The 53851-nt window shown below is 43.8% G+C and carries 55 protein-coding genes and 1 tRNA gene; 31 read left to right on the top strand and 25 right to left on the bottom strand.

The features are described 5' to 3' along the window. Positions 1 to 171 precede the first annotated feature (171 nt). The 6 genes from D7V92_RS19045 (at position 172) to D7V92_RS19020 (ending at position 6658) form a co-directional block, all read left to right on the top strand. Positions 172 to 1077, top strand: coding sequence for a hypothetical protein (locus D7V92_RS19045; RefSeq protein WP_005861467.1), 906 nt, complete (start codon positions 172 to 174; stop codon positions 1075 to 1077). Between the two features lie 2 nt (positions 1078 to 1079). Then, positions 1080 to 1673 carry a Crp/Fnr family transcriptional regulator gene (locus D7V92_RS19040; protein ID WP_121773541.1) on the top strand — a complete coding sequence of 198 codons (594 nt, stop codon included), beginning with the start codon at positions 1080 to 1082 and terminating at the stop codon, positions 1671 to 1673. Between the two features lie 111 nt (positions 1674 to 1784). Beyond that, positions 1785 to 3170: a TolC family protein gene (locus D7V92_RS19035; RefSeq protein WP_005861471.1), complete on the top strand. Its 1386-nt coding sequence runs from the start codon at positions 1785 to 1787 to the stop codon at positions 3168 to 3170. Between the two features lie 30 nt (positions 3171 to 3200). Then, complete coding sequence (locus D7V92_RS19030; protein ID WP_005865742.1) at positions 3201 to 4214, top strand: HlyD family secretion protein; 1014 nt, start codon at positions 3201 to 3203, stop codon at positions 4212 to 4214. Further along, entirely contained in the window at positions 4211 to 5389 is a 1179-nt protein-coding gene (locus D7V92_RS19025) for an ABC transporter permease (protein ID WP_121773540.1), read from the top strand. Before D7V92_RS19030 ends, D7V92_RS19025 begins: the two co-directional genes overlap by 4 nt. Before the next feature lie 12 nt (positions 5390 to 5401). Beyond that, positions 5402 to 6658: an ABC transporter permease gene (locus D7V92_RS19020; protein ID WP_022192865.1), complete on the top strand. Its 1257-nt coding sequence runs from the start codon at positions 5402 to 5404 to the stop codon at positions 6656 to 6658. Positions 6659 to 6735: 77 nt separating this feature from the next. Here D7V92_RS19020 and D7V92_RS19015 read toward each other — a convergent pair whose 3' ends face one another. Next, complete coding sequence (locus tag D7V92_RS19015; protein ID WP_057329114.1) at positions 6736 to 8124, bottom strand: DUF1080 domain-containing protein; 1389 nt, start codon at positions 8122 to 8124, stop codon at positions 6736 to 6738. Positions 8125 to 8279: 155 nt separating this feature from the next. On the opposite strand from D7V92_RS19015, the gene D7V92_RS19010 reads away from it, so the two are divergent. Continuing rightward, complete coding sequence (locus tag D7V92_RS19010; RefSeq protein ID WP_005865752.1) at positions 8280 to 9182, top strand: sugar phosphate isomerase/epimerase; 903 nt, start codon at positions 8280 to 8282, stop codon at positions 9180 to 9182. 64 nt (positions 9183 to 9246) lie between these two features. Here D7V92_RS19010 and D7V92_RS19005 read toward each other — a convergent pair whose 3' ends face one another. Then, the gene (locus D7V92_RS19005; protein ID WP_121773539.1) at positions 9247 to 10002 is read right to left on the bottom strand and encodes an HAD-IA family hydrolase; all 756 of its coding nucleotides are present in this window, start codon (positions 10000 to 10002) and stop codon (positions 9247 to 9249) included. A gap of 586 nt (positions 10003 to 10588) precedes the next feature. Here D7V92_RS19005 and D7V92_RS19000 point away from each other — a divergent pair. Continuing rightward, entirely contained in the window at positions 10589 to 10864 is a 276-nt protein-coding gene (locus D7V92_RS19000) for an HU family DNA-binding protein (protein WP_008780759.1), read from the top strand. 71 nt (positions 10865 to 10935) lie between these two features. On the opposite strand, the gene D7V92_RS18995 is transcribed toward D7V92_RS19000, so the two are convergent. The 8 genes from D7V92_RS18995 to D7V92_RS18960 form a co-directional block, all read right to left on the bottom strand. Further along, positions 10936 to 12279: a glucose-6-phosphate isomerase gene (locus tag D7V92_RS18995; protein ID WP_057329113.1), complete on the bottom strand. Its 1344-nt coding sequence runs from the start codon at positions 12277 to 12279 to the stop codon at positions 10936 to 10938. A gap of 8 nt (positions 12280 to 12287) precedes the next feature. Continuing rightward, positions 12288 to 13283: an NAD(P)H-dependent glycerol-3-phosphate dehydrogenase gene (locus tag D7V92_RS18990; RefSeq protein WP_005861487.1), complete on the bottom strand. Its 996-nt coding sequence runs from the start codon at positions 13281 to 13283 to the stop codon at positions 12288 to 12290. Between the two features lie 12 nt (positions 13284 to 13295). Further along, positions 13296 to 15026, bottom strand: coding sequence for a lysine--tRNA ligase (lysS, locus tag D7V92_RS18985; RefSeq protein WP_036616850.1), 1731 nt, complete (start codon positions 15024 to 15026; stop codon positions 13296 to 13298). A 202-nt stretch (positions 15027 to 15228) separates the two neighbouring features. Then, positions 15229 to 15456: a galactosyltransferase-related protein gene (locus tag D7V92_RS22550; protein ID WP_057329110.1), complete on the bottom strand. Its 228-nt coding sequence runs from the start codon at positions 15454 to 15456 to the stop codon at positions 15229 to 15231. Between the two features lie 479 nt (positions 15457 to 15935). Further along, entirely contained in the window at positions 15936 to 16511 is a 576-nt protein-coding gene (gene nadD, locus D7V92_RS18975; RefSeq protein ID WP_005865778.1) for a nicotinate (nicotinamide) nucleotide adenylyltransferase, read from the bottom strand. An 11-nt stretch (positions 16512 to 16522) separates the two neighbouring features. Beyond that, entirely contained in the window at positions 16523 to 16702 is a 180-nt protein-coding gene (locus D7V92_RS18970; protein ID WP_022192875.1) for a hypothetical protein, read from the bottom strand. A gap of 3 nt (positions 16703 to 16705) precedes the next feature. Further along, positions 16706 to 17272, bottom strand: a complete 567-nt coding sequence (gene gmk, locus D7V92_RS18965; RefSeq protein ID WP_005861508.1) for a guanylate kinase — start codon at positions 17270 to 17272, stop codon at positions 16706 to 16708. 14 nt (positions 17273 to 17286) lie between these two features. Then, positions 17287 to 18159: a YicC/YloC family endoribonuclease gene (locus tag D7V92_RS18960; protein WP_008774137.1), complete on the bottom strand. Its 873-nt coding sequence runs from the start codon at positions 18157 to 18159 to the stop codon at positions 17287 to 17289. A gap of 189 nt (positions 18160 to 18348) precedes the next feature. Between D7V92_RS18960 and tsaB the strand changes: the two genes are divergently transcribed. Together tsaB and D7V92_RS22310 are read left to right on the top strand one after the other, a co-directional pair. After that, on the top strand, positions 18349 to 19065 hold the full coding sequence (gene tsaB, locus D7V92_RS18955; protein WP_121773538.1) for a tRNA (adenosine(37)-N6)-threonylcarbamoyltransferase complex dimerization subunit type 1 TsaB: 717 nt from the start codon (positions 18349 to 18351) through the stop codon (positions 19063 to 19065). Between the two features lie 68 nt (positions 19066 to 19133). Continuing rightward, positions 19134 to 19280 (top strand): hypothetical protein, encoded by a 147-nt coding sequence (locus D7V92_RS22310; RefSeq protein ID WP_005861514.1) that lies wholly within the window; start codon positions 19134 to 19136, stop codon positions 19278 to 19280. A gap of 66 nt (positions 19281 to 19346) precedes the next feature. Here D7V92_RS22310 and D7V92_RS18945 read toward each other — a convergent pair whose 3' ends face one another. From D7V92_RS18945 to D7V92_RS18920, 6 genes are all read right to left on the bottom strand, one after another. Further along, positions 19347 to 20507 carry a sodium ion-translocating decarboxylase subunit beta gene (locus D7V92_RS18945; protein ID WP_008774134.1) on the bottom strand — a complete coding sequence of 387 codons (1161 nt, stop codon included), beginning with the start codon at positions 20505 to 20507 and terminating at the stop codon, positions 19347 to 19349. Between the two features lie 4 nt (positions 20508 to 20511). Further along, the gene (locus D7V92_RS18940; RefSeq protein WP_008774133.1) at positions 20512 to 20943 is read right to left on the bottom strand and encodes a biotin/lipoyl-containing protein; all 432 of its coding nucleotides are present in this window, start codon (positions 20941 to 20943) and stop codon (positions 20512 to 20514) included. 23 nt (positions 20944 to 20966) lie between these two features. Continuing rightward, positions 20967 to 21860 (bottom strand): OadG family transporter subunit, encoded by an 894-nt coding sequence (locus D7V92_RS18935; protein WP_008774132.1) that lies wholly within the window; start codon positions 21858 to 21860, stop codon positions 20967 to 20969. A 21-nt stretch (positions 21861 to 21881) separates the two neighbouring features. Next, a complete protein-coding gene (locus D7V92_RS18930; protein ID WP_005861522.1) occupies positions 21882 to 23435 on the bottom strand; it encodes an acyl-CoA carboxylase subunit beta in 1554 nt (517 codons plus the stop codon). Between the two features lie 36 nt (positions 23436 to 23471). Next, positions 23472 to 23882, bottom strand: coding sequence for a methylmalonyl-CoA epimerase (gene mce, locus D7V92_RS18925; protein WP_005861524.1), 411 nt, complete (start codon positions 23880 to 23882; stop codon positions 23472 to 23474). Between the two features lie 128 nt (positions 23883 to 24010). Continuing rightward, entirely contained in the window at positions 24011 to 26422 is a 2412-nt protein-coding gene (locus D7V92_RS18920) for a TonB-dependent receptor (protein ID WP_121773537.1), read from the bottom strand. A gap of 121 nt (positions 26423 to 26543) precedes the next feature. Between D7V92_RS18920 and D7V92_RS18915 the strand changes: the two genes are divergently transcribed. From D7V92_RS18915 to D7V92_RS18900, 4 genes are read left to right on the top strand one after another with little or no spacing between them, the layout of a single operon-like run. Continuing rightward, a complete protein-coding gene (locus tag D7V92_RS18915; RefSeq protein ID WP_005861528.1) occupies positions 26544 to 27104 on the top strand; it encodes a nitroreductase family protein in 561 nt (186 codons plus the stop codon). After that, positions 27101 to 27868: a Rossmann-like and DUF2520 domain-containing protein gene (locus D7V92_RS18910; RefSeq protein ID WP_022192879.1), complete on the top strand. Its 768-nt coding sequence runs from the start codon at positions 27101 to 27103 to the stop codon at positions 27866 to 27868. Before D7V92_RS18915 ends, D7V92_RS18910 begins: the two co-directional genes overlap by 4 nt. Continuing rightward, positions 27861 to 28382: an HAD family hydrolase gene (locus D7V92_RS18905; protein WP_121773536.1), complete on the top strand. Its 522-nt coding sequence runs from the start codon at positions 27861 to 27863 to the stop codon at positions 28380 to 28382. Before D7V92_RS18910 ends, D7V92_RS18905 begins: the two co-directional genes overlap by 8 nt. A gap of 37 nt (positions 28383 to 28419) precedes the next feature. After that, positions 28420 to 29001, top strand: a complete 582-nt coding sequence (locus tag D7V92_RS18900) for a Maf-like protein (RefSeq protein WP_008774130.1) — start codon at positions 28420 to 28422, stop codon at positions 28999 to 29001. A 2-nt stretch (positions 29002 to 29003) separates the two neighbouring features. Here the strand turns inward: D7V92_RS18900 and D7V92_RS18895 are convergent, their stop codons facing one another. The 9 genes from D7V92_RS18895 to D7V92_RS18850 form a co-directional block, all read right to left on the bottom strand. Next, entirely contained in the window at positions 29004 to 29381 is a 378-nt protein-coding gene (locus D7V92_RS18895; protein WP_121773535.1) for a hypothetical protein, read from the bottom strand. 8 nt (positions 29382 to 29389) lie between these two features. Then, entirely contained in the window at positions 29390 to 30421 is a 1032-nt protein-coding gene (locus tag D7V92_RS18890; RefSeq protein WP_121773534.1) for an FAD:protein FMN transferase, read from the bottom strand. 22 nt (positions 30422 to 30443) lie between these two features. After that, the gene (gene ilvD / locus D7V92_RS18885) at positions 30444 to 32168 is read right to left on the bottom strand and encodes a dihydroxy-acid dehydratase (protein ID WP_121773533.1); all 1725 of its coding nucleotides are present in this window, start codon (positions 32166 to 32168) and stop codon (positions 30444 to 30446) included. A 44-nt stretch (positions 32169 to 32212) separates the two neighbouring features. Next, positions 32213 to 32779, bottom strand: a complete 567-nt coding sequence (locus tag D7V92_RS18880; RefSeq protein ID WP_005861542.1) for a manganese efflux pump MntP family protein — start codon at positions 32777 to 32779, stop codon at positions 32213 to 32215. Between the two features lies 1 nt (position 32780). Next, complete coding sequence (locus tag D7V92_RS18875) at positions 32781 to 33302, bottom strand: nitroreductase family protein (protein WP_121773532.1); 522 nt, start codon at positions 33300 to 33302, stop codon at positions 32781 to 32783. Further along, positions 33299 to 34249: a glycosyltransferase family 2 protein gene (locus D7V92_RS18870; RefSeq protein WP_005861546.1), complete on the bottom strand. Its 951-nt coding sequence runs from the start codon at positions 34247 to 34249 to the stop codon at positions 33299 to 33301. The genes D7V92_RS18875 and D7V92_RS18870 overlap by 4 nt, the downstream gene beginning before the upstream one ends. 21 nt (positions 34250 to 34270) lie before the next feature. Further along, positions 34271 to 34801, bottom strand: coding sequence for a DUF4199 domain-containing protein (locus tag D7V92_RS18865; RefSeq protein WP_005861548.1), 531 nt, complete (start codon positions 34799 to 34801; stop codon positions 34271 to 34273). Between the two features lie 128 nt (positions 34802 to 34929). After that, a tRNA-Thr gene (locus D7V92_RS18860) sits at positions 34930 to 35003 on the bottom strand. A gap of 343 nt (positions 35004 to 35346) precedes the next feature. Further along, a complete protein-coding gene (locus D7V92_RS18850) occupies positions 35347 to 36393 on the bottom strand; it encodes a DUF2776 domain-containing protein (RefSeq protein ID WP_005861552.1) in 1047 nt (348 codons plus the stop codon). 36 nt (positions 36394 to 36429) lie between these two features. On the opposite strand from D7V92_RS18850, the gene D7V92_RS18845 reads away from it, so the two are divergent. The 17 genes from D7V92_RS18845 to secG all read left to right on the top strand — a co-directional run bounded on the left by D7V92_RS18845 (position 36430) and on the right by secG (position 53577). Beyond that, positions 36430 to 37257 carry a type III pantothenate kinase gene (locus D7V92_RS18845; RefSeq protein WP_005861554.1) on the top strand — a complete coding sequence of 276 codons (828 nt, stop codon included), beginning with the start codon at positions 36430 to 36432 and terminating at the stop codon, positions 37255 to 37257. After that, entirely contained in the window at positions 37244 to 38527 is a 1284-nt protein-coding gene (locus tag D7V92_RS18840) for a hypothetical protein (protein ID WP_121773531.1), read from the top strand. Before D7V92_RS18845 ends, D7V92_RS18840 begins: the two co-directional genes overlap by 14 nt. Before the next feature lie 84 nt (positions 38528 to 38611). Beyond that, the gene (locus D7V92_RS18835; RefSeq protein WP_121773530.1) at positions 38612 to 39976 is read left to right on the top strand and encodes a lipopolysaccharide assembly protein LapB; all 1365 of its coding nucleotides are present in this window, start codon (positions 38612 to 38614) and stop codon (positions 39974 to 39976) included. A gap of 2 nt (positions 39977 to 39978) precedes the next feature. Further along, a complete protein-coding gene (gene lptC, locus D7V92_RS18830) occupies positions 39979 to 40644 on the top strand; it encodes an LPS export ABC transporter periplasmic protein LptC (protein ID WP_057329101.1) in 666 nt (221 codons plus the stop codon). Position 40645: 1 nt separating this feature from the next. Then, the gene (locus tag D7V92_RS18825) at positions 40646 to 41899 is read left to right on the top strand and encodes a hemolysin family protein (RefSeq protein WP_005865821.1); all 1254 of its coding nucleotides are present in this window, start codon (positions 40646 to 40648) and stop codon (positions 41897 to 41899) included. Between the two features lie 96 nt (positions 41900 to 41995). Continuing rightward, a complete protein-coding gene (locus tag D7V92_RS18820; protein ID WP_005861564.1) occupies positions 41996 to 44131 on the top strand; it encodes a SurA N-terminal domain-containing protein in 2136 nt (711 codons plus the stop codon). 136 nt (positions 44132 to 44267) lie between these two features. Further along, positions 44268 to 45299 carry a 23S rRNA (adenine(2503)-C(2))-methyltransferase RlmN gene (rlmN, locus tag D7V92_RS18815; protein ID WP_005865823.1) on the top strand — a complete coding sequence of 344 codons (1032 nt, stop codon included), beginning with the start codon at positions 44268 to 44270 and terminating at the stop codon, positions 45297 to 45299. A gap of 16 nt (positions 45300 to 45315) precedes the next feature. Further along, positions 45316 to 46353, top strand: coding sequence for a DUF4837 family protein (locus tag D7V92_RS18810; protein ID WP_008774122.1), 1038 nt, complete (start codon positions 45316 to 45318; stop codon positions 46351 to 46353). A gap of 16 nt (positions 46354 to 46369) precedes the next feature. Next, positions 46370 to 47479 carry a 4-hydroxythreonine-4-phosphate dehydrogenase PdxA gene (pdxA, locus tag D7V92_RS18805; protein WP_057329099.1) on the top strand — a complete coding sequence of 370 codons (1110 nt, stop codon included), beginning with the start codon at positions 46370 to 46372 and terminating at the stop codon, positions 47477 to 47479. A 168-nt stretch (positions 47480 to 47647) separates the two neighbouring features. After that, positions 47648 to 48115 carry an adenylyltransferase/cytidyltransferase family protein gene (locus tag D7V92_RS18800; RefSeq protein ID WP_005861572.1) on the top strand — a complete coding sequence of 156 codons (468 nt, stop codon included), beginning with the start codon at positions 47648 to 47650 and terminating at the stop codon, positions 48113 to 48115. An 11-nt stretch (positions 48116 to 48126) separates the two neighbouring features. Next, positions 48127 to 48855 carry an SDR family NAD(P)-dependent oxidoreductase gene (locus D7V92_RS18795; RefSeq protein WP_121773529.1) on the top strand — a complete coding sequence of 243 codons (729 nt, stop codon included), beginning with the start codon at positions 48127 to 48129 and terminating at the stop codon, positions 48853 to 48855. Between the two features lie 7 nt (positions 48856 to 48862). Next, positions 48863 to 49750, top strand: a complete 888-nt coding sequence (locus D7V92_RS18790) for a CDP-alcohol phosphatidyltransferase family protein (protein WP_005861576.1) — start codon at positions 48863 to 48865, stop codon at positions 49748 to 49750. A 3-nt stretch (positions 49751 to 49753) separates the two neighbouring features. Further along, entirely contained in the window at positions 49754 to 50581 is an 828-nt protein-coding gene (locus D7V92_RS18785) for a lysophospholipid acyltransferase family protein (RefSeq protein ID WP_005861578.1), read from the top strand. A gap of 104 nt (positions 50582 to 50685) precedes the next feature. Continuing rightward, positions 50686 to 51876: a sigma-54-dependent Fis family transcriptional regulator gene (locus D7V92_RS18780; RefSeq protein WP_005865833.1), complete on the top strand. Its 1191-nt coding sequence runs from the start codon at positions 50686 to 50688 to the stop codon at positions 51874 to 51876. A 4-nt stretch (positions 51877 to 51880) separates the two neighbouring features. Next, positions 51881 to 52417, top strand: a complete 537-nt coding sequence (locus tag D7V92_RS18775; protein ID WP_005861582.1) for an LptE family protein — start codon at positions 51881 to 51883, stop codon at positions 52415 to 52417. A 1-nt stretch (position 52418) separates the two neighbouring features. Then, positions 52419 to 53186 carry a hypothetical protein gene (locus D7V92_RS18770; protein WP_121773528.1) on the top strand — a complete coding sequence of 256 codons (768 nt, stop codon included), beginning with the start codon at positions 52419 to 52421 and terminating at the stop codon, positions 53184 to 53186. 7 nt (positions 53187 to 53193) lie between these two features. Continuing rightward, the gene (secG, locus tag D7V92_RS18765) at positions 53194 to 53577 is read left to right on the top strand and encodes a preprotein translocase subunit SecG (RefSeq protein WP_005861586.1); all 384 of its coding nucleotides are present in this window, start codon (positions 53194 to 53196) and stop codon (positions 53575 to 53577) included. Positions 53578 to 53851: the final 274 nt, after the last annotated feature.

Raw genomic sequence — 53851 nt, 5'->3', positions numbered from 1 at the left:
AACAGTGGAAGAGTAGGTAGCCGCCGTCTTAGGTGAAAGGAGTCAGTCGAAAGATTGGCTCCTTTTTTTGGTATATATCCTCTCTGTCTTTTTCTATTTTTAGGTGTACTTTGTTGTTCGGATGGATAAGAAATTGTAATTTTGTGCTTTTGTAATAGCTAAGAACCTCATATGGATACTGAAAAGAAAGAGAATAAAGAAGTAAATAAACTTTCGCTACTTATTGTAGCAGTTATAGTATTGGTACTGATTATTGCTGGTGCCGGTTATTATATTTATCATCAAAAGCAGCAAATGACTGATTTGGTGGAAACCTTTGATCTTGAGAAAGAATCTTTGGAGGATGAATATAATGAATTGTCTCTTCAATATGAAGGTTATAAGTTTAGCGTAGGCAATGATTCCCTTGTTGCCCTATTATCTACGGAGCAAGCAAAGGTACAACGTTTATTGGAAGAATTGCGTACGGTGAAGGCTACGAATGCGAAGGAAATAGCTCGCTTGAAAAAGGAATTGGATACCTTACGTAAAATCATGCGTAACTATGTTGTCCAAATCGATTCCTTGAATCGTGAGAATGAGCAATTGAAGGTTGAGAAGAAAGAGGCTGTTCAGAAATATCAGAGGGCTACTTCACAGGCTGCTACCTTGAAAAAGGAAAAAGAGAAATTGACGGAAAGAGTAACGTTAGCTAGTCGTTTGGATGCGACGGATATTAACGTGACTCCTGTGAACTCTCGAGGTAAACTAGCTAAGCGTATTAAAAAGATGCAGCAATTTGTCGTGACTTTCAAGATAGCGAAGAACATTACCGCTCCTGTCGGCGAAAAGATGGTATATGTACGGATCATGAAACCGGATGACGATATATTGGTGAAAAGCCGTGCGGATGTATTCGCTTTTGAAGGAAAGGAAATCAATTATTCTATGAAGAAAATGATAGAATATGAAGGTGAGGAGGTGGCTGTGACCATGTATTGGAATATCGAGGAATTCTTATCTCCGGGTACTTACCGTGTGGATATTTTCTCTGACGGTAATTTGATCGGACAGAAGAGATTTACCTTGGATGATTAACTATGAAATTATCTCCCGACTTTGAGAAGTTCCTAAGTTTTATTCCGGAGATTCTGTCTCGAGATGAATCTTTCCTAAAGGATTTGGAAAGTTGTACTCGAGGTGTGACAATCCGGAAAGGGGATTATTTGATTCGTACGGGCGAGTTGTGCCAAGATGCCTATTTTATTAATAAAGGGCTTTTTATCAATCAATATATTAATGAGAATGGGAATGAATGCGTAACCGGTTTCTCCTCGGATAGTATGTACCCTTTTGTTTCTACAATCGGTTATTTTACACAAGTCCCTTCCGAGTTTGAGGTGAAAGCTATCGAGGATGGTGAATTACTTTGTTTCTCCCGGACGGATATCGAACGTTTGTCGTTGGGATATCCAGCTTTCGCTATCTGTTATCAGAATGTGATGCTGATGATTATTTCCAAGCTCTATTCAATGTTCGCTGTCCGTCAAACCTGTAAGGCGGAAGAATTCCTGAAATATCTTTATACGAACCACCAATGGATCGTAAGCCGGGTCCCTGATAAATATATAGCTCAATATATGGGGGTTAGTGATTCTTGGTATTGTAAGTTGAAGAAACGTATCCTTTATTGAATTAGTTCAATTTTATATTCGCTTTAAACCTATACTTTTGTGCGGGTTTTTATATTTTTGTCACATAGGGAATATGATGGCATTATATAGGTAGGTTAAAACGATATAAAGATGAAACGAACTATCTTACTATTAACATTTGTAGTCACGGTGAGCTGTATGCACGCTCAGCGAATGTTGACATTGGAAGAGTGCCGGAATCTGGCGATCCAGAACAATAAGGAGCTACAAATCTCTGGCGAAAAGATCAAGATGGCGGATAACGAGAAGAAAGCCGCTTTTACCAAGTATTTTCCTCAATTATCGGCAAACGGTGCCTATATGTGGAACCAGAAGGATATAAACTTACTGGACATGGGCGCTTTGTCCTCATCCTTGAGCTCTTCTTTAGGTGGCTTGGCCCAATTACCGATGATCCAACATTTGATGAGTGGGGTGAACGATATGCAACATTTGGATGTGCAGAATATCTGGGTGGGTAATGTATCGTTGGTGCAGCCTGTATTCATGGGTGGGAAGATCGTTAATTATAACCAAATCACTAAGTTTGCCAAGCAATTAGCGGAGTCAATGAATAATTTACAGTTGCAGGACTTGATTTATAAGACTGACGAAACCTATTGGCAGGTCATATCTTTGGTGAATAAGAAGAAATTGGCGGACGCTTATGTGGATTTGCTCCGTAAGATGGATAGTGATGTGACCGCTATGATCTATGAGGGAGTCGCTACCGAGGCCGATGGGCTTTCTGTCAAGGTGAAACTGAATGAGGCGGAGATGGCTCAGACTAAGGTTGAGAATGGTCTGGCTTTAACCCGAATGCTTTTAGCGCAAATTTGTGGTCTGTCTTTAGAGGAGGATTTATCGCTTGCAGACGAGAAGCTGGATAATTTTCCGGTAGAGACAACACAAGCCTCGGCTGATCTGAATGAGGCTTTCATGAATCGTAATGAACTGAGAAGTTTGGATCTGGCAACGAAAATCTATAAGCGAAAAGAACGTATTGCTTTGGCAGAGATGTTGCCTAATGTCGCTTTAGCGGCGAATTACTTCGTCACGAATCCGAATGTTTTTAATGGTTTTAAAAATGATTTCGCTGGTATGTTTAATGTCGGAGTTATGGTAAAGGTACCCTTGTCCGGTTGGTGGGAAGGCACTTATAGGCGTAACTCGGCGAAAGCGGAAACGCGCATAAAAACACTGGAATGGCAGGATGCTCGTGAAAAGATTGAGTTGCAGGTAAATCAATCCGTTTATAAAGTGAATGAAGCGGGCAAAAAGTTGATCGCTTCTTCCCGTAATATGGAAAATGCGGAAGAGAATTTGCGGCGTGCGAATTTCGGTTTTGAGGAAGGGGTTATCCCGGCTTTGAACTTAATGGAGGCGCAGACAGCATGGGTTTCTGCTCGCTCTAGTTTGATTGATGCTCAAATCGAGGTGAAATTAACAGAAGTTTATCTAAGCAAGGCTTTGGGTAAACTGTCCGCAAATGAATAAGAGTAATAACAAATAAAAATATACACAGAGATGAACGAGAACAAGAAGTTTTCTATCAGTAACATGATGTTAGCTTTTATCACGGTATTGGTCGTGATCGGATTGGTAGCCTTGGCGGGTTTCTTCCTGCTTACACCGCCTGACGATATTATAATGGGGCAGGCCGAGGCCACCCAAGTTCGTATCTCCGGTAAGGTTCCCGGACGTATCGCTTCTTATCGTTTTGGCGAAGGCGATCAGGTAAAAGCCGGAGATACTTTGGTCTTTTTAGATACGCCCGAGGTTATGGCGAAGCTGAAACAAGCGGAGGCGGCTCGTGCGGCAGCGGAGGCGCAGAACGCTAAAGCGATTAAAGGAGCCCGTGAACAGGAAATTACGGCCGCTTATGAGATGTGGCAAAAGGCGCAAGCCGGATTAACTATCGCTAAGAAATCTTTCGATCGTATTCAGAATTTATACGAGAAAGGGGTGATGTCCGCTCAAAAAAGAGACGAGGTGGAGGCTAATTATAACGCTATGGTAGCGACAGAGAAGGCTGCCCGTTCTCAATATGAGATGGCAAAAGAAGGTGCCCGTAAGGAAGATAAGGCTGCCGCTGCCGCTATGGTCCAACGTGCGGAAGGTGCTATCGCTGAAGTGGAGTCGTATGTGGGCGAGAGCGCTTTGGTGGCTCCGATTGACGGGGAGGTTTCAGAACGGTTCCCGGAAGTCGGCGAGTTGGTTGGTACAGGCGCTCCGATCATGAATATCTCTGATTTAAATGATGTATGGGTAACTTTCAGTATTCGTGAGGATCTGTTGAAAGATATCAAGATTGGTTCGGAAGTAAATGCTTTTATTCCGGCGTTGGGGGACCTACCGGTGAAGTTGAAAGTCTATTATATGAAGGATATGGGTTCGTATGCCGCATGGAAAGCGACAAAGACGAATGGACAATATGACTCGAAGACTTTTGAGGTGCGTGCTCGTCCGTTGGAGAAAGTCGCTGATCTTCGTCCAGGAATGTCCGTGATCTTAAAGAAAAAAGGGAAAGAGATCGTATGACCTATAAAGAAAGTTTGCATAGAATCTGGCTTATCGCGAAGCGTGAGGTGCATCGGCTGGTGGCTCAACCGATTTACTTCTTTTGTATGCTGATCGCTCCGGCTATCTGTGTCATTTTCTTTGTATCGTTGATGCATGAGGGATTGCCGACCGATCTGCCGATAGCAGTGGTGGATATGGATAACTCTGCTACTTCACGCAATTTGATTCGCCAGTTGGATGCCTTTGAGCAGACAGAGGTGTATATGAAAACCATGTCGTTTACCGAGGCTCGTCAGGAAATGCAGAAAGGGAATGTATATGGAATTTTTTACATTCCATCCGGTTTCGCCGTGGACGCCACATCTGGAAAGCAGCCCCGGTTGTCTTTCTATACGAATGGTACCTATTTGATCGCCGCTTCCTTGCTGTTTCGGGATATGAAAACGATGTCGGTATTGGCGGGGGCCGCTGTGGGTTTACAGACCGGACAAGCTAAAGGGTATACCGAAGCGCAGATCATGGGACAGCTACAACCGATCGTGATCGATACGCATCCGATCGGCAATCCGTGGTTGAATTATTCGGTATATTTGAATAATACGGTTTTGCCGGGTATCATTCAGTTGATGGTATTTCTAGTGACAGTATTCAGTATCGGTACGGAAATTAAATATTCCACATCCCGTAAATGGTTGGATATGGGAGGGAGTTCTATCGCAGTTAGTTTGTTGGGAAAGTTATTGCCGCAGACGGCTATTTTTACGGTCGTAGGCTTTATGTATTGTGCGGTGTTGTATGGATTTAATTCTTTCCCGTTAAATAGCGGTTGGTTTCCGATGCTTTTGGCGATGTTTTTGCTGATTATATCCTCTCAGGCGGTAGGCGTATTTATGATCGGCGTATTACCGACTCCCCGTTTAGGGCTTAGCTTCGCCAGTCTGTTCGGAATGATCTCGTTCTCCATTGTCGGATTCTCGTTTCCGGTACAAGGTATGGACCCTACGTTGCAAGCGTTGGCTCGTTTGTTTCCTCTACGGCATTATTTCTTGATTTATGTCGATCAAGCCTTGAACGGGCGGACACTATTCTATACGTTGGGCGAGTACGTTTGGTTGTTGGGATTTCTGATCTTGCCGTTCCTTATCGGGCGGAACTTGAAGAGGGCGTTGTTGGATTTCAAATATCTACCGTAAAAACTGTATGTGATGAAAAGAGAACATCGTTTACGATATATCATAAAGGAAGGTCTTCTGGATACGTTTTATATTTGGAAGGATGAATTGAGAAACGTGTTTAAAGATGCGGGGGTCATGATTTTCTTTTTCTTGGTGCCTTTCGTATATCCGCTGCTTTATTCATTTATATATAATAACGAGGTAGTACACGAGGCGAAGATGGTGGTGGTAGATCAAAGTGATTCCTATTTGAGTCGTGAGTTTACCAGACGGGTTAACGCCACGCCTGATGTGGAAGTAGTGGGTGTTTGTCCGGATATGGCGGAAGCCAAGAAGATGTTGGATGAGAAGAAGGCCTATGGGATTTTGCTTTTTCCCCCGGATTATAGTAAGGACCTGCATGAAGGGCGACAGACAACCGTCTCGTTGTATTGCGATATGAGCGCCTTATTGTTTTATAAGGCTTTCCTTTTGGCGACGACAGAGGTGTCATTGGATATGGGTAAGGAACTTCGGATGCATAATAATCCGTCGTCTACGGATAAGATGGACCAGATCACGGTAGACCCGATCCCGTATGAATCGGTAGCGTTGTTTAATTCCCAGAATGGCTTTGCCAGTTTCTTGGTACCGGCTATCTTGATCTTGGTATTGCAACAGACCTTGATATTGGGTATCGGAATGTTGGGAGGAACGGCCCGGGAAAAGAACCGCTTTCATAGTCTGGTGCCTATTTGCCGACATTTTAATGGAACTTTGCGTATCGTGTTCGGCAAGTCGCTGACTTATCTTTTGCTGTATGTGGTGGTTTGCATCTGGGTATTGGCTATTGTCCCTAAGTTATTCTCCTTACCTCAGGTTGGTGAGCCACTGACTATTTTGTTGTTTTTACTGCCTTACCTGTTTGCCTGTATTTTTATGTCTATGACGCTATCTGGATTTATGACGAGTCGTGAGTCGCCTATGTTGGTATTCGTTTTCACGTCTGTCATCTTGTTATTTATCTCGGGTGTCTCTTGGCCGGAGGCGGCTATTCCTCCGTTTTGGAAAGTGGTGGGTTATTTGTTTCCTTCTACTCCGGGTATCCAGGGATTTATTCGTATCAATACGGCAGGCGCTTCCTTGCATGAGGTGGCGCATGAATATCGGGTATTATGGATTCAAGCGGGCGTATATTTCATCTTATCTTGTATCATTTATCGTTATCAGATCATACGTAGCCGTAAGATGATTATAAAGCAATATCGGTATATGAAGATGCGACGGATGTTGCGAGAAAGAGAATAATCCCTCGTTTAGGTCTACCCTAATCGCTCATTTAGGGTGTCCCTAAACGGGGGATTAGGGTGAGGGTAAATGTGTGATTAGATTTTAACTTTCGGTTTATACATATCCTCAGCGGTCAGGCCACATTCTTTCATCATGCGGATACTGTAAGACAGATCGCTGACGTTTGGTGTCACGTTGTTACTTCCAAACGTGAATTTAACGCCGGCGGCTTTCGCCTTCATAATGATCGCTTTATTTGGAATATTGTATAGTTCGTTGATCTCTAAAGCTTTTCCGCTTTTTGCCAATGCCTCGACGAAACGGTTCATGCGGGCCTCCGTCCAGAACTCGTCAAAACGCTTATCCATCGGAGATGGCAAGAAACAAGGATTTACATAGATATCTACCGGCTCTTCCAATACGGAGCAGATACGATCTACGATCATGTCCATATATTGCTCCTCATTCTCGATCCAAGTCTCTTCCGGAATCCATAGGCGGGTACGGCGACCTTTATTGTCCTTGAACGTCAAAGCGTCCGTAAACACATAGTCGAATTCTTTAAGAGTCTCGGGAGAGAATGTGGTTATCCATTCGCGTCCTTCCGCTTGCATGCCAAGGATGAAAGGCTGTGAGCGCATCTCATTTAGGTAATCCATGACTTGTTGGTCGTTCGTGATCGGGAAACCGATGCCGCAGTTCGGTGCGATCGTATAATTGATACCGGTCTTGCGGGATTGCTTAGCGGCAACTTCCTTGGTTAAGCCACCTTTTAAGTGCACGTGATAATCTAATACCGGGAAATCCGATTGATGTAATTTAATGATCTCGTCATTTTGCTCATCGTTAGCTTCCGCCAATTGTGCGTTGATATCGATCGTGGATTCATCAATTACGTTCACGGTGATGTTCTTGATTTGGATTTCACCGCTACCATCACTCTCTATGCCAAATGTCCCTTCCGATAATAAGGCATAGGCGTTAGCGTCCGTACGATACGGTGCGGTCGGTTGGATATACTCTACAACCGGTTCGCCGTTTATATTTACATCGATCTCTTGTCCGGCTACCCGGATATCCATCTTGAACCATTGATCTTCTTTTACGAAGCTTTTGGTCAAATTCCTCACGGAAACAAGACTTCCTGTCATTTTCCACCAAACCTTATCAGCCCGGTCATTATTGATAGCGATACGATATCCTTTCTTCAAGTTCGGGTCCGTATGGAACCAGACGGCGCCTTTGCCTCCCGGGGTAGTACGTAAATCAAGGGTCAGATCGAAGTTTTTGTATTTGCCGTTTTTCAGTACGGCCAGCGCATCCGTACCTTTCAAGGTCATTATGTCGTCTTGAACGGAGACATCGCCTGTCATTTTCCATTTGTTACTATCTTTGCCATCGAATAAGGTGCCACTGCCAGAAACACTACAGGCTGTGGTCAGGACAAAGAGAAGGCCCATCGCTAGAATTGATAATTTTTTCATGATATAAATGATTTAAGTAATAATATATCCTCCAAAGATAACGAAAATTAAAATACAATGTCCTTTTTGAAGATTTTAACTTCCATAAAGATATAAACCTAAGAATATAGTCTTACTTTTGTAAAAATTCTCAATCAAACTTAATTAATAGTACTATGCAGAACAGACGTAATTTTTTGAAGCAAGCCTCTTTGATGCTTGCGGGTGGGTTGGTAGCCCCGCAGTTATTATCTTCTTGTGGCGGTAAATCAGGACAAGCTGCCGCTACAGCATCGGAGTCTTCTAAATATATAGGGCTTCAATTGTATTCCTTAAGAGACCTTGTAAAAGAAGAAGGTATCCAGAAAGTATTGGAAACCGCCGCTAAGATGGGTTATAAGAATCTGGAGACAGCAAGCTATGATAACGGTAAGATTTACGGTTTAGCTCCCGCTGAATTTAAGAAAATGGTGAATGACCTAGGTATGAAGTGTACGAGCGCTCACCTTGGACAGGCCTTTACGAAAGAAAAAGAAGCCGAGGTTATGAGTTGGTGGGATCAAGCGATCGATGCTCATAATGAGTTAGGCGTTAAATATATGGTTCAACCGTGGATGCCGGTTAACGATAAGACTACCTTGGATGACTTGAAGATGTACTGCGATTATTTCAACACGGTTGGTTATAAGACCGCTGCCGCTAGTATCGCATTCGGTTATCATAACCATGACTTCGAATTCCGTAAGATTGACGATCAGTTGATCTATGATTATCTGTTGGATAACGTAAGCCCGAACCACGTATTCTTCGAGATGGATGTATACTGGGTAATGATGGGTGGCGGTGATCCTGTCGCTTACTTGAAGAACCGTCCGAGCCAGTTCAAGGCTATCCATATCAAGGATGAGAAAGAGATCGGCGCGAGTGGTAAGATGGATTTCAAGCCTATCTTCGATCAAATGTACGCTAATAACGTAAAGGATTGGTATGTTGAAGTGGAACAATATACTAACAATGATCCGGTTGCCAGCGTTCAGCAAAGCTATGATTTCTTGAATAAGGCTGATTATGTGAAATAATCCGTTCGATGATAAAAAAGAAGAGGCTACTTCATTATCGGGTAGCCTCTTTTTTTATGTTCGCTTATTTGGAATACTCGTTCAATCGGGTGGATTTCGCAAGCTCGATGATTTGTTTCCAATCTTTAGCTAAGTTTTCCATATCCGGATATAGTAAATCCGCTCCGGCATCTAATAAAACTTGATCGGGGAGAGGTCCGGTGTTTACGGCTATCGTAAAGATATTGGCTGCCACGGCAGCTTCTACTCCCATGGGAGCGTTCTCTACCACAAAAGCTTCGTTAGGCTTCGCATGCGCTTTTTGAAGTCCCATTAAATAAGGTTCGGGGTGTGGCTTGCCATATTTCACGTCGAAAGCCGTAACCATTTTCTCTCGGTTGAAATGTCCCGGATAGGTATGGTTTAGCTTATCGATCAAGCTATGTTGGCCGGAACCGGTGACGACCAATCGTTGCAGTCCGGATGCTTCCACTTCTTTTAGAACCTCTGCGGCGCCGGTCATGGGGGCACCGTCATTATAGGTATTGAATAGATCCGCTTTCTCTTTATAGATCGTTTGCTTCTCCTCGGCGGTAGCGTCTCGTTGGAAAGTGCGTTGGTATAGCTCGTTGATCGTGCTTTCCCCAGTACGTCCTTCGAACATATAAAAGTCTTCCGGCCGAGAAGTTAGCTGATGGAGGGTCGCTACCTCATGCCATGCCCGTGCATGAAAACGCATAGAGTCATATAATACACCATCCATATCGAAAAGAACAGCTTTGGGAGAAAGGGATTCCTGCCTGTGTTTACGCAGATATCGGATAATCGCTTCTTGAATCATGTTATTACCTTCTTAAAAACCAATACAAAGGTACGTAATAAATCGGAATTAACAGAAATGGGAGGAAAGCTTCTTGAAATTAAATAAATATGATATATAATGGAATTTCATTTTATGAAACAAAAATGGTTTAAATGGGTGCTTACTTTTGATCCACCTACATGTACACCCTAACCGGATTGATAAATTCTATAATTATCTGGATGAGTTGATAGATGTATTGAAAAATAAGGGATATAAATTTATTTCGTAGAGATAATTAATCAATAAATTATGACGTAGTTCGGTGAGAACTTAGTTGTTTAATCATTGCAAATATATGAATATTTGGGGAATATCAAAATAACATATATTAAAAATCAATGCATACAGAAATATTATATACCTAAATGTAGGTATAATTGAACCCCTTTCAGATAGACAAGTGAGACTTTGGTAGAAATATAATTAATAAGAAATAGTATACAGTATTATGATATCACTTATTCATAGCAAGTTATAGCCTTTGAAAATTCGTTATTAATGCGCTTACTAGAGTTCTCACCGGACTCTTTTCTGGTGAAGAATGGTATATTTATTATCTAGTATGAATAGAGGAGAATTAGTACAATCTCTTGTGGAAGAAACAGGATTGCCGAAAAATGTTGTTAGGGCCGTAGTGAATGCGTTACCGACTGTTGTGGCGAAAGGAATACGGGAAGGAGAATCTATTTCCATGAAAGGATTTGGATCTTTTGTACCTTGGCAACAATCCGAGCGATTGGCACGTAATCCGAAAACAGGGGAGGAAGTAATGATTACTCCACGTGTCTCGGTCAAATTCAAGGCCGGGAGCGATTTACTTAAAGAATTAAATGAGTAATAAAAAACTATTCAAACGAAAAAACGGTTTCCTCGTGATGAGAAAACCGTTTTTTTATGGGGTAAATCGTATTATAAACGTGCTTTGATAGCTTCGCTTTCTTTCTCGTATCCCGGCTTATTCAACAGGGCGAACATATTCTTCTTATAAGCCTCGACACCCGGTTGATTGAATGGGTTAACGCCTAACATATAACCACTGATGCCACAAGCTTTCTCGAAGAAATAGAACAACTGACCAATATAGAACGCACTTACTTCCGGCATAGTTACCTTGATATTAGGAACGCCACCATCTACGTGAGCTAACTGAGTACCTAACTCAGCCATCTTGTTTACCTCGTCTACATGCTTGCCTGCCAAGAAGTTCAATCCATCCAAATCAGCCTCGTCTGTAGGAACCAATACGCTATGATCTGTAGCTTCCACGGAGATAACCGTTTCGAAAATCGTACGCTCACCGTCTTGAATCCATTGACCCATGGAATGCAAATCGGTTGTCAAATCTACAGATGCGGGGAAAATACCTTTACCGTCTTTACCTTCGCTCTCTCCATAAAGTTGTTTCCACCATTCTGCGATATAATGCAATTTCGGATGGAAGTTAGCCAAGATCTCAATCTTTTTACCGCTCTTATACAACTCGTTACGAGTAGCGGCATAGATAGCGGCCATATTATCAGCGAAAGGAACGCTCGCGTCTGTAGCTTTTTCCATGGAAACAGCTCCAGCAACCAAGTCGCGGATGCTGATACCTGCCACGGCGATCGGAAGCAAACCTACCGGAGTCAAAACAGAGAAACGTCCACCTACGTTATCAGGGATGACGAAAGTTTTGTAACCTTCTTGATCCGCCAAGGTACGTAAAGCGCCTCTCTTAGCGTCCGTGATAGCTACGATACGATGTTTAGCCTCTTCCTTGCCAACAGCATCTTCCAATTGTTTCTTCAAGATACGGAAAGCCAAAGCCGGCTCTGTAGTCGTACCAGACTTGGAGATATTGATAATACCGAATTGCTTACCTTTCAAAACTTCGCTTAATTCATAAAGATAATCCTCTCCGATATTGTGTCCGGCGTATAACATAACCGGATTTTTACGGTCGTTTTGCAACCAGTCGAAGCTGTTGTTTAACGCTTCTACTACCGCTTTGGTACCCAAATAGCTACCACCGATACCAATGGCTACGACCACCTCACATTTAGAACGAAGCACGTTCGCCGTATTCTCGATGTCGGCCAACTCTGCGTCCGTAATAGAAGAGGGGAGATGCAACCAACCCAAAAAGTCGTTACCTGCTCCGTTACCGTTATGTAATGTGGCAATACATTCCATTGCCTTGGCCTCTTGAGCGTAAACCTGTTCCTTGGAGACAGTGCCCAGAGCCTTGTCGATGTTTAAACTGATGTTTTTCATATGCTATTTTATTTAAACGTTTCCGTTAATTGACGAATGACCGTTGTCGGCGATTTCTTCTCGTACAATATATCATAAACAGCGTCCAGTATCGGCATGTTCACTTTATATTTCTCATTGATCTCACGCATACACTTGGTTCCATAATATCCCTCGGCGATCATTTCCATCTCCAGCTGCGCTGTCTTCACAGAATATCCTTTACCGATCATGGTTCCGAAAGTACGGTTACGGCTGAACCGGGAATAAGCGGTAACCAGCAAATCGCCAAGGTAGACGGAGTCGGTGATATCCCGCTCCAGCCCGTGTACGGCGTCCACGAAATTACGCATCTCCTCAATAGCGTTCGAGATAAATACGGCTTGGAAGTTATCGCCATATTTCATCCCATGGCAAATACCGGCGGCGATAGCGTACACGTTCTTCAGTACGGCGGCGTATTCGATACCGGTCACATCCTTACAGAAGGAATTCTTTAAGTATTGATTCTTGAAAACGGGGGATATCGTACGGACCTTCTCGATGTCGGAACAAGCCAACGTAATGTACGAGAGCCGCTCCAGAGCGATCTCTTCCGCATGACAGGGACCACCGATAACTGCTATATTTTCTGTCGGAACCTTGTAATACTCCGCGAAGTAATCCGTAATCAACATATTCTCATCCGGTACGATACCCTTGATCGCCGAGATGATAAACTTATCTTTCAAAGAGGTCTTCACCTTCTTCAAATGTTGTTTCAAGAAAGGGGAAGGCGTAGCGAAGATCAAGGTATCCGAGTCCTTGATCGCTTGGTTGATATTGGAATAGAAGTTTATCTTGTTCGTGTCGAATTTCACGGCGGTGAGGTAACACGGGTTGTGTCCCAACTGCTTGAACTCCTCGATACGATCGGGCCTACGCATGTACCAGTTGATACTATCTTGAGTTGAAAGTACGATCTTGGCTAAGGCGGTAGCCCAGCTACCACCTCCCATTATCGCGATTTTTCCGGGCAAATCCATCGTATCACGCTTTTATTCTCCTACATTGGCTATCCAAGCCTCTACTTCTTGGACCGTAGGATTTTGCAGTTCTAACTTATATTTTTTATTAAGCTCACAAAGATCTTGTCTTAATTTGTTGGCGTTCGCTTCTTTCAGCGTGTCAACCGTCAGGTAGCCGGCTTTCTGCAAAGCGGGAATCCACTCCTCGGAAATACCCAAGGCTACGTATTTGTCGGCGTTATCTTTCTTAGCGGTTTTCTCCGGACGCATTTGCGGGAAAAGCAATACCTCTTGGATCGTTGTCTGTCCGGTCATCAACATAACCAGACGGTCGATACCGATACCGATACCCGACGTAGGAGGCATACCGAATTGAAGGGCGCGTAAGAAATCTTGATCGATGAACATCGCCTCGTCGTCCCCTTTCTCGCTCAAGCGTAATTGCTCCTTGAAACGTTCTTCTTGGTCGATCGGATCGTTTAGCTCGCTATAAGCGTTCGCCAATTCCTTCCCGTTTACCATCAACTCGAAGCGTTCGGTCAATCCCGGTTTGCTACGGTGCATCTTAGTCAGCGGGCTCATCTCAACCGGATAGTCGATGATGAAGGTCGGCTGGATAAACGTACCCTCGCAGAACTCCCCGAAGATCTCGTCGATCAATTTACCTTTACCCATCGTATCGTCGATCTCCATCTTCAATTCCTTGCAGATCGTACGGATCTCGTCCTCGCTCTTACCTTCCAAGTCGTAACCCGTCTTTTCCTTGATCGCCTCCAAGATCGGCAAACGGCGGAAAGGAGCCTTGAAGCTGATTGTCTTACCGTCGATCGTGCTCTCGCTCGTACCGTTCACGGCGATACAGATACGCTCCAACAGCTTCTCAGTGAAGCTCATCATCCAGTTATAGTCTTTGTATTGGACATAAAGTTCCATACAAGTGAACTCCGGGTTGTGCGTACGGTCCATACCCTCGTTACGGAAATTCTTACCGATCTCGTATACACCCTCGAATCCACCGACGATCAATCGTTTCAAATACAACTCGGTAGCGATACGTAAATATAAATCGATGTCCAAGGAGTTATGATGTGTCGTGAACGGACGTGCGCTAGCTCCTCCGGCGATAGATTGCAGGATCGGAGTCTCTACCTCCGTATATCCGGCCTCATCCAAGGCGGTACGCATGGTCTTGATGATAGCCGCACGTTTCATGAAAATATCTTTTACGCCATCGTTTACTACCAAATCCACGTAACGTTGACGGTAGCGAAGCTCCGGGTCATTAAAACCGTCGTAAGCGACACCGTCCTTATATTTAACGACCGGTAGCGGACGAAGTGATTTAGACAAAACTGTCAATTCTTGAGCATGAACGGAAATTTCTCCCATCTGAGTACGGAAAACGAATCCCTTGATCCCGACGAAATCACCGATATCCAGTAACTTCTTGAAAACGACATTGTAGGTGTCCTTATTCTCATCCGGACAAATATCGTCACGGGAGATATAGACCTGTATTCTGCCCTCGGAATCCTGCAATTCCATGAAGGAAGCCTTACCCATGATACGACGGCTCATGATACGGCCGGCGATACTTACCGGGCGTGGCTCAGCGTCGTCTTTGAATGTCTCTTTTATTTCTTTGGAAAATGCGTTCGTTACATACTCAGCTGCGGGATAAGGCTCTATCCCCATCTGACGCAACTGCTCCATGCTATTACGTCTTATTATTTCCTGTTCACTCAGTTCTAATAGATTCATTATGCTATTATTTTGTATAATACGGCGCAAAAGTACAAAATATTTCTGATTTATGCTGACTTATGTGGTAAAAGGTTGAGGTCACCGATCTTGTTTGTTCATGGATAAAGTATCTTAGGTTCATCGGTAAAGTATCTTAGGATCCTTGGTGAAGTATCTTAGGTTTGTAGGACAATGAACTTAAGACCCAATAATTTTATCTTTACATCCTGTTTTGATCCCGGGGATGAGACAAATGGAATAAACAGCCCTCACTCCGATAAATCCGGTAGCCAAAACTCAACCAACGGTAATGTCTTTCTCCGTCCTCCAAGCCCCAGCCATAGAAATCCTCATTTTCCATACCCGCTTGCAGGTATTTGTTCGTTTGGACAAAAATCGCTCCTCCGACTGCCCCAATTACTCCTTCCACCATATACAAAGAGTTCATTTTTCTTTGGTGTTTTTTTAGGAAGTCAATGTCTCTATGTGTCCAGTAATGTTCCCTCAATATATTTGAAGTGTCCAAAGCATTCCCATCGTATGGATAAGCTACCTCGTATGTCTTAGATCTTGTCAAGTCTATTCGCATAAATATCTTTGCTTAATGTTCAACAATGCCAATATCACACCGGGGAAACCATTCAGTAATCCTCGGTGTAACCGTTAGTTATTCACTTGACAAGGTTCAAATTATATATTTGGATACTCCAAAAAGATTATCGAGTGAGCCTGTTTTGATGTTACGGGGATCATCTTTAACGGCTGTGCTGTAAAACATGTTTTAATGGGAATTTTGGCAGATTGCCCTAAGATGGCAAAGCTGTAAATAATCACGGTATAACTTCCCTTCTCGAAGAATATATACTTCAAGTGGCATAGGATATATACTTCATAGCCCAAGTAAGTATATCTTCTATCGCAGGTATGTCACTGATTTGCTACTGACCCGAAATAAGGCCGCACTCCTTCCGGTAGGAAGAAACGGATATCCTTGCCGGTTTGGTAAGCGTTACGGATAAATGTGGAGGAGATTTCCATCAAGGGAGCGTCTACCTTTTTCACGTTCGGATAAATGGTTGGGATCGAGATATCGAATCCTAGGCGGGGATAAATCAGCAGTTTGTAGTTTTGGAGTATTTTTTCATATTCTTTCCATCGGGGAAAAAGCAGCCAGTTATCGGCTCCCATGATAAAATAAAAGTCCCTATCCGGATAGTTGCTGGATAAGGCTCGCAAGGTATCAATGGAATAAGAAGGTTTCGGCAGGTGGAACTCAATATCGCAGACCTTGAATTTCGGGTATCCGTCAATGGCGGCTTGGGCCATTTCCAACCGTAGTGAGTCATCTAGCAAGTCATCCTTTTTCTTCAGCGGATTATGAGGCGTGACCACGAACCACACCTCATCCAGTCCCTCGAACTCACATAGCCAGTTCGCTAAGGCGAGATGGCCTATGTGAATGGGATTGAACGATCCACTGTAGATGCCGGTCTTGAGTCTCATCCGATTTATACTTACCCTTTCTTTTGCCAACCCTTATAGTTGATAAAACAAATGAATATATTAAATATCAGGGCACCCCCGATGATATACTCCTTATAATACAGGCTGATACCACCTAATACGAGGCTCGCTATCCCACAAACGATAGAAAGCCCCATCATAAAACGGGTATTCTTGAATATATTAGGCATAGACTATTTGTTTAAGAACTCACGAATGATCTTCAACGCGTCTTTTTGGGCAGTCTCCAGATCATCGTTTACGACAACCTTATCAAACTGTCCCGTGAACCCTAATTCATACTCAGCCTTGGCGATACGGCTTTCGATAACTTCCGGGCTGTCTGTCCCCCGTCCTTCCAATCGCTTCCGTAGGTCATCGATGCAAGGAGGTTGGATAAAGACAGACAGGGCACGGTCTCCATAGAATTTCTTGATATTGCATCCGCCTACCACATCCACATCGAAAATCACGTTGTCCCCTTCATTCAAGATACGCTCTACCTCGCTTTTTAACGTACCGTAATATTTATCGGTATACACCTCCTCATATTCCAAGAAGTCTCCATTAGCGATACGACTGCGGAACTCTTCCGGCGTAAGGAAATAATATTCCACACCATTCTTCTCGGTTCCCCGCGGAGCCCGGCTGGTAGCCGAGATGGAGAAACGAAGGTGTAAATCTTGTTTCAAAAGATAATTAATAATGGTTGATTTTCCGGAACCCGAGGGTGCGGAGAAGATAATTAATTTGCCAGCCATTCTCGTTAATCTTATTATAATACGTTTAGTACCTGTTCCTTGATTTGTTCCAACTCGTCTTTCATCTGGACCACGATCTTCTGCATCTCGGCGTGGTTGCTCTTTGATCCGAGCGTATTGATCTCACGTCCCATTTCCTGAGCGATAAAACCGAGCTTCTTGCCTTGGCCGTGACCGGATTCCATGGTTGAGATAAAATATTTCAAGTGGTTGTCCAGACGGTTCTTTTCCTCGTTGACATCCAGCTTCTCGATGTAATAGATCATCTCCTGCTCGAAACGATTCTTGTCGTAGTCCTTCTCGGCTATCTTTTGCAGGTTATCCATGATACGAGCCTTGATCTTCTCGATACGTTCCCCCTCGTATTTCTCCACTTCTTTCAACAGAGTGGCGATATTGGCTATCTTTTGCTCGAAAAGCTTTTGAAGCATGGCTCCTTCTTGGATACGGAAATCACACAGGTGCTTGATAGCGTCCTTTACCGTTTCTAAAACCACCTCCCATTCGGATTCGTCCGGTTCTACGGTCTCAGACTTGATTGCGTCCGGCATCCGGAGCAAGGTCTGGAACCAATCGTTCGGAACGCTGATATTCAGTTTCTCTGCGATCTCCTTGATTTGGTTGTAATAATTCTCTACGGCGGCAAGATTGATCTGTGTAGGAGTATCTTTGCCTATATATTCTATAAAGATATTGAACTCAACTTTTCCCCGCTCCAAAGATTGAAGTAACAGGCTCCGAAGCTCCATTTCCTTATCCTTGTATATGGAAGGGATACGGGTGGACAAATCCAATTGCTTACTGTTTAAAGCCTTTATCTCTACGGTTACTTTTTTTGAAGGGAGCTCGGCAGTAACCTTACCGAATCCAGTCATTGATTGTATCATTTTTCTCAAAAGTTTGCGCAAAGATAGTGGTTTCCTTTTAGATTTGATGTTTATTTTCTCATAAATAGATGTTTCTCATAGGGCTGCCTTGATAGTATAATGAATTTTTGTATACCTTCGCAGCCTAATCAGATTGAAGGATTGAGATTGTTTGTTCGTTCAATTATCAATTGTTAATAGTTAATTATTATGTCATTGATCTTAAATATCGAGACATCCACTTCCGTATGTTCAGTAGCCCTGTCGGAAGGGGAGGAGGTGGTCTTTGAGAAGGCTTCCTTCGAGGGGCCGTCTCATGCGGCGTTATTGGGCGTTTATATGGAAGAGGCATTAGAAGCCGCGAAGTCGAAAGGGATAAAACTGGATGCCGTGGCGGTAAGTAGCGGACCCGGATCTTATACGGGGTTACGCATCGGGGTGTCTGTGGCTAAAGGATTATGCTTTGGGTATGGTATTCCTTTGATCGGTATTCATACGCTGGATATTTTAGCGTCTGCCGCTATCCGGAAAAATAAGGAGGAGGCCAATTGCTTGTATTGCGCTATGTTGGATGCCCGTCGTATGGAAGTCTACTCTTCGATTTATGATTCCCATCTCAACACGATACGTGCCACGACTGCTGATATCGTAGATGCTGATTCGTATGCTTCTTTTTTAGAGAACGGTAAGGTTTGTTTCTTTGGAGACGGTGCCGCTAAATGTGAGACGGTAATCACTTCTCCGAACGCCTGTTTTATAGATGGTATCTATCCATTAGCTGTAAATATGGCATCCTTGTCGCAGCAAGCATATGATGATGGCCGTTTTGAGAATGTGGCTTATTTTGAGCCTTTCTATTTGAAAGAATTCCAAGCAACGATCGCTAAGAACAAAGTGCTGAACGAGGCGTTAGGGAAAAACAAATAAGAGTAAGGGTACACAACCAAATTCATGTTCCGGCTGTTTATTCTAAAATGAATAAATCAGTTAAAGACATGAGAAAGAAAAGTGTGAATACGCTATTGGTATTTGGTGTGGTTGTCGCTATAATCCTTTTGATGATCTGGTTGTTCCTCGGGACAACGTTGGTGGAGGATACGAGTACGGAGATTAGTCCGGTTCCTATAGAGCAAGCTAACTGAGAACAATAACATAAAAAGGCGGGATCCTTTCGGACCTCGCCTTTTTTAATATAGATAGTTGTTTTATTAACCAAGGAATCCTAGCAAGATACCGGCAGCTACAGCGGAACCGATTACACCTGCTACGTTCGGACCCATAGCGTGCATCAATAAGTAGTTACTTGGATCGTATTCCAAACCTACGTTCTGGGAAATACGGGCAGCGTCAGGTACGGCGGATACACCGGAGTTACCGATCAACGGATTGATCTTGTTGCCTTCTTTCAGGAACAGGTTAAAGAACTTAACGAACAATACACCGGCACAAGTAGCGATAACGAATGACAACGCACCCAAACCGAAAATCTTGATAGAGTTCAATGTTAAGAACTGGGTAGCTTGTGTAGAAGCACCTACCGTGATGCCTAATAAGATCGTGATAACATCGATCAGCGGGCCGCGGGCTGTCTCTGCCAAACGGCGAGTAACACCACTTTCCTTGATCAAGTTACCGAAGAACAACATTCCTAACAATGGCAAACCAGACGGTACCAAGAAGGCTGTTAATAACAAGCCAACGATCGGGAAAACGATTTTCTCCGTCTGTGAAACGGCTCTTGGAGGTTTCATACGTATCACACGTTCTTTCTTCGTTGTAAGCAATCTCATAAACGGTGGCTGGATAATAGGAACCAATGCCATATATGAGTATGCGGATACAGCGATAGCACCCATCAAGTTAGGAGCTAACTTGGATGACAAGAAGATTGCAGTTGGACCATCAGCTCCTCCGATAATACCGATAGCACCGGCTTGGCTTGGGTCAAATCCCATTTGCAATGCAATGATATAAGCACCGAAAATACCAAATTGGGCGGCAGCTCCGACTAGCATTAACTTAGGGTTGGATATCAAAGCGGAGAAGTCTGTCATGGCACCGATACCGAGGAATATCAAGGGGGGATACCAACCTTGTTTCACTCCTTGGTATAAAATGTTCAATACAGAACCTTCTTCGTATATACCTAATTGTAATCCGGCATCCTTGAAAGGGATATTTCCGATCAAGATACCGAAACCAATAGGGATCAGAAGCATTGGCTCGAATTCATATTTAATCGCTAGGAATATGAACAGCAAACCTACCAATAGCATCACGATATGCCCTGGAGTCGCGTTCGCAAATCCTGTATAGGAGAGAAATATTTGGATATTTTCTCCTAGGAATTGTAAGAAACTTTCTTGCATATCATTAACCGATTACAACGAGATCTGCACCTTCCAATACAGAGTCGCCTTTGTTTACTTTAATTTCTACAATTTTACCGTCACGATCGGCATTGATGTTGTTTTCCATCTTCATGGCTTCCAATACCAAGATCTTTTGGCCTCTCTTAACTGTATCGCCGACTTTACAGTCTACACTTAAAATTACACCTGGCAGCGGAGATTTAACAGCGCCGGCTACACTTGGAGCTGCTTGACGGGTGATAACAGGTTCACCGCTGGCATTGGTCGGAGCTTGAGCCGGACGTTTCAATGTAACCATTTGTTTTTTCGCAGGTTTCTCCATTTTTACGTTATAAGGGGTTCCGTTTACCTCTACCTCTGCCACATCATCTACAACTGAGTTGATATGTACTTTATATGTGTTACCGTTAATGGTATATTTAAAACTTTTCATTCGTCAATTGGATTTTAGGATGATTACTTTTTATTTGGAGTCTGACGCAGAGAATAAAGCTTAGAACTCCATGGTGAATAGCTGCGTTGAACCTTGTGGATAGTCAATACCGTGTTCTCGATATCGTGGTTGTCATCGCTCATCTCATAAAGAGCGGTAGCGATAGCGGCAAAAATTTCACCTGATTCTTGACCGATATTGGCTGATACGGCAGCACCTGTTCCTGCGGCTTTTTGAGCGTTACGCTTGCTAGCTTTGATCGCTGCGTTACCGATCTGCTTGAATACTAGATACAAAATGATTAAGCCAAGGAATACGACTGCCATGGCTGTTATGGTCATACCAATACCCCATGGGTCGTTCCGTTGGAAGTTCTCAAGTTTCGCATTCGAATCTAACGTCAGATTATTGGTGCTAGGAGTCACTTTGTCAAGGATACTCCAATTACCTACTCCATCAAGATCCAGACCGTAACTAACATCTGCTTTTTGCCCGGCAGGGATTGTCACCTCGTCGATCAAAGTTGTACCATCTGAATCATATAAGGCTAGATAATTATCTTTGTTTGGATCGAATGTGAAGTTTACATGAAATGTCCCTTTTGTTGGCTGATCATCTGCCCAAAAAAGAAGATGCTGGCGGGGAGGAACTTTGGTAAGTACATCTCCCTTCGGGATCATATATTTTCTGGGATTACTTTTATCGTTCGTTAAGAAGCATCCTCGTAAATCCACCGTACCTGCTGAGTTATTAAACAACTCAAACCATGGATGGCGTTTTCCATAGTCATCAACAAAGTTATCTTCATTGACAACTAGCACTTCATTTAATTTAACGGAGGTAGTCAACTGTGCCTTGGCTCCCATACTGAAGAGAACCATTAACAGTAGCAATACCCCTATTTTCTTATTTATCATATTCATCTCCTGTTTTACGGATTATAGAGGCAGGTTATCATGTTTCTTAGCAGGATTGCTTAACTTCTTAGTCTGCAATTGCTGCAAAGCACGAATAATACGGAAACGAGTGTTACGCGGTTCGATAACATCGTCGATATAACCGTATTGAGCTGCGTTATAAGGATTAGCGAATGCTTTCTTATATTCAGCTTCTTTCTCTGCTGCGCATGCTTTCGGATCTTCAGCGGCTGCTACTTCCTTGGCGAAGATAACCTCTACGGCACCGCTCGGGCCCATAACGGCGATCTCGGCTGTCGGCCATGCGTAATTCATATCACCACGTAAATGTTTAGAACTCATCACGCAATAAGCTCCACCGTAAGACTTACGCAATGTAACGGTAATCTTAGGAACGGTAGCCTCACCATAAGCGTAAAGCAATTTAGCGCCATGAAGGATTACACCGTTGTATTCCTGACCTGTACCCGGAAGGAATCCCGGAACGTCAACCAATGTTACCAAAGGAATATTGAAAGCGTCGCAGAAACGAACGAAGCGACCTGCTTTACGAGATGCGTTGCTATCCAAGCATCCTGCCATAACCTTCGGCTGGTTAGCTACGATACCGACGGATTGTCCGTTGAAACGAGCGAAACCTACGATGATATTCTTAGCGTAGTCCGCATGGACCTCTAGGAACTCGTTGTTATCGACGATCGTACCGATAACCTCATACATATCGTAAGATTGGTTGGCGTTATCGGGAATGATATCGTTCAATACATCATCCAGACGATCGATCGGGTCTTTGCACTCAACTAACGGCGTTTCCTCTAAGTTGTTCTGAGGTAAGAAACTGAGCAATTTACGAATTAATTGCAAACCATCTTCTTCTGTATCGACAGCGAAATGGGCTACACCCGATTTGGTAGTGTGTACGCTGGCTCCACCCAACTGCTCTTGGGTTACATCCTCACCTGTTACGGTTTTTACGACTTTCGGACCAGTCAAGAACATATAGCTGGTACCACGTGTCATGATGTTGAAGTCTGTCAAAGCCGGAGAATAAACGGCTCCACCGGCGCAAGGGCCGAAGATACCGGAAATCTGGGGAACAACACCGGAAGCCAAGATGTTACGTTGGAAAATCTCTGCGTATCCTGCCAAGGCATTTACTCCTTCTTGGATACGAGCTCCACCGGAGTCGTTCAAACCGATAACGGGAGCGCCCATCTTCATGGCTTGATCCATTACTTTACAGATCTTCATAGCCAAAGCCTCAGACAAGGCTCCACCGAATACGGTGAAATCTTGAGCGAAGATATATACCAAACGTCCGTCGATCGTACCATAACCTGTTACGATACCATCGCCTAAATATTTAGTTTTCTCGATACCGAAGTTTGTACAACGGTGTTGAACAAACATGTCGAATTCCTCGAAACTACCTTCGTCAAGCAACATGGCGATACGCTCACGAGCGGTATATTTGCCTTTTTTGTGCTGTGATTCGATTCTTTTCTCTCCTCCACCCAAGCGAGCTTGCTCACGAAGTGCGATGAGCTCTTTTACTTTTTCAAGCTGGTTACTCATTGTATTTTGATTTGTTGTTAGAAATGAACGGATTAATTATTTGTTGCCCGGCATGCAAAGTTCTGTCAATACGCTGCAAGTTGATTTCGGGTGAAGGAAAGCGATGTTCAAGCCTTCCGCACCACCACGGGGAGCTTTATCGATTAATTTAACGCCTTTTTCCTCAGCCTCGTTCAAAGCTGCCTGTACATCAGGTACCGCGAATGCGATATGGTGGATACCTTCACCTTTTTTCTCGATAAATTTCGCGATCGTGCTATCTTCGCTGGTCGGCTCTAGTAATTCAATCTTAGTCTGTCCTACCTTGAAAAATGCGGTTTTTACTTTTTGGTCTGCTACTACTTCGATATTGTAGCATTTTAATCCAAGAACGCCTTCATAATAGGGTAAACAAGCCTCGATACTCTTCACTGCGATACCTAAATGTTCGATATGTGTAAGTTCCATGTCAATAATAATTTAAAGATTTAGTAAATGTTTGTTTCTATTGTGTGCAAATGTACACTACTTTTTATGAATGAGGAAATAATTTTTTGTTTTTATCTCCCAGTAAATGTGTTTAAAGATACATTTTATTAAAAATCGACAATCAGACGAACGTTCAATTGACGTCCGGTCAGATAGTTTGGAACTGCGTATTGGACATTATATACATCTGTTATCCAATAGTAGGAACTAACGTTTTTGATGTCTAATATGTTAAACACATCCAGACCTAGCCAAATGTTTTTCAAATGGCGGAAGAAGCTTCTGTCCATGATAGCGTCCGTGCCTCCTGCCAATTGATAGGAGAGTCCGATATCTACACGTTTGTAGGCGGGCGTACGGAAATAGCCGGCTTCGTATCCTTTGCCCGGGATTGTCTGGGGAAGTCCTCCGGATAGAACTCCTTTCAGATTTAGCTTGACTCGTTTATAGCCCGGGAAATAATCTTGGAAGAAGAGTGAGATGTTGTAGCCTTGGCTATTGGCCATAGGAACGGTCGTTGTTTCCCGGATGGTTTGCTGGGCTTTCATCAAGGAGAAGCTGATCCATGAGTCGGTACCCGGTACGAATTCTCCGAAGAATTTGACATCGAGTCCCATGGCGTAACCTTTGGCGCAGTTCTCGCCGTAATAGCGGATCTTGACGTTATCTACGGTGTAGGGATTCAGATTGTCCAGCTTTTTATAGTACATCTCGGCGGTCACCTTGAAATTCCGGTCTACGGCACGGAACGTATAATCTCCTCCCAATATGAAATGGATGGAGCGTTGTGACTTTAGATCTTTGTTCAATACCGTGATATTATTGCCGTTCTTATCTTTGTCTACTCTACGTAATTCCTTGTAGAAGGGCGATTGATAATACAGTCCAGTGGCGAAACGGAGCGTCAAGTCTTGGTCGAAGTTCGGGATAAAGCCCAATGAGGCACGGGGACTGAAAAGGAACTCCTTATTATAAGTCCAATAACTACCTCTAACTCCTGCGACTAACGTGAACAGACCTTGCTTGGTCCTGAATTTGAACGCGTCTTGCGCATAAGCGGAAAAGCGTGTGCTTTCTATCTGATTATCAGAAAAGAGGTTCGAATATACACTTACGTTATTACCGGTTTGGGGCAAAGAATAACCTGAGGAATCCCTTTTTTCCCATTCACTGATCTTATCATTGATTTTCTCCATTTGTACCGTGGCTCCCCATTTCAACGTATTGTTTAAAAGGCGGGCCATCCCATAGTGCCCGACATTCATGACGGTGGAGTTCAAACGGTTTCGTGCGTGCTCGTGATAACGGCCTACGGACATGGCGGCTGATGCGTCGTCATCCGGATTTTCCGCTCCGTTCTCGCTCAGCCAATATTCTCCGGCGATATCGTATCCCTCTTCTTCCTTGCTTTTGAAAGCGGAGGCTTGAAGTCCCAACTCTGTGTTCTCATTGGGGTTGTGTTTCAATGTAAGCGCACCGAATAAGGTTTGGAAACGGTCTCTTTCCCTTCCGTCGAAATAGACTTTGAAGTTCTTGGGATGCTCGGCTGTACCGAAAGAGGTTTCCCGGCTATAAGGGGTGAATTTATAATTATTGTTAGCGAGGTTTCCCAAGAAATTGATTTCCCATTTAGGGGCCAATTGGTACGTGATGTAAGTTTGCAGATCGATAAATTTAGGGTTGTATTCTGCGTCTGTATCCATGGTACCCAAAATAGACCGACCGCTTTTAAAGCGGAAACCCGTTACTTGGGTAAATTTACCGATAGAACTGCCTACATAAGCATTCGCGCCCAACAAGCTCGCAGAAGCTGAGCCTTCGAATATCTTAGGCTTTTTATAGGTAATATCCAGCACGGAACTCATCTTGTCTCCGTAACGAGCCTCGAAGCCACCGGCGGCGAAATTGACCGCCTCCGTCAGGTCCGGATTGATAAAGCTAAGGCCCTCTTGTTGTCCCGAGCGAATCAGAAGCGGACGGAATACCTCGATCCCATTCACATAAACGATATTTTCATCATAACTACCTCCACGTACGGAATACTGGGAACTTAACTCGTTATTGGACGAGACTCCGGCAAACGTAACGACCAAGCTCTCTATACTACCTCCGGAGGGATCGGGCAATAACTTGATTTTGTCCGCATTTAGGGACTCCATGGTCGTGGTCTGCTTGCGGATGGCAGTAACAGATACTTCCCCTAAATCAAATGAGGTATTGTTCATCTGTACGTTCAGGCGCATATCGGCTTGTGCCGAAGGAATGATACGTTCAGCTTTATTATATCCCAGACAAGAGTAAATAATGGAGATAGAATCCCCCGGCGATATGGAAAAGGAATAATATCCCTTCTCGTTGGTCATGGAGCCGATCAACGTGTTCTTAACCCGGACATTCACTAATTCCAGAGGGTTACCGTCGGCGTCACGGACATAACCAGTGATTTTTATGCGGCCTTCGCCAAAGGCACTCACGGAAATAAGTATAAATAGCAGCGCGGCTATCGCACGAATCTTCATAATCTATTGTTCAATTATAAAAATACTAACGAGAAAAAAGAACGATACGTATATATGGGTGCAAAAAATTATATTTATATTTGCGAATCTTAATATTAAAAGAGTACAAAGAACGAAAAAAATGGAGAGTTTTGCAACACTTATACAAAATAGAAGAAGTACACGTAAGTTTACCGAACAACTACTTTCACCCGAGCAGGTAGAACTGATCTTGAAAGCGGCGTTGATGGCTCCGGCCTCAAAACGTAGTAATCCTTGGCAGTTCGTGGTCGTGGAAGATAAGGAAATGTTGAAGAAACTTGCCGGGTGTAAGAAAAATGGTTCTGCTTTTCTGGAGGGTTGTGCCTTGGCCGTGGTTGTCTTGGCGAATGTGATGGAAAGCGATGTTTGGATCGAGGACGCTTCGGTCGCTTCTATTTATATGCAATTGCAAGCGGAGGATTTGGGATTGGGCAGTTGCTGGTGTCAGATCCGGAACCGGGTAACAGAGGATGAGGCGGATTCGAATAATTATGTTCGTTCGTTGCTGGATATTCCTTATCAATTGGATGTCTTGTCTATCATTGGTATCGGTTATAAGGATCAGGTTCGTAAGCCTTTTGATGAATCCCATTTACAATGGGAGAAGATACATATAGGAAAGTTCTCTCTTCCGGAAGAAAATAAAGAGGCGGAAGAATGAGAGTCGTATTTGTTGGTGCCGGAAACTTAGCTACCCGGCTTTCGTTGGAAATGCGTAAGTCCGGAATGAGTATCGGGCAAGTGTATAGTCACACAAGTGAGCATGCTAAGATTTTAGCCGATGAATTGGGATGTGGGTGGACTGTTGTCCCGGAAGATATTGTGGAAGATGCCGACTTGTATGTTTTCTCTTTGAAAGATGCCGTGCTCCAAGATGTTATCGCCCGTGTAAAACCGAATAACGGTTTGTGGGTGCACACGGCAGGGAGTATGCCAATCTCTGTATTTGAAGGTCTTACGGCTAGATATGGGGTGGTTTATCCGTTACAAACGTTTAGTAAGAGTAGGGAGGTGGATTTCAAGAAAATACCGTTTTTTTTAGAGGCGAACTCGTCTGAAGATGAGAAGGTGCTGGGAGAGGTGGCTAGGGCGCTCTCCAGTGATGTCCGTTTCCTCTCCTCCGAGAAGCGAAAGAACTTACATTTAGCGGCGGTTTTCGCTTGTAATTTTACGAATCATATGTATGCGCTAGCTGAAAAGATCTTGGAAGAACAGCAAATACCGGGAGAGGTCTTGCTACCTTTGATAGACGAGACAGCCGCTAAGGTACATGTAATGTCGCCGGCGCGAGCCCAAACGGGACCAGCTATACGATATGACGAGAATGTGATAAACAAACATATGGCTATGCTTAAAGATCCGGATATGCGAAATCTATATGAGCTGATTAGCCGAAGTATACATAAGGAGGCTCGACATGAGTAGTATAAACTATGATTTGAGAAAAATAAAGGCTTTTGTCTTTGATGTAGACGGGGTGCTATCCTGCGATGTGATTCCGCTTCACCCGAATGGCGATCCGATGCGTACTGTCAATATCAAGGATGGCTATGCCTTGCAATTGGCCGTGAAGAAAGGTTATGAGGTCGCTATAATTACGGGTGGATATACGGAAGCCGTACAGATTCGCTTTTCTCGTTTGGGAATACAACATATTTATATGCGTAGCGCTGTAAAGGTGCATGACTTTAAGGATTTCATGGAAAAAACGGGCTTGTCTCCTGAGCAAATCATGTATGCGGGTGATGATATTCCTGATTATGAGGTAATGACGCAAGTCGGATTGCCGGTGGCACCTGCGGATGCGGCTCCGGAGATCAAGGAGATAGCGAAATATATATCCTCCCGGCGAGGTGGCGAAGGCGTAGCTAGGGACGTGATCGAGCAAACGATGCGGGCTCAAGGACACTGGTTCGGCGAGGAGGCTTTTGGGTGGTAAAATTTTGGTGAATGTGTAACGCTTAATCGAATAGGTTATGTTAGAGAATTTAAAAAAGTACAAGATCGTCTTAGCCTCTAATTCTCCGAGACGACGGAATTTGTTATCTGGTCTGGATATCGACTTCGAGGTGAGGGTAATTCCGGATATTGACGAGTCTTACCCGGATTCTATTGACTCCATGGAGATCCCTTTATATATTGCCCGTTCGAAAGCGGAGGCCTATAAATCGACTATGGCAGATGATGAATTGCTGATCACGGCGGACACGATCGTCTGGACGTTTGACGGGGTTATGGGGAAGCCTGCGAATCGGGAGGAAGCTTATGCTATGCTTCATGCTTTGTCGGATCATGTACATCAGGTAATAACTGGCGTTTGTATCATGACGAAGGACAAAAATGTAGGCTTTTCCGTCGAATCTGCGGTTTGTTTCGCAAAATTGGGTGATGAAGAGATTAATTATTATTTGGATAAATATAAACCTTATGATAAAGCGGGAGGGTATGGCATTCAGGAGTGGATCGGTTATATCGGGGTAGAGGCTATCAATGGTAGCTTTTATAACGTGATGGGATTACCTGTGCAAAAGCTTTATCAGGAATTGAAACATTTTTAATCTCAATTCAAGGTAAAGTATTTATCCTTCATATAATATTCTATCTGATTTAATGTGTGCGCTAAGGCTGGGGGAATCGGTAAGACGACCGGTTTCTCCACATTCCATTCCGGGTCATTTATGATCATGTCGGATAGACTGCCCGCATGTATTAAGATAAGGCGGGTAGGGGCTGAGGCTATAACCTTATGATTGGTGTTTTGCGCAAGTAGCATGAAATGATCTTTTGCCACTTCCGCTATATGTGTCCCTTCTTGGCTGTAAATAATAAGTTTTCCCGAAAATACGAAGATTAATAGGTTATCCGTGGTTGTGGTATTAAACAGGGAATCTCCGGCTCTCTGTATTTTGCATTCAAGTTGATTTAGATAACGCTTCATGTAGGAACTTAAGGATTTTCGAGGATAGCCAATGTTTTTCTGTTAGGAAGGTATTCCAACATACCTTTTGAGTAGGTGACTTTCTGTTGTCCGTTGTTGTCCGCATAAATAATGAAATACTCTATTTGGGGGATGGATTGTGCCAGTAGCTTCGCTTTCTCGACTCCCAAAACCATGAAAGTCGTAGCGTAAGCGTCTGCTGTCATACAATCTTCCGCCACGATTGTCGCGCTAAGAATATTTTGTCCAGCGGGATAACCGGTCGCCGGATTGATCGTATGGGCATATTTCTTACCATCCTTGATGTAGAAGTTTCGGTAGTCACCAGAAGTAGCCACACCTCCTTTTTGGCATAATTGTACGATCTCTTCAACATCATTTGTTACGCCGCTTGTCCCTATTTCCGGCTTGTTGATGCCGACTCGCCAACAGTCTCCTTGTTGATTTACGCCTTTCATGGTGACCTCACCACCTATTTCTACCATGTAGTTCTTTACGCCTTCCTTTTCCAGCAGGCGGGCGATGACATCGCAAGCATAACCTTTTGCGATGGACGAACAATTCAATAGAATCCGGGGATCTTCTTTGATGATTTTCTTTCCTTCCAATCTCACTTTTTGATAACCGACGAAAGCCTTTATGCTATCGATCATCTGCGGGGTTACGCTATCCATCTTACTGAATCCGAATCCCCATAGATTAATTAATGGAGCGCAAGTAATATCAAAAGCTCCTCCTGATTTTTTGGAGATTTCTTCCGCCTTATTGAATACTTCGGTAAACCATTCGTCTACCTCCACATCCTCGTTATTATTGACTTTCGCGATCGTGGAGTTGGGGTTGAAAGGATTTAAGGAGAGGTTAAAACGTTGCAGCTCGCTGTCGATCTTATCGGTTAGGATTTGCTTGGCCTTGTATTTGATGTGGTAACTTGTATGAAAAACAGAACCTCTCTCTTCGAAATATTGGCCCTTGTCCGAGCAAGCCGTAAGCGATAAGATCAACAGGCTGACTAATATGGAAATATTCTTGCGCATCATTATGAAATTTTATGTCGCAAACTTACATAAAAAATTCCATATATGCCCCTTTCATGGGGGAGACGCTATTGTGTGTATAAATATCAAGGATTCCTTTTTTATATTGTGACTCTGGTTTTATCCAATGTGCACGCCTTTCGGATAGGATCTTTTCTATTTCTTCCGCGCTTCTCTCGATACCGCCGGTACCGATTATATCCAATCTTCTCGCAGGAATATCGATACGGATCAAGTCATCGTTCTCTACCAAGGCGATCGGTCCCCCCTCGGAGGCTTCCGGGGATACATGCCCGATCGCTGGGCCTCGGGTAGCTCCGGAGAAACGGCCGTCGGTGATCAATGCGATGGTCTCTACCAACTCGGGATCGGAGGCGATGGCTTCTGTCGTATAAAACATTTCCGGCATTCCACTTCCTTTCGGTCCTTCATAACGGATAAATACCGCTTCTCCCGGGTGGATTCTCTTTTGTAATACCGCCTCAATAGCGTTCTCCTCACAATCGAATACCCTCGCTCTCAAGGTTACTTGCATCAAGCGGGGTGAAATCGCCGAATGCTTTACGACTGCCCCTTCGGGCGCTAGGTTTCCTTTCAGTATAGCGATGGCTCCTTGTGCCTTGATCGGTGTATGGAGAGGTTTGATAATATCGCCAACCTTTACTCCTAGGGCCGGAAGATATTTATGGCAATTCTCATAGAAGCCGTTGAGCTGTAAATCTTTTAAGTTTTCTCCCAATGTTCTGCCGGTAACGGTCTTGACATCGAGATGGAGGAATTCCTTGATTTCTTTCATGATCGCCGGTACGCCTCCCGCATACCAGAAATATTCGCCGGGCCAAAAACCGCTGGGACGTATATTTAAAAGGTAGGGGATGTTACGATGTATCTTGTCGAACAAATCCGGTGATAACTGGATTCCCAGTTCATGGGCGATAGCTGGAAGATGAAGCAGGCTGTTGCTGGAACCCGCTATGGCGGCATGTACCATGATCGCATTTTCAAATGCTTCTATCGTCATGATATCGGAGGGTTTTAACTCTTCTCTCGCCAGTCCGAGCGCATGTTCTCCGGCTTTTCGGGCGGTTTCTTTTAACTCGGGTAAATGGGCGGGGATCAAGGCGGAACCCGGTAAAGCGATGCCTAGCGCTTCTGCCATTACTTGCATCGTAGAGGCAGTGCCCATGAAAGAGCAAGCTCCACAATCCGGACATGCGTCACGCTTATAAACCATGAATTGTTCTTCCGTTATTTCCTTTCGCTCGTATTGGGCGCTATAGGTACCGATTTGTTCTAACGTGAGTAGGTTGGGACCGGCTTTCATTATACCACCGGGCATGAATATAGCAGGCATATCTAGCCGGGCTATCGCCATCAAATGCGCAGGGACGGATTTGTCGCAACTGGCTATAAAGACACCAGCGTCGAAAGGAGTCGCTTTTACATGAATTTCCATCATGGCGGCCATGATATCACGGGAGACTAATGAGTAGTTCATACCATCGTGTCCCTGCGCCTCTCCATCACAAATATCGGTGACGAAGTAGTTTGCGGCACGTCCCCCCTTTTCCTTTATACCGATTCCGGCCTCGTCCACCAATTTATCCAGATGGGCGCTTCCCGGATGGCTATGTCCGTAACTGCTTTCTACAATGATTTGCGGTTTACTCAATTCGTCGATTTTCCAACCGCTGCCTAGCCGGAGTGAATCCAGCTCCGGCGCTAGTTTTCGTAATTGCTGGCTTTTCATGTCTATTAATTAATGTATAAGGTTATTTATTCAATAAGGTATCCCTAGCTAAAGAATAAATGCTCTATTAAAATTTTTGTACCGATACCGATTAAGATTAAACCTCCGATGAGGTCCAGCTTCAAGTCGATTCTCTTGCCGAATCGGTTACCGAAATAGACACCGAAGGCAGAGATAGCGAAGGTGACAACACCGATAGTCGAGGCTTGCAGCAAGAGTGGTGATTTTAAGATCGCCAGAGAGATTCCTACGGCGAGGGCATCGATACTTGTCGCTATTCCCAATCCGCATAGTGTCCGGTTACATAGAGGATCGAATTTCCCGTCTTCCTCCTCTTCCTTCGTGCTATCGTATATCATTTTTCCACCTAAGTAAAGCAAGAGGGTAAATGCGATCCAATGGTCGAAGGCGCAAATGTATTTTTCGAATCCTAATCCCATCGTATAACCGATCACGGTCATTCCGGCTTGGAATATACCGAGCACACTCGCTATCTTAATAATATTACCGGCGGTGCAGTTACTCTTAAGAACTGCGCCGCCGGTAACTGATACTGCTAGGCTATCCATGGATAAGCCGATCGCTAGTAGCAGAACTTCAATGTATAACATACTAGAATGATTCCCGTTTAATAATTTCTTCTATGGGCTTACGTTTCTTTGGAGTCTCATCGAATAATGCCGGGTCGGAAGGATAGCCGAACGGTATCAATACAACAGGCTCGATCGTTTCCGGGATTTTAAAATGTTTCCGGCAAAGCTCCGTGTCGAAATTGCAAACCCAGCAAGTTCCCAATCCTTGTTCGGCTGCGGCTAAACAAATATGTTCCGTGGCGATAGCCGCATCGATATCCATATGATCCTTATGATCGCCCCGTTTCCAAGATTGCTGATGATCTCCGCAAACGATTAAGTAATAAGGCGCTTGCTTGAACCATTCCCGGGGATAGCATTCTTGTAATTTAGCTTTTCCTTCCGCACTTTGAACCCATACAAAATACCAAGGTTGATAATTTATCGCCGAAGGGGCCAAACGAGCTGCTTCTAGGATATAATCAATCTTTTCTTGCTCTACGTTTTTGGGGGCATACTTTCGGATAGAACAACGTTTTCTCGCTAATTCTAGGAAACTCATATCTCATCCTCTATTTTATAGTTATTGCGATTCGGAGAATTGCGGGAAATCAACTCCCCGATAAAGCCCGCTAGGAACATCTGGGTTCCCAGAATCATCGCTGTCAATGAAATATAGAAATAGGGGGAACTTGTAACCAAAGGTCTTAGATCTCCAGAGTACATCGAGATCAATTTCATGCTGAGTACGATTACTAGAGCGATAAAACCAATGAAGAACATAGCGCTTCCCCATAAACCGAAGAAGTGCATCGGTTTCTTTCCGAATTTGGAAGTAAACCAAAGCGTGATCAAATCAAGATAACCGTTCACGAAGCGATCCAACCCGAATTTAGTAGTTCCGTACTTGCGGGCTTGATGTTTCACTACTTTCTCGCCAATCTTGTGAAATCCGGCAATCTTAGCTAAATAAGGTATGTAACGGTGCATATCGTTATACACCTCTATATTTTTAATGACAACATTCTTATACGCTTTCAATCCGCAATTGAAATCGTGTAAGTTCTTTATTCCCGAGAATTTACGAGCTGTCGCGTTGAATAATTTCGTGGGGATCGTCTTAGACAACGGGTCATATCTTTTCTTTTTCCAGCCGGATACCAGATCGTACCCGTCTTCGGTGATCATCCGGTAAAGTTCAGGTATCTCATCCGGGCTGTCCTGCAGATCGGCGTCCATGGTAATGACCACGTCACCTTTAGCCCGTTGGAATCCGCAATGCAATCCCGGCGACTTACCGTAGTTGCGACGGAACTTGATTCCCCGGACGTGTGGAGAACGTTGCTTCAACTCCTCGATCACTTCCCAAGAATTATCCGTACTGCCGTCATTCACGAAAATGACTTCATAGGTATAATTATGTTCTTTCATCACCCGCTCTATCCACGAGAATAACTCGGGTAAAGACTCGGCTTCGTTATACAACGGGATAACAACTGATATGTCCATTATTTGTCTGTAATTAACTTTTTAGCGGTTTTCAGTGATGGAACCTGTCGAATTGTTCCTGCACAAGAGAGCCGCTACCGGTATAGAAAGTATGATGCCGTAAAATACGTTATTAAATATTCCTTGTATGGCCATGTGGATTGGCGAGATACGAATCTTGCTGAGCGAGTCGATCATCTCCGAGCTGACTTGGCTATCCTTTAGTACAGTCGTTAATTGCCCGATCGCATTTGCCACGAAATCAGGCGGGGCGATGAACTGATAAAAGACAAAGTATTCAAGCGAGACGATCAATGCGGCGAAAAAATACAACATCGTGCCGAATCTCCATGCATGAAAGAAACTGATCCTTCCACCGATGTCGTGCCGATATCTTTTCGTCATGTAGTAGGCGATGAAAGGGACGGCGAGCGTCAATAGCCAATAGACAAGACTTAAGGAGGGGACGGAAACGCTGAAGATGAAAAAGATGTATTTCACTACCCAATATATACCCATGGCCAAACCATAAGTCATAGCGCCTTTTAAAAGTAAATTCTTATTCTCTTCCATGATGCTGCAGTTTTGAATTCTTATCAGCAAAATTAATATATTAATGCAAATGCGCAACTATATTATGCCTAAAATGCGAAAAAGGAAGCCTACTTATAAGCTTCCTTCTTTAAGATGTGTCTTATCTGAGCCTCTTGTCGGATTCGAACCAACGACCCCGAGATTACAAATCACGTGCTCTGGCCAACTGAGCTAAAGAGGCAGGTGGGTAAGCTTACTACATCGCGCCGCTACAACCAAGTACCCTTGCTGCGGTCAAGCCCTGGGGGATTCCGAGGGAGCATGCCGTGTAGGACTTACCCGGGTGCAAAAGTAGATATTATTTTTTACTTTGCAAGCGTTTTCTTACTCTTGGGATGATAATTGTTTATAAAGAATTGAAAACCTTATGTTTTTGGCAGTGTTAAAGAATGTTTTATGTGTTGTGGCCGGTGGTTTATCAAAGAATGTTGATTTTTTCATTGTGAGGAAAAAACATTTTCATCATGAAGAAAAAGTATTTTCACCGTGAAGAAAAAGTATTTTCATCACGATGAAAAAACAGTTTACTTGGAAGAGGTTCCGCTTTCCAATATGCTGACGATGGAGAACAACGTAAAGCAGATCGCTCCCAGTCCGGCCAATACCCGTGCGGGAATGGCATAATAACTATGCTCGGCCGCCATCTCGAAAAGGAAAGCGGAGAGGAAAAGGCAGAATAAAGCCGTGAATATAGGAATTAATGGAATCCGGTTGGCAAGCTTGAATTCTTCCCTCCATATTTTAGACAGCAAGATCACCTTGCTGGAGATACTATAGCAAACTAATCCAAGGCCGATCATGATATATCCGGTTGAGGCATTAGCCGGGTCGCTATCTCCTAATACGAAGAGGCCCCATATCAGACTGATAGATCCCATCAGGATGACAAAACGGTGCCATAGCCTTTTTTCCAATCGGGAATATGTGTTTCTTATTTGTCGGGCGATCGTGGCGACTAAAGCGATTAAGCTGCTGCAAATACATGCTAGTCCGGCCATCACATGCCCGGCGACAAAGTATTGGGAATGCTCGTCGCTATGCGCTAGCAACCGGTAAGCCCAAATCCATGCGACTATGGATATAAATGATGCTACAAGGATCAAGAATACCCCCTGCCAAAAGTTGAACGCTTTGTCTGGTATTCTGGGATCGTCGCTTTTGGCGTTCATTTGTATTAAGGTGAATCGGGTAGAGGCGGTAGCCGTTGTTGCTACGCATGCGGTTATAAGGCCCACCCCGCAAATGACATGGCCCGCGACAAAGTCTGCTGGCGCCGGTGAGGACATGAGTAAGATAAAGCCCGCCAGAAAAGTGATGGTTGCCGAGAGATATCCAAGGATAGGCAAGGCGAATCTGGCTACATTATTATATGTATGGATAATTTGACGAATAATGGTCGCTGCCGTAGCGAACAAGGCTATACAAATAAAGCCAAGAGAGAATACGACAGGTCCGGCGACGAATCTGCTGGAGTCCACTCCATAGTTAAAGACAAAAAATCCATAACCGAAACAAAAGAGGGCCATTAGCAATGGAATCGCCCTGAATAAGACACTAATCCCGTAATTCATAACTTGTTTTTTATTTAGATTTTTCTTCAAACAGAGATGCGATCCTTTTTGTTCAAGAAGAATTTTAGAGGTTATACGATGTTTTTGCGTGTTATTTCATCATTTTTGTTTTTCTTTGCGGAAAATATCAGAGAAGTGAATCTTATTATAGAACAAGGTAACACGTCATCAAAGGTCGCTGTGTATAAAAATGGGCATATAGAGGCTTCTTTTGTATACAAGCAATTCGGTGTATCTGTGGTCGCTGCTCTTTTTGAGAAGTACGCTTTTACGCAAGGCATTTTATCGACGGTGATAGATACGGACGATGAGTTGATCGCTTATCTAAAAAATAAGCTTCAGCGTTTTGTCTTTCTGGATGAACATGTAGCTTTACCGATCAAGGTGGAATATGGGACGCCGAAAACGCTAGGCAAGGACCGTTTGGCCGCTGTCGTGGGGGCGAATTATTTGCGGCCGGGAAAAAATCTGCTGGTTATCGATGCCGGTACCGCTATCACGTATGAGGTGATAGAAGCGCCGGGTATCTTTCTGGGAGGGAATATCTCTCCGGGGATGACAACCCGTTTTCGAGCGTTGAACCATTTTACGAAGAAACTGCCTTTGGTAACGGAAGAGGATGATATACCGCTTATCGGGAGAAGTACGGAAACGGCTATCCAAGCGGGTGTGGTGAATGGGATTGTTTACGAGATGGACGGATATATTGACGAGCTGAAAGTAAAATATCCGGATCTTTTGGTTTTTTTAACAGGCGGTCATTCGTTTTATTTTGAAAGACGGCTAAAAAACTCCATCTTTGCAGACATTAATTTAGTGTTGACAGGATTAAACAGAATCTTAGAGTATAATGTTGAAAATTAATAAGGTAGTAATAATAAGTTTTCTTATCTTTACACAATTGCCATTGTGGGCTCAAAATAACACGAACTCGCCTTATACGCGATTTGGATATGGAGAGTTGGCGGATCGATCTTTTGGTGCCGGAAGGGCGATGGGTGGAGTCGGTTATGGATTAAGGTCCTCTAAACAGATAAATCCATTAAATCCAGCATCTTATAGTTGTATGGATTCGTTGACATTCCTTTTTGATTTTGGTGCGTCCGGTCAGGTGTCTTGGTTCTATGACGGTACGAATAAGCAACGACAGATGAATGGAAACGTGGAGTATATCGCTATGCAATTTCCGATCACCCGGCGTTTAGCGATGAGTATTGGTTTATTACCTTATTCATATGTAGGATATGATTTCGGCGAGAGCCGTACCGAGGGCGGTTTAAGTTGGGGAGAAAGCTTTAGTGGCGAAGGTGGCTTAAGCGATGCCTATTTAGGGCTCTCCTATGATATTTGGAAGAAGCGTCTTTCCATTGGTGTAAACGCCGGATTTTTATTTGGAAATATTACACATTCCCGTAACTTGATTTTTCCCAGCTCGACAGGGGCGGACAATGTGTATAGAAACCAACGTTATGAGATTCGTGATTTAAAGTTAGATTTTGGTATTCAATATACGCATCCTTTGAGTAAGACGGAGCATGTCACGGTAGGTTTCGTCTACTCTCCCGGAAAGAAGTTGAATACGACTGTGTATGATATTCAGACTGTTGGCTCTTTGTCTTCTACATCTGGATATACGAGGAATGATACGATTAAGGATTATCGGTTTGATATGCCGAATTCTTACGGAGCAGGTATCTCTTATGTGAAGGAGAACCGGTTGACGTTAGCTGCTGATTTCTTGTATGAGGACTGGGCGAACGCTTATTTTGATAACGAGAAAGGCCAATTCAAGAACCGTACACGTGTAGCGGCTGGTGCCGAATTTATTCCTCGTTATGATAATCGTAATTATCTGGGACGTATCAGATACCGTGCCGGTTTTCATTATAGCAATTCGTACTTAAGAGTCAGTCGCTCCGAGGAGAATGGTTATAAAGGACATGGTTATAATGAATATGGGGCGAGTATCGGTTTTGGGCTTCCATTGATCGATAACCGTTCATTAGTGAACCTGTCATTTGAATACGTGAAGATCCGTCCGGAATTACGTACAATGATTGATGAGCAGTATTTCCGGTTTACGGTGAACTATACATTTAACGAATTATGGTTTTTTAAACGAAAAGTGGATTAAACCGGGAATGGCCGAAAGGGTCTAATGAGTATGATACTTTTTTGAAGGAATATAAATTTATAGCTAACTTTAATAGAAAGAGATATGAAGATCAAAGTTTTATTACTAGCGCTTGGATGTACTATGGGTACATTGGGTGCTTATGCGCAGAAAGGAGTAGATAATGGTACACAGTTCGGTTCCGGTGAGGATAGCGTGCGTTGTATTACCAATATCAGCTTGTTCGTTCCTTACGCGAAAGCCGGAAACTTCAAAGATGCCTATGATTTCTGGAAGATCGTGTACGATGAGTGTCCTGCCGCTACAAAAGATATCTATTTGTACGGTGTGAAAATTATGGGCTGGAAGATCGCCCAAGAGAAAGATCCCGCTAAGAAGAATGCTCTTATTGATGATTTGATGGGGGTTTACGACAAGCGTGTGAAATATTTTGGAAATGATCGCCGGTATGGAAAAGACTGGATCGTTGCTCGAAAAGTGCAAGATTATTTAGCGCAAACAGGCGATAATGCCGACTATAATCAGGCCTATACTTGGTTGAAGGAGATCGTTGATGAGAAAGGTGCTGATACGGAGGCTCTAGGTCTCTCCTTGTTTAGTTTCTCTTCTATGAAGAAAATGCTTAACGATCCGAACTTCAAAGAGCAGTATATTCAAGATTATTTGAAGGTTTCTGCTGGCTTGGATGCTCAGTTAAAAGCTGCGCAGGCTGCAAACAATCAAAAAGAAGTGAATGCCTTGACCGCATATAAGAGTGGTGTTGATAATGCCTTTGCAAATAGTGGTGCTGCCGATTGCGAGACTTTGCAGAATTTGTATGCTGCTAAGATCGAGGAGAATAAGGATAACTTACCTTATTTGAAAGAGACTATATCCTTGTTGAGAAGAACAGGTTGCCAAGAAATCGAGGCTTACTTTTTGGCATCAGACTATGCTTATCGTCAAGAACCTAGTGCCGAGGCAGCTGTTGGGCTAGGAAAGAAAGCCGTTAAGATAAAGGATTATGATACGGCTATTAAATACTTTGATGAGGCCGCGAATTTAGAAACGGACGCGACTTCAAAAGCTGATGATTATTATATGATCGCATTGTTGCTGTTTGAGCAAAATGCTTATTCGAAGGCTAGACAATATTGCCAGAAAGCTTTGGAGGCAAATCCTAATTATGGCAATGCCTATTTATTGATCGGTAAGATGTATGCTGCTACTTCCAAGTCTGTTTTCCCGAACGACGGAGTACTGGCAAGAGCTGCTTATAATGCCGCTATCGATAAATTTGAGAAAGCGAAACAGGTAGATCCGAGTGTTGCTGAAGAGGCTAATACTTTGATATCATCTTATCGTGCTCACCTTCCTTCTACGGAGGAGATCTTCATGCACCCGGATTTGGAGAAGGGCAAACCTTTCACTGTCGGTGGTTGGATCGGAGAGCGTACAACGATTCGGTAATTATGATAGGAAATCGTTTTCATTGTAAAACGGAAAATATGGGCATAACAACTACCTTCGTGGTGGTTGTTATGCTTCTTTTGTTTTCTGCCTCTTGCAGTAAGGAGCATAAGGAGGTGGTTGATGTTGAGTTTGACCCGGACAAGACTTATACGATGAAGGCTACGGATGTGTCATCCTTGATCTCCGATTCTGGTATCACGAGATATCGCTTGAAAGCGAAAGAGTGGCAGATTTATGGGAAGGCGGCGGAACCCCATTGGTATTTCCCCGAGGGGATCTACGTGGAGAAGTTCGATACCTTATTCCAGACAGAAGCGAGTATTAAGGCGGATACAGCCTATTATTATGATAAAAAAGGGCTTTGGGAGCTGATCGGTAATGTAGAGGTGGAAAGTCTGCAAGGGGAGCATTTTGAGACTTCCCAATTGTTCTGGGACCAGAAGCAAGAGAAGGTTTATTCTGATAAGTTTATGCGTATCGAGCAAGAAGATAAGATCATAACAGGCATAGGTTTTGAGTCGAACCAAAATATGACTCAGTATAAGATATTTAACTCACAAGGTATTTTCCCGGTGAGCGATGCTCCGGCCGATACGACACGGACAGCTCAGGGGGATAGTGCCCGGGTAGATGTGTCACAAATAGATTCAATAAAAAGTAATTAAGGTGGGGACGCTGACTTATATTTTAATTTCCCTCGCATTTTCCGCATTCTTTTCCGGGATGGAGATCGCTTTTATCTCCTCCAATAAGCTTCGTTTCGAGCTGGATAAGAAGGAACGTAGTCTATCCAGTAAGATACTGGGTATTTTCTATCGTAATCCAAATTTGTTTATCTCTACCATGTTGGTAGGAAATAATATTGCGTTGGTCGTTTATGGTCTTCAGATGGCAATCGTATTGGAGCCGTTTATAGCCAAGGTGGTTGCGAATGAGGCATTGATCGTTTTTATCCAATCCGTGATATCTACGATCTTGATCTTGTTTGCCGGGGAGTTTATTCCCAAGACCATATTTAAGTTGAATCCTAATTTATCACTCAATATATTTGCGATACCATTATTTATCATATATATCATCCTGTATCCGGTCTCCAAGTTCTCATCCTTGCTATCTTTTTTGATTTTGAAGTTAGGGGGCGTGAAGAACTTGAAAAGTTCACCTCAGGCATTAGGCAAGGTAGACTTGGATTATTTTATACAGCAAAGTCTGGAAGATGCTCCGCAAAATTCGGATATGGATACGGAAGTTAAGATTTTCCAAAACGCCTTAGACTTCTCGAATGTCCGTTTGAGGGATTGTATCGTGCCCCGGACGGAGATTGTAGCCTGTGATACGTCGGCTACGATAGAGGAATTGCGTTCTAAGTTTATCGAGACAGGACTTTCGAAGATATTGGTGTATAACGAGAATATTGACGATATTATCGGGTATATCCATTCTTCCGAGCTTTTCAAGAATCCGGAGGATTGGACCCAGCATATCCGTAGCGTATCGATCGTTCCGGAGACGATGGCAGCGAATAAACTGATGAAACTGCTGATGCAAGAGAAGAAGAGCTTGGCTGTTGTCGTGGATGAGTTTGGCGGTACGTCGGGTATCGTGACACTTGAGGATTTGGTGGAGGAGATTTTCGGAGAGATTGAGGACGAGCACGATATGAAGTCGCATGTGGCTAAAAAAGTATCGGACAATGAGTATTTGCTGTCGGGTAGGATGGAGATTGATACCTTGAACGAAATGTTCGGGTTGGATCTTCCGGAGTCGGATGATTATGTCACCATCGCCGGTTTTATCTTGCACTTCTATCAAAAATTCCCGAAATTGAACGAGACTGTCCAGATCGATAAATATTCGTTTAAGATAATCAAAGTAACGGCTACGAAGATCGAACTTGTACGTATGAAAGTAGGGATTTGATAAAAAAAAGGATTATATGCTGTGGAATTTCCTTTTTTTCATATCTTTGTGCCCTTAAAATGTGAAATAATAAACTTTAAAAAATAATAAAGATAAATGGCTACGCTGGAAAAAATTAGAAGCAAAGCAGGACTGCTGGTACTCGTGGTGGGTTTGGCATTGTTCGCTTTTATCATTGGAGACTTTTTAAACTCTGGTTCTACTTATTTTAGGCAATCACAGGAACGGATCGCCGAGATTGATGGAGAGGTTGTAAAAATTCAAGATTATCAAGGTCGCGTTGATGAGATGGCCGAGATGTATAAGATGCAATCCGGTTCAGCCAGCCTGCCCGAGGAATATATGACACAGATTCGCCAGTCCGTATTCGATGCGATGGTACAAGAGGTCGTGTTGGACGAGGCTACTGCTAAATTAGGTATGGGAGTAAGTCCGGAAGAATTGTTTGATATGGTTCAAGGTGAGAATATCTCTCCGTTGATCCAACAAATGCAAATGTTTACGAATCCTCAGACTGGTGCTTTTGATAAGGCTGCTTTGTTGAATTTCTTGAAACAAATCGATTCCGATAATATCGCTAGCTATCCGGCAGATCAACAGGCACAGCTGATTCAAGCTAAAAACTTCTGGTTGTTCTGGGAGAAGAACATTAAACGTCAACGTTTGGAGCAAAAATATACGACATTATTGAGCAAGGCTATTTCCGCAAATTCATTGGACGCTAAGGAAGCTTATAATGATAATGCCGAGAATTCGGATATCATTTACGCTATGCAATCATATGCTACGATTCCGGATTCAACGATTGAGGTAAGCAAGAGTGAGATCGAGAAATTGTATAACCAACGCAAGGAGCTTTATAAACAAAAAGAATCTAAGGTAATTAAATATATCGCCGTAGATATCCGTCCGAGTAAAGAGGATTATGATAAGGCACAGGCCGAGATCGAGAGCTTGAAAGAGGAGCTGGCTACGTCTGAAAGAGTGGCTGATGTAGTAAACGAGAACTCTGAGGTTCCTTATGTTGACGCTTTCTTCACGGAGAAGGCTTTGGATCCGGAGATGAAACAATTCGCTACGACTTCTGAGGTTGGCGCTGTTTATGGTCCTGTATTCGAGAATGACAAATACAGAATGTTTAAGTTAGTCGATAAGACGGTCGCTCCGGACTCAGTAAAAGTTAGCCACATCATGTTGGCCGGTAAATCTGAGGCTGAGACAACAGCTTTGGCTGATAGCTTGATGGGGGCGTTGAAAGGTGGCGCTAATTTTGCTGAATTAGCTAAGAAATACTCAGCAGACCAAGCCGCCGAGAATGGTGGTGAACTAGGTTGGTTTACAGAGGTTACCGCTTTGAGAGGTGTGAATGATGATTTTAAGAAGGCTGTCTTCTCAACTCCATTGAATGAGGTAGCGGTTGTGAAATCTTTATATGGTACTCACCTTGTAAAAGTAACAGAGAAAACAGGAAATGTTGAAAAATATAAGATCGCAGATATCGACATGACTGTATCTCCTAGCTCTAAGACCTATAGCAACATCTACAATGAGTTGAATCAGTTCGTATCGAAGAACAACTCTATGGCTAAATTGGAGGAGAATGCGAAGGAAGCCGGTTATAACTTGATTTCAGGTGCAACGGTTACTACGGATGATCAGTTGTTAGGTTCTATCAAGAATTCACGTCCGGTAATTCGTTGGGCGTTCCAGAACGATAAAGGTTCTATCTCTGAGATCTTCGAGTGTAGTGATAAATTTGTCGTGGCTGCTGTAGAAGGAAGTATTTCCGAGGGGTATCGTCCGGTTGATATGGTCGCTCCGGCTTTGAGAGCTGAATTGGCTGCCCAGAAAAAAGGCGATAAGATCGCTCAGGAATTGGCTGCTAAGAATTTAACTTCAGTTGAGGCATATGCTGAAACGATGGGTTCTTCTGTAGACTCTGTAAAGTTCGTGAACTTTGGTACTCGCCGTATCGCTGGTATCGGTATCGAACCGAACTTGAACGCTATGGTTTCTATGGCTCAAGTTGACCAAGTAAGTGCTCCGGTTAAAGGTAACAACGGTGTATATGTGTTCAAGGTATACGCAAGAAATAAAGATGGTAAGGAGTTCAACGAGGCTGAGGAAATCCGTGCGTTGGATGCTTCGAACGCGTATCGTGTAGGATTCCAAGCTATCCAATCTATGGTCAACAACGCTAAGGTGGAAGACAACCGTATCCGTTTCTATTAATAAAGAGTATTTATACTTAAGATAAAAAAGATCCCCTGTTTTGTCGTCAAGATATATTTATTTTGACGGCAAAACAGGGGATCTTTATTTTGTGGAATATTTCTCGTACTTTCGCGAATAAGAAAATATCGATAGCATGGTTGACAAAAGACAATTATTAGGGATGACCTTGGAGGAACTGAAAGGTGTAGCGTCTGAGGTGGGTCTTCCCGCATATGCGGCTAAGCAAATGGCCGATTGGATTTATAAGAAGAAAATAACCCGGATTTCGGAGATGACAAATATAGCGGTAGCCAAACGTGCTTTATTAGAGGATTCATTCGAGATCGGGGCTTATCCGCCATCTGAGTATCAAAAGTCGAAAGACGGTACGATCAAATATCTATATGCTGCCGGACCGGGGCGTTTTGTTGAGTCTGTTTATATTCCTACGGATGATCGGGCGACTCTTTGCGTCTCTTCTCAAGTCGGATGCAAAATGAATTGCTTGTTTTGTATGACGGGAAAACAAGGTTTCACGGCAAACCTGACAGCGAACCAGATATTGAACCAGATCCAGTCCTTGCCGGAAAACGATTCATTGACGAATATCGTTTTCATGGGAATGGGGGAGCCACTGGATAACGTAGACGAGCTTTTCAAGGTTTTGGAAATACTCACGGCCCCGTATGGATATGCGTGGAGCCCGAAGCGTATCACGGTTTCAACCATCGGTGTGACGAAAGGCTTGAAACGCTTTTTAGAGGAGAGCGAATGTCATCTGGCCGTAAGTCTGCACTCGCCTTATCCTATGGAACGTCTTTCCTTGATGCCGGTTGAAAAGGCATTCCCAGCGAGGGAGGTGATCGATTTAATCAAACAATATGATTTTTCGCATCAACGACGTGTCTCTTTTGAGTACATTGTTTTTAAAAATTTGAACGATAGCTTGAAACATGCCGAAGCTTTGAGTTGTTTATTAGGTGGAATTCCTTGTCGGGTAAACTTGATCCGTTTTCATGCGATACCGAATGTGTCTTTAGAGACTTCCGATATCGTTAAAATGGAGGCGTTTCGGGATTTCTTAAACGCCAAAGGAGTTGTATGTACGATAAGGGCATCACGTGGGGAGGATATTTTCGCCGCTTGTGGAATGCTTTCTACCGCGAAAAATGTTACATTTGTATAATATAAAACACACAGGTATGAAAACACGTTCTTTATTCATCGGTATGTTGCTGCTTCTTGTTTTGATGGGAGCATGTAATTCAGGTTCTGTGATGACTCAAGCTACGGGCTTCGCATATGAGGTTGTCGTGGTTATGGATCAAAAGGATTGGAAAGGCCCTGCGGGAGAAGCCATAAAGTCTGAGTTGGCCTCTTCGGTGCCCGGACTTCCGCAAGCCGAGCCTTCTTTGAAGATTACCTACGTACAACCAAAGGATTTTACAGGTCTGTTACGGTATGTAAGGAATATATTAGTGGTTACGATAGACCCCACCGCTTATACGAAAGTTTCTGTAGGCTACGAGAATAATGTCTGGGCTAGAGGGCAGGTGGTTGTTTCGCTGAAAGCTCCTAATACGGAGTCGATCGTCGAGTATTCAAAGACCCATGAGAAGGCGTTGGTCGATTTCTTCGTAAAGGTGGAGATGAATCGTGCGATAGAGCAATTACAAAAGGAATATAGTATGGTGGTTATGGATAACCTGAAAAGCGACCTGAACGTGATGTTAAACGCTCCGGCAAACTTCACGTACTATAAGGATACGACAGATTTCTTCTGGTCTTCCAATAACGCTAACACAGGCCGTATGGACTTAATCGTATATACTTTCCCTTATACTGATCCGAATACGTTTACGGAGGAATATCTGGTCGCTAAACGAGATTCTGTATTGAAGGCGAATCTGCCGGGTTCGTTCCCGGGTTCCTATATGCAAACAGAAACGCGTGCGGGAGTGGAGTATACGCCAATAACCTTAAATGGTAAATATTGCGGCGTGATGCGCGGTTTGTGGAGAATGCAAGGCGATATGATGGGAGGCCCGTTCGTAAGCCACACCCGCTTGGATGAAAAGAATCATCGTGTGGTTGTAGCCGAGGGATTTGTGTATGCTCCGGAGACAGACAAGCGTAATTTCATGCGTAGAATAGAAGCTGCCTTATTTACGTTACGTTTGCCGGGTGAATTTGATGAACCGGTAACTGAGACATTAGATATCCCAAAAGAGAAAAAGTAATAAACAAACAAAATATATGGAAGAACGACTGATTAAAGTGGGGATCACCCACGGAGATATAAATGGTATCGGCTATGAGGTGATATTAAAGACCTTTTCCGATACCCGCATGGCGGAGCTTTGCACGCCGATTATCTATGGCTCGTCCAAGATAGCCGCTTATCACCGGAAGGCATTGGAGCTTCCTCCTATCAATATGAATATTATTTCACATGCGGAGGATGCGGGAGTAAACCGGGTGAACATTATTAACTGCGTGGAGGACGAGACCAAGGTGGAGTTGTCGAAATCTACGCCGGTTGCCGGTGAGTCGGCTTTCAAGGCGTTGGAAGCGGCTGTTACGGATATGAAGCGGGGAGTAGTGGATGTACTGCTTACCGCCCCGATCAATAAACATAATATCCAGAACGAGGATTTTCATTTTCCCGGGCATACTGAGTATTTGGAGAAATGCTTCGGTGGCTTGGATAAAAAAGCCTTGATGATCTTGATGAAAGATGATCTTCGTGTCGCTTTGGTGACGGGGCATATTCCATTGTCGCAAGTTGCGTCTTCCATCAACGTGGGCGATATCGTGAATAAGCTGCGTATTTTCAATCAGTCGTTAAAGCAAGACTTCGGTATTGTGAAGCCACGTATCGCGGTTCTTTCCTTAAACCCTCATGCCGGTGATGCCGGATTGCTGGGTACGGAAGAGGAGACGATTATCATACCGGCAATGCAAGAGGCGGAGAAAAAAGGCGTAATGTCATTTGGCCCTTATGCGGCTGACGGTTTCTTTGGTTCGCAGATGTATGATAAATTTGATGGTGTCTTAGCGATGTATCATGATCAAGGGCTCGCTCCTTTCAAGACGTTGGCGATGGATGACGGGGTGAACTATACGGCAGGATTGCCGATCGTACGGACTTCTCCGGCACACGGAACAGCTTATGACATAGCCGGGCAGAACGTGGCTTCGGAAGAGTCGTTCCGCCAAGCCTTATATACGGCGTTGGATATCTTCCGGAACCGGTTGCGTTATCAGGAGGCTACCGCCAACCCATTGCGTAAGCAATATTTCGATAGGGGGGGAGATAATGAGAAACTGGACTTGACAAAAGAGGACGATACGGACGGATTATAGTATATCTTTCCTGACAAGTTTCAATAAATACATAAAATGTCATGTTAATAACGAATGGATGTTATTGACATGACATTTTTGTATGGGGCGTGGGACGCTTTTTGGTTTTAAACTTTTAAGATAGGAAAAGTTTGCGTAAGTTTGCGGTTTAAAACGAAAATTACGATTATGTTTAAAGACAAAACGATAGTATATACATCCGGGACGTTTGATATGTTCCATTATAATCATCTTAGGATGATCAATTACGCCCGTAGTTTGGCGGATATATTGATCGTCGGGGTTAGTACAGATGAGTTGGTCTCTTCTTATAAAGCGAAGCCGATCATTCCGTTCCATGAACGTTTGCAGATCATCGAGGCGTTGAAGACTCCCGATATCGTTATTCCACAACATTCCTTGGATCATACGGAAATCGTGAAGAAGCTGAATATCGACGCTTTCGTGGTAGGTGATGACTGGTTCGGGAAGTACGACTATCTGAAGGATTTAGGCGTTCAGGTATTTTATTTCCCTTACGGCACGGGGGTTTCCTCCTCGAATCTGAAAAAAACGATACATGATTCTTATGAGGCGAATCTGACAACCCAACGTCAGGCGAAGCCGGAAACAGTGAAAGGATCTGCCGCTAAATAACGATCAGTTTCATGGATAAATTTATTTTAATTACCGGTGGGACAAAAGGGATAGGAAAGGCGGTAGCGTCCTGTTTAGGAAAGGCCGGATATAACCTTATACTGACTTATGCTTCCGACCAAGCGGCCGCCGAGGAGGTACGTAGCGAGTTGGTGGGGCGTTTCGATATACAGGTTTCTATTCTGCGGGCCGATATCTCGGATCGGAATACGATCGGGGTTATCGATTCTTTCTTGGAGGAGAATAGGCTACGTTTGGACGGCCTTGTGTTCAATGCGGGAATGACCTGTCGGGATCCTTTTGAGGAACTTTCATTCGAGGATTGGGACCGGGTTTTCTTTGCTAATATCCATTTCCCGGTTTTTCTTTTACAGAAGATTGTTGGACGGGTTAATAAGGGGGGAAGTATCGTGTTTACGGGTTCCTTGATGGGAATACAGCCTCATTCGGTATCTTTGGCATATGGAGTGACGAAAAGTGCTGTTCATGCGCTGGTCAAAAACATGGTGAAGTTCTTAGTTCCCTATGAACTGCGTGTGAATGCCGTGGCTCCCGGTTTTGTCGATACGGAATGGCAGAAAACAAAGCCTGCCGAGATCCGTCGGAATATAGAGAACAAGGTCTCTTTGGGACGGTTCTGCGACCCGGATGAATTGGCGGAAGTTTATAAAATGTTGATAGAGAATAGTTATTTTAATGGCGAGGTAGTCGTTGTGGATGGCGGTTACTCGTATAAATAAGAAACAAATGAGCGAGTTGGATAAGGAATACGAAGCATCGTTAAAGTCGATAGAAACAGAAAATAAGATAGACCGAATTTTTTATCGTCCGATAGGATTTCGTATTGCTCGTATGTTGCGAGGCACGGGGATTACCCCGAATATGATTACGGTTATCTCGATCTTCGTGGGTGCGGCGGTTGGATTTATGTTTTATCACGATAATTTGACATATAATATCTGCGGTATATTATTGTTGGTATTTGCCAATATCCTCGACTGCGTGGATGGGCAGCTGGCACGTCTTACAGGGATCAAGTCCGCTATCGGGCGTATCTTGGACGGATTCGCCGGGGATATCTGGTTCGCTTCGATCTATATCGGATTCGCTCTTCGTTTGTCTCATGATTACGGTACGGATTGGTTCTTTGCCTTGGCGGTCTTATCTGGTCTGTCTCATTTAGTCCAAGCGAATATCACGGATTATTATAAGACGCTTCACCTTTATTTTATCAGTAAGGATAAAGGCTCGGAGTTTCAGTCTTTGGAGCAGGTGGAGGCGAAACATAAGGAGATGAAGTATGGCATTAACAAGTTTTTCTACTTCTTATATCGTTGGTATACGATGTTGCAAGTGAAGGCTACGCCTACCTTACAGAGTATGTTACAAAATTTGCACGCGAAGTATGGGGATAATATTCCGGAGAATATCCGTGTGGACTTTCGTAAACAGAGTCGTCATTTAATGCGTTACATAGACTTGTTGACCTTTAATGGCCGGACGATGGTTATGTTTGTGATCGTACTAACGGGACAGGTCTGGGCTTATTACCTATACGAGATCATCGTGTTGAACATCGTACTAGCGATAGTGATGAGGAAACACGAGAAGATGTGTGCCTCGTTTTTAGGATAAAGTATGAAGAAGAGTGTTGTTGACATTTACGATTTGCAAGAGATGGCCCCGTTCTTCAAGGGGCGAGTGGGGACATGGTTAGGTAAGTTGCTGATAAAGTGCTTACGTGTGGATCTGGTTAATAAGGTACATGCCCGGAATTGTCATTTACGGGGCGCTGAGTTTACTTCCGCTTTATTGCATGACCCCATTATCGATCTCAGCTATGAGGTTCATAATAAGGAGATTTTAGATCATCTGCCGGAAGGGGCTTTTGTTACCGTTTCCAACCATCCGATCGGGTCGTTGGATGGAATCATGCTGATTGATATTTTCGCTTCCCGCCGTCCGGACTTTAAGGTGATGGTGAATGGCATCTTGACCAAGATCGGGGCGATGGAGGATAATTTCATATCCGTGGTGCCCGATTCCCACAAGCGAGGGGCGAATCCGGCGAATGTCAATGGCGTGCGACTATCCCTGCAACGCCTGAAAGAAGGTCATCCGATGGGTTTCTTCCCTGCTGGAGCGATCTCATTTTATAATAAAAAAGAGAAACAGGTACGGGATTTATCGTGGGCGCATAGCGTGATTCGCTTAGTTCGTAAGGCGAAAGCACCGGTATACCCTGTTTATTTTGATTTCCAAAATACCCATTTTTTCTATTGGCTAGGGAATATCAGCTGGCAAATACGTACCTTGCGTATTCCTACAGAGGCTTTCAATAAGCGTGGAAAGAAAGCGGATGTATATATCGGTGAGCCTATCTCGCCGGAAGAGATCGCCGCCATCCCGGAAGACAAGGATCTTGCCGAGTTCTTGTATAAACGTACATATGGTGCTAAAAAATAAGAAACGACCGATAGAATCTGTTATCAATAGTGGTAGTTTGAATTAAGATTTGTAATTTTGGCAGAGTAACTGAAATAATTACAGATTTTAAAAGTGAGAGAGTGATGAAGGTTGATGTACAACAGATAAAACAGCGTTTTGGGATTATTGGTAATAACCCGGGATTAAATCGTGCGATCGACGTTGCGCTTCAAGTAGCGCCAACCGACTTATCTGTTCTTATTACAGGAGAGAGTGGAGTCGGGAAGGAGACTTTCCCGCAAATTATTCACCAGAACAGTCAGCGTAAGCATGGACAATATATAGCCGTAAACTGTGGCGCTATTCCGGAAGGGACGATAGATTCGGAGCTTTTCGGGCACGAGAAAGGTTCTTTTACCGGGGCGTTGGCCGACCGTAAAGGGTATTTCGAGGTAGCGGACGGTGGAACGATCTTCTTGGATGAGGTAGGAGAGCTGCCAACTCCTACGCAAGCACGCTTGCTTCGTGTGTTGGAGACGGGTGAGTTTATCAAGGTCGGTTCCTCCAAGGTACAGAAGACGAATGTACGTATCGTTGCCGCTACGAACGTGAATTTAGTGCAGGCGGTTTCGGAAGGTAAATTCCGGGAGGATTTGTACTATCGTTTGAATACGGTGCCTATTCAAGTGCCTCCCTTGCGGGAGCGTCCGGAAGATATCGTCTTATTATTTCGTAAGTTCGCCAGTGATTGCGCCGAGAAATACCGGATGCCGCCGATCCGCTTGGATGATGAGGCCCGTCAATTATTGGTTTCTTACCGTTGGCCGGGTAACGTGCGTGAGTTGAAAAATATCACGGAACGTATCTCCGTAATCGAGGAGACACGGGATATAACGGCGGATGTCCTGCGCCTTTATCTGCCGAACGTGAACGTTGAGAAATATCCGGTATTGGTGAAGCAAGATCCGGATCAAAAGATATTTAACAGCGAGCGGGAGATCCTTTATCAAGTCTTGTTCGATATGAAAAAGGACGTGAACGAGCTAAAGAAATTAGTGCATGATATCATGGGAGGGAATATCCCGATGCCAACGGTGGCGGACGATACCCCTTATGCGCATCCGATCCATCCGGCGGCGGTTCATGCCATGCACCCGACGATCCAAGATGCCGAGGATGTGGAAGAGGAGACTTTATCCTTGGAAGAGGTGGAGAAGGAGATGATCCGTAAGGCTCTGGAGAAGCATAACGGGCGACGGAAGAACGCGGCGGCCGACTTGAAGATATCGGAGCGTACGTTATATCGAAAAATCAAGGAATACAATTTGGAATAAAAATATGCTAAAGAAGATTGTCAACATACGTTTGTCGGCAGCCAATTGGCTTATACTCTCATTTTTGACGGTATTGGCTACGGCTTGCTCTATTTCCTATAAGTTTAATGGAGCCTCTATCGATTATACGAAGGTGAAGACCATTACGATTCGTGACTTCACGAACCAAGCTCCCTACGTGAATCCGACCCTTGCGCCGCAGTTTACGGAGGATTTGAAGGATATTTACATCCGTCAGACTCGTCTGCAACTGGTTCCGAGCAATGGCGACCTTGAGTTGGAGGGTGAGATCACTGGTTACGATTTCGCTCCAATGGCCGTGAAGGAGGATGCTATCGCCTCGCAGACGAGGTTGACGATCACGGTGCGGGTTCGTTACTCCAACCGGGTTAACCCGGATGAGGATTTCGAGCAGTCGTTCTCCGCTTACCGCGAGTTCGACAGTAACTTGATGCCGCAGCAGGTAGAGGGAACATTATGCGAGGAGATCATAGAGGAAATAGTAGACCAAATCTATAACGCTACGGTTGCCAATTGGTAGAATGAGGGCGGAGGATTTATATCGTTTGATGGAGGAGCCTTCGGAATTGACCGAGGGGACTCTTTTTGAGTTGCGACGAATCGTGGAGGATTACCCGTATTTTCAAGTGGCACGGATGTTGTATCTAAAGAATCTGGCCGTATTAAATGATATGAGTTTTACCTCGGAGCTGGAGAGGATGGCGATATTCTTGCCGGACCGGAAAAAGCTGTTCCAACTGATAGAGGGAGATAAATATGGCTTGAACTCCCGTGTGGAGCATGAGCCGGATATGCGAAAAGAGGATACTTTCTCCTTGATAGACGCATTCCTCTCTAACCGTAACGAGGAACCGGAGCCTAAGAAAGAAGCCCCGTTCCTGTTCCATCCATCGGTATCGTCAGATTATATGTTTTGGTCATTATCGAAAGAGGAAGAAGAGAAGCCATCTGGAGAGGATGCGGAGAATAGGCTTCGACATCACGACTTGATCGATTCGTTCATTAAAAATGACCAACAGCGTATGCCGGGTAGCGGGCTGGAAATCCGAGAGGAAAACAGCCGTGCGGAGACTCCAGAGTCGGTGAAAGATTTGGATGATGAGCAGTCCAAATCGCTGGAAGACTCGTGCCTTACGGAAACTTTAGCTCGGATTTATATAAAACAGAAGCGATATGATAAGGCTTTGCAAATTATTAAAAACTTAAGCTTGAAATATCCAGAAAAAAATGTTTACTTTGCAGACCAAATCAGATTTTTGGAAAAGTTGATTATTAACACTAAAAAATAAAACTAAGATGTACGTATTTATTTCTATCTTAATCCTGATCGCCTCTATACTATTAATCTTGATCGTGTTGATCCAGAACTCGAAAGGTGGAGGTTTGGCTTCAGGGTTCTCTTCTTCTAACCAAATCATGGGTGTACGTAAGACCACGGACTTTTTGGAGAAAGCTACTTGGAGTTTGGCGGGTACCGTAATCGTATTGAGTATCTTGATTACCGCATTTATCCCCAGAGCGGAGCATGCCGCTCAATCTGAGATCAAGCAACAAGTAAACGACGCTATCTCTATCGATCCGAATACGATCGCTCCGGACTTTGGTACGGCTCAACAACCGGCAGTTCCGGCAGAGGAAACTCCCGCTACTACTACACCTGCGGAGGAAAGCAACAGATAAGAATCTTATTTGAAAACAATATAGAAGTCATGTCCACTAACAATGGATGTGACTTTTTTTTTGTGCTACTTTAAGTGTAAGCTTCTTTAGGTCTTGATCTTTTCACCTATGTGAAAAGATCGTATCACAAGGGTGAAAAGATCGTATCACGTATATGAAAAGATCGTTTCATCTTTGTGAGACGATTATTACGAATATGTCGACGCCAAATGAAAAAGCTAAATAAAATCAGTTGAAAAAGCTAATTAAAAAGGCTTCATGACCAGTTGTGTTT

The sequence above is a fragment of the Parabacteroides sp. CH2-D42-20 genome, assembly GCF_003670185.1.
GTDB lineage: Bacteria > Bacteroidota > Bacteroidia > Bacteroidales > Tannerellaceae > Parabacteroides > Parabacteroides distasonis.
The sequence above is the reverse complement of the archived record's forward strand: the minus strand, read 5'-3'. Positions and strand labels throughout refer to the sequence as shown.

Coding starts and splice junctions, on each gene's coding strand:
- D7V92_RS19045 (WP_005861467.1), top strand. CDS start 172: ATGGATACTGAAAAGAAAGAGAATAAAGAAGTAAATAAACTTTCGCTA.
- D7V92_RS19040 (WP_121773541.1), top strand. CDS start 1,080: ATGAAATTATCTCCCGACTTTGAGAAGTTCCTAAGTTTTATTCCGGAG.
- D7V92_RS19035 (WP_005861471.1), top strand. CDS start 1,785: ATGAAACGAACTATCTTACTATTAACATTTGTAGTCACGGTGAGCTGT.
- D7V92_RS19030 (WP_005865742.1), top strand. CDS start 3,201: ATGAACGAGAACAAGAAGTTTTCTATCAGTAACATGATGTTAGCTTTT.
- D7V92_RS19025 (WP_121773540.1), top strand. CDS start 4,211: ATGACCTATAAAGAAAGTTTGCATAGAATCTGGCTTATCGCGAAGCGT.
- D7V92_RS19020 (WP_022192865.1), top strand. CDS start 5,402: ATGAAAAGAGAACATCGTTTACGATATATCATAAAGGAAGGTCTTCTG.
- D7V92_RS19015 (WP_057329114.1), bottom strand. CDS start 8,124: ATGAAAAAATTATCAATTCTAGCGATGGGCCTTCTCTTTGTCCTGACC.
- D7V92_RS19010 (WP_005865752.1), top strand. CDS start 8,280: ATGCAGAACAGACGTAATTTTTTGAAGCAAGCCTCTTTGATGCTTGCG.
- D7V92_RS19005 (WP_121773539.1), bottom strand. CDS start 10,002: ATGATTCAAGAAGCGATTATCCGATATCTGCGTAAACACAGGCAGGAA.
- D7V92_RS19000 (WP_008780759.1), top strand. CDS start 10,589: ATGAATAGAGGAGAATTAGTACAATCTCTTGTGGAAGAAACAGGATTG.
- D7V92_RS18995 (WP_057329113.1), bottom strand. CDS start 12,279: ATGAAAAACATCAGTTTAAACATCGACAAGGCTCTGGGCACTGTCTCC.
- D7V92_RS18990 (WP_005861487.1), bottom strand. CDS start 13,283: ATGGATTTGCCCGGAAAAATCGCGATAATGGGAGGTGGTAGCTGGGCT.
- lysS (WP_036616850.1), bottom strand. CDS start 15,026: ATGAATCTATTAGAACTGAGTGAACAGGAAATAATAAGACGTAATAGC.
- D7V92_RS22550 (WP_057329110.1), bottom strand. CDS start 15,456: ATGAACTCTTTGTATATGGTGGAAGGAGTAATTGGGGCAGTCGGAGGA.
- nadD (WP_005865778.1), bottom strand. CDS start 16,511: ATGAGACTCAAGACCGGCATCTACAGTGGATCGTTCAATCCCATTCAC.
- D7V92_RS18970 (WP_022192875.1), bottom strand. CDS start 16,702: ATGCCTAATATATTCAAGAATACCCGTTTTATGATGGGGCTTTCTATC.
- gmk (WP_005861508.1), bottom strand. CDS start 17,272: ATGGCTGGCAAATTAATTATCTTCTCCGCACCCTCGGGTTCCGGAAAA.
- D7V92_RS18960 (WP_008774137.1), bottom strand. CDS start 18,159: ATGATACAATCAATGACTGGATTCGGTAAGGTTACTGCCGAGCTCCCT.
- tsaB (WP_121773538.1), top strand. CDS start 18,349: ATGTCATTGATCTTAAATATCGAGACATCCACTTCCGTATGTTCAGTA.
- D7V92_RS22310 (WP_005861514.1), top strand. CDS start 19,134: ATGAGAAAGAAAAGTGTGAATACGCTATTGGTATTTGGTGTGGTTGTC.
- D7V92_RS18945 (WP_008774134.1), bottom strand. CDS start 20,507: ATGCAAGAAAGTTTCTTACAATTCCTAGGAGAAAATATCCAAATATTT.
- D7V92_RS18940 (WP_008774133.1), bottom strand. CDS start 20,943: ATGAAAAGTTTTAAATATACCATTAACGGTAACACATATAAAGTACAT.
- D7V92_RS18935 (WP_008774132.1), bottom strand. CDS start 21,860: ATGATAAATAAGAAAATAGGGGTATTGCTACTGTTAATGGTTCTCTTC.
- D7V92_RS18930 (WP_005861522.1), bottom strand. CDS start 23,435: ATGAGTAACCAGCTTGAAAAAGTAAAAGAGCTCATCGCACTTCGTGAG.
- mce (WP_005861524.1), bottom strand. CDS start 23,882: ATGGAACTTACACATATCGAACATTTAGGTATCGCAGTGAAGAGTATC.
- D7V92_RS18920 (WP_121773537.1), bottom strand. CDS start 26,422: ATGAAGATTCGTGCGATAGCCGCGCTGCTATTTATACTTATTTCCGTG.
- D7V92_RS18915 (WP_005861528.1), top strand. CDS start 26,544: ATGGAGAGTTTTGCAACACTTATACAAAATAGAAGAAGTACACGTAAG.
- D7V92_RS18910 (WP_022192879.1), top strand. CDS start 27,101: ATGAGAGTCGTATTTGTTGGTGCCGGAAACTTAGCTACCCGGCTTTCG.
- D7V92_RS18905 (WP_121773536.1), top strand. CDS start 27,861: ATGAGTAGTATAAACTATGATTTGAGAAAAATAAAGGCTTTTGTCTTT.
- D7V92_RS18900 (WP_008774130.1), top strand. CDS start 28,420: ATGTTAGAGAATTTAAAAAAGTACAAGATCGTCTTAGCCTCTAATTCT.
- D7V92_RS18895 (WP_121773535.1), bottom strand. CDS start 29,381: ATGAAGCGTTATCTAAATCAACTTGAATGCAAAATACAGAGAGCCGGA.
- D7V92_RS18890 (WP_121773534.1), bottom strand. CDS start 30,421: ATGATGCGCAAGAATATTTCCATATTAGTCAGCCTGTTGATCTTATCG.
- ilvD (WP_121773533.1), bottom strand. CDS start 32,168: ATGAAAAGCCAGCAATTACGAAAACTAGCGCCGGAGCTGGATTCACTC.
- D7V92_RS18880 (WP_005861542.1), bottom strand. CDS start 32,779: ATGTTATACATTGAAGTTCTGCTACTAGCGATCGGCTTATCCATGGAT.
- D7V92_RS18875 (WP_121773532.1), bottom strand. CDS start 33,302: ATGAGTTTCCTAGAATTAGCGAGAAAACGTTGTTCTATCCGAAAGTAT.
- D7V92_RS18870 (WP_005861546.1), bottom strand. CDS start 34,249: ATGGACATATCAGTTGTTATCCCGTTGTATAACGAAGCCGAGTCTTTA.
- D7V92_RS18865 (WP_005861548.1), bottom strand. CDS start 34,801: ATGGAAGAGAATAAGAATTTACTTTTAAAAGGCGCTATGACTTATGGT.
- D7V92_RS18850 (WP_005861552.1), bottom strand. CDS start 36,393: ATGAATTACGGGATTAGTGTCTTATTCAGGGCGATTCCATTGCTAATG.
- D7V92_RS18845 (WP_005861554.1), top strand. CDS start 36,430: ATGCGATCCTTTTTGTTCAAGAAGAATTTTAGAGGTTATACGATGTTT.
- D7V92_RS18840 (WP_121773531.1), top strand. CDS start 37,244: ATGTTGAAAATTAATAAGGTAGTAATAATAAGTTTTCTTATCTTTACA.
- D7V92_RS18835 (WP_121773530.1), top strand. CDS start 38,612: ATGAAGATCAAAGTTTTATTACTAGCGCTTGGATGTACTATGGGTACA.
- lptC (WP_057329101.1), top strand. CDS start 39,979: ATGATAGGAAATCGTTTTCATTGTAAAACGGAAAATATGGGCATAACA.
- D7V92_RS18820 (WP_005861564.1), top strand. CDS start 41,996: ATGGCTACGCTGGAAAAAATTAGAAGCAAAGCAGGACTGCTGGTACTC.
- rlmN (WP_005865823.1), top strand. CDS start 44,268: ATGGTTGACAAAAGACAATTATTAGGGATGACCTTGGAGGAACTGAAA.
- D7V92_RS18810 (WP_008774122.1), top strand. CDS start 45,316: ATGAAAACACGTTCTTTATTCATCGGTATGTTGCTGCTTCTTGTTTTG.
- pdxA (WP_057329099.1), top strand. CDS start 46,370: ATGGAAGAACGACTGATTAAAGTGGGGATCACCCACGGAGATATAAAT.
- D7V92_RS18800 (WP_005861572.1), top strand. CDS start 47,648: ATGTTTAAAGACAAAACGATAGTATATACATCCGGGACGTTTGATATG.
- D7V92_RS18795 (WP_121773529.1), top strand. CDS start 48,127: ATGGATAAATTTATTTTAATTACCGGTGGGACAAAAGGGATAGGAAAG.
- D7V92_RS18790 (WP_005861576.1), top strand. CDS start 48,863: ATGAGCGAGTTGGATAAGGAATACGAAGCATCGTTAAAGTCGATAGAA.
- D7V92_RS18785 (WP_005861578.1), top strand. CDS start 49,754: ATGAAGAAGAGTGTTGTTGACATTTACGATTTGCAAGAGATGGCCCCG.
- D7V92_RS18780 (WP_005865833.1), top strand. CDS start 50,686: ATGAAGGTTGATGTACAACAGATAAAACAGCGTTTTGGGATTATTGGT.
- D7V92_RS18775 (WP_005861582.1), top strand. CDS start 51,881: ATGCTAAAGAAGATTGTCAACATACGTTTGTCGGCAGCCAATTGGCTT.
- D7V92_RS18770 (WP_121773528.1), top strand. CDS start 52,419: ATGAGGGCGGAGGATTTATATCGTTTGATGGAGGAGCCTTCGGAATTG.
- secG (WP_005861586.1), top strand. CDS start 53,194: ATGTACGTATTTATTTCTATCTTAATCCTGATCGCCTCTATACTATTA.